The sequence below is a fragment of the Shewanella sp. 8A genome (assembly GCF_023475945.1).
GTDB classification, from domain to species: domain Bacteria; phylum Pseudomonadota; class Gammaproteobacteria; order Enterobacterales; family Shewanellaceae; genus Shewanella; species Shewanella xiamenensis.
Genome location: NZ_JAMDJP010000033.1, coordinates 1 through 48,602, shown reverse-complemented (window position 1 = coordinate 48,602; position 48,602 = coordinate 1). Strand labels below are relative to the sequence as shown.

General features: G+C 45.2%; 45 protein-coding genes and 1 rRNA gene. 20 read left to right on the top strand and 26 right to left on the bottom strand.

From position 1 onward, the window contains the following. Positions 1–154: 154 nt before the first annotated feature. On the bottom strand, positions 155–859 hold the full coding sequence (locus tag M0413_RS19065; RefSeq protein ID WP_169548685.1) for a DUF445 domain-containing protein: 705 nt from the start codon (positions 857–859) through the stop codon (positions 155–157). A gap of 348 nt (positions 860–1,207) precedes the next feature. Between M0413_RS19065 and M0413_RS19060 the strand changes: the two genes are divergently transcribed. From M0413_RS19060 to M0413_RS19050, 3 genes are all read left to right on the top strand, one after another. Beyond that, entirely contained in the window at positions 1,208–1,588 is a 381-nt protein-coding gene (locus M0413_RS19060; RefSeq protein ID WP_037419655.1) for a VOC family protein, read from the top strand. Between the two features lie 249 nt (positions 1,589–1,837). Continuing rightward, complete coding sequence (locus tag M0413_RS19055; protein ID WP_249555296.1) at positions 1,838–5,089, top strand: DUF748 domain-containing protein; 3,252 nt, start codon at positions 1,838–1,840, stop codon at positions 5,087–5,089. Between the two features lie 217 nt (positions 5,090–5,306). Beyond that, positions 5,307–5,663, top strand: coding sequence for a glutaredoxin family protein (locus M0413_RS19050; RefSeq protein ID WP_037419649.1), 357 nt, complete (start codon positions 5,307–5,309; stop codon positions 5,661–5,663). A gap of 30 nt (positions 5,664–5,693) precedes the next feature. Here the strand turns inward: M0413_RS19050 and M0413_RS19045 are convergent, their stop codons facing one another. Next, positions 5,694–6,383 (bottom strand): energy-coupling factor ABC transporter permease, encoded by a 690-nt coding sequence (locus M0413_RS19045; RefSeq protein ID WP_037419754.1) that lies wholly within the window; start codon positions 6,381–6,383, stop codon positions 5,694–5,696. A 212-nt stretch (positions 6,384–6,595) separates the two neighbouring features. On the opposite strand from M0413_RS19045, the gene M0413_RS19040 reads away from it, so the two are divergent. Further along, complete coding sequence (locus M0413_RS19040) at positions 6,596–7,060, top strand: hypothetical protein (RefSeq protein WP_037419646.1); 465 nt, start codon at positions 6,596–6,598, stop codon at positions 7,058–7,060. A gap of 117 nt (positions 7,061–7,177) precedes the next feature. On the opposite strand, the gene M0413_RS19035 is transcribed toward M0413_RS19040, so the two are convergent. From M0413_RS19035 to M0413_RS19020, 4 genes are read right to left on the bottom strand one after another with little or no spacing between them, the layout of a single operon-like run. Then, positions 7,178–7,357: a Trm112 family protein gene (locus M0413_RS19035; RefSeq protein WP_037419644.1), complete on the bottom strand. Its 180-nt coding sequence runs from the start codon at positions 7,355–7,357 to the stop codon at positions 7,178–7,180. After that, positions 7,347–8,354 carry a tetraacyldisaccharide 4'-kinase gene (gene lpxK, locus M0413_RS19030; RefSeq protein ID WP_249555294.1) on the bottom strand — a complete coding sequence of 336 codons (1,008 nt, stop codon included), beginning with the start codon at positions 8,352–8,354 and terminating at the stop codon, positions 7,347–7,349. Before lpxK ends, M0413_RS19035 begins: the two co-directional genes overlap by 11 nt. Beyond that, positions 8,355–10,160, bottom strand: coding sequence for a lipid A export permease/ATP-binding protein MsbA (gene msbA / locus M0413_RS19025; RefSeq protein ID WP_037419637.1), 1,806 nt, complete (start codon positions 10,158–10,160; stop codon positions 8,355–8,357). A 32-nt stretch (positions 10,161–10,192) separates the two neighbouring features. Continuing rightward, positions 10,193–12,514, bottom strand: a complete 2,322-nt coding sequence (locus M0413_RS19020) for a DNA internalization-related competence protein ComEC/Rec2 (RefSeq protein WP_249555292.1) — start codon at positions 12,512–12,514, stop codon at positions 10,193–10,195. Between the two features lie 32 nt (positions 12,515–12,546). On the opposite strand from M0413_RS19020, the gene M0413_RS19015 reads away from it, so the two are divergent. From M0413_RS19015 to M0413_RS18990, 6 genes are all read left to right on the top strand, one after another. Further along, complete coding sequence (locus M0413_RS19015; RefSeq protein WP_037419631.1) at positions 12,547–13,056, top strand: DUF2062 domain-containing protein; 510 nt, start codon at positions 12,547–12,549, stop codon at positions 13,054–13,056. A 287-nt stretch (positions 13,057–13,343) separates the two neighbouring features. Then, positions 13,344–14,519: an NnrS family protein gene (locus M0413_RS19010; RefSeq protein WP_069455180.1), complete on the top strand. Its 1,176-nt coding sequence runs from the start codon at positions 13,344–13,346 to the stop codon at positions 14,517–14,519. 152 nt (positions 14,520–14,671) lie between these two features. Further along, positions 14,672–15,076, top strand: a complete 405-nt coding sequence (locus M0413_RS19005; protein WP_011623180.1) for a phosphate-starvation-inducible protein PsiE — start codon at positions 14,672–14,674, stop codon at positions 15,074–15,076. Positions 15,077–15,226: 150 nt separating this feature from the next. After that, entirely contained in the window at positions 15,227–15,529 is a 303-nt protein-coding gene (locus M0413_RS19000) for a PilZ domain-containing protein (protein WP_037419625.1), read from the top strand. Positions 15,530–15,606: 77 nt separating this feature from the next. Next, positions 15,607–16,275 (top strand): AAA family ATPase, encoded by a 669-nt coding sequence (locus M0413_RS18995; RefSeq protein ID WP_011623182.1) that lies wholly within the window; start codon positions 15,607–15,609, stop codon positions 16,273–16,275. Then, a complete protein-coding gene (locus M0413_RS18990; RefSeq protein ID WP_249555290.1) occupies positions 16,262–16,603 on the top strand; it encodes a replication protein RepA in 342 nt (113 codons plus the stop codon). The genes M0413_RS18995 and M0413_RS18990 overlap by 14 nt, the downstream gene beginning before the upstream one ends. A 110-nt stretch (positions 16,604–16,713) precedes the next feature. Here M0413_RS18990 and M0413_RS18985 read toward each other — a convergent pair whose 3' ends face one another. After that, the gene (locus M0413_RS18985; protein ID WP_249555288.1) at positions 16,714–16,965 is read right to left on the bottom strand and encodes a YecH family metal-binding protein; all 252 of its coding nucleotides are present in this window, start codon (positions 16,963–16,965) and stop codon (positions 16,714–16,716) included. A 128-nt stretch (positions 16,966–17,093) separates the two neighbouring features. Here M0413_RS18985 and M0413_RS18980 point away from each other — a divergent pair, with 128 nt between their 5' ends. The 4 genes from M0413_RS18980 to M0413_RS18965 all read left to right on the top strand — a co-directional run bounded on the left by M0413_RS18980 (position 17,094) and on the right by M0413_RS18965 (position 21,621). Then, a complete protein-coding gene (locus M0413_RS18980) occupies positions 17,094–18,776 on the top strand; it encodes a sensor histidine kinase (protein ID WP_218738774.1) in 1,683 nt (560 codons plus the stop codon). Beyond that, a complete protein-coding gene (btsR, locus tag M0413_RS18975; RefSeq protein WP_037419615.1) occupies positions 18,773–19,483 on the top strand; it encodes a two-component system response regulator BtsR in 711 nt (236 codons plus the stop codon). The genes M0413_RS18980 and btsR overlap by 4 nt, the downstream gene beginning before the upstream one ends. Positions 19,484–19,678: 195 nt before the next feature. Further along, on the top strand, positions 19,679–21,127 hold the full coding sequence (locus M0413_RS18970) for a carbon starvation CstA family protein (RefSeq protein ID WP_037419613.1): 1,449 nt from the start codon (positions 19,679–19,681) through the stop codon (positions 21,125–21,127). Positions 21,128–21,252: 125 nt separating this feature from the next. Next, complete coding sequence (locus M0413_RS18965) at positions 21,253–21,621, top strand: VF530 family protein (RefSeq protein ID WP_140907877.1); 369 nt, start codon at positions 21,253–21,255, stop codon at positions 21,619–21,621. A gap of 210 nt (positions 21,622–21,831) precedes the next feature. Here M0413_RS18965 and M0413_RS18960 read toward each other — a convergent pair whose 3' ends face one another. Then, entirely contained in the window at positions 21,832–22,941 is a 1,110-nt protein-coding gene (locus tag M0413_RS18960; protein WP_249555286.1) for a PQQ-dependent sugar dehydrogenase, read from the bottom strand. Positions 22,942–23,105: 164 nt separating this feature from the next. Here M0413_RS18960 and M0413_RS18955 point away from each other — a divergent pair, with 164 nt between their 5' ends. Then, positions 23,106–23,558 (top strand): FlxA-like family protein, encoded by a 453-nt coding sequence (locus tag M0413_RS18955; protein WP_249555284.1) that lies wholly within the window; start codon positions 23,106–23,108, stop codon positions 23,556–23,558. A 39-nt stretch (positions 23,559–23,597) separates the two neighbouring features. Here M0413_RS18955 and M0413_RS18950 read toward each other — a convergent pair whose 3' ends face one another. From M0413_RS18950 to rssA, 7 genes are all read right to left on the bottom strand, one after another. Next, the gene (locus M0413_RS18950) at positions 23,598–24,482 is read right to left on the bottom strand and encodes a hypothetical protein (protein ID WP_169548701.1); all 885 of its coding nucleotides are present in this window, start codon (positions 24,480–24,482) and stop codon (positions 23,598–23,600) included. 113 nt (positions 24,483–24,595) lie between these two features. Continuing rightward, positions 24,596–25,207: a GTP cyclohydrolase II gene (gene ribA / locus M0413_RS18945; RefSeq protein WP_069455185.1), complete on the bottom strand. Its 612-nt coding sequence runs from the start codon at positions 25,205–25,207 to the stop codon at positions 24,596–24,598. Between the two features lie 263 nt (positions 25,208–25,470). Further along, positions 25,471–25,827: a YibL family ribosome-associated protein gene (locus M0413_RS18940; protein WP_037419602.1), complete on the bottom strand. Its 357-nt coding sequence runs from the start codon at positions 25,825–25,827 to the stop codon at positions 25,471–25,473. 125 nt (positions 25,828–25,952) lie between these two features. Further along, positions 25,953–26,414: an anaerobic ribonucleoside-triphosphate reductase-activating protein gene (gene nrdG, locus M0413_RS18935; protein WP_047537477.1), complete on the bottom strand. Its 462-nt coding sequence runs from the start codon at positions 26,412–26,414 to the stop codon at positions 25,953–25,955. A gap of 115 nt (positions 26,415–26,529) precedes the next feature. Then, positions 26,530–28,647, bottom strand: coding sequence for an anaerobic ribonucleoside-triphosphate reductase (nrdD, locus tag M0413_RS18930; protein WP_037419596.1), 2,118 nt, complete (start codon positions 28,645–28,647; stop codon positions 26,530–26,532). A 303-nt stretch (positions 28,648–28,950) separates the two neighbouring features. Beyond that, a complete protein-coding gene (locus tag M0413_RS18925) occupies positions 28,951–29,631 on the bottom strand; it encodes a hypothetical protein (protein WP_047537471.1) in 681 nt (226 codons plus the stop codon). A gap of 112 nt (positions 29,632–29,743) precedes the next feature. After that, positions 29,744–30,691: a patatin-like phospholipase RssA gene (gene rssA / locus M0413_RS18920; protein ID WP_037427298.1), complete on the bottom strand. Its 948-nt coding sequence runs from the start codon at positions 30,689–30,691 to the stop codon at positions 29,744–29,746. Between the two features lie 380 nt (positions 30,692–31,071). Between rssA and M0413_RS18915 the strand changes: the two genes are divergently transcribed. From M0413_RS18915 to M0413_RS18900, 4 genes are all read left to right on the top strand, one after another. Then, positions 31,072–32,421, top strand: a complete 1,350-nt coding sequence (locus tag M0413_RS18915) for a DEAD/DEAH box helicase (RefSeq protein ID WP_249555282.1) — start codon at positions 31,072–31,074, stop codon at positions 32,419–32,421. Positions 32,422–32,535: 114 nt separating this feature from the next. After that, a complete protein-coding gene (locus M0413_RS18910) occupies positions 32,536–32,973 on the top strand; it encodes a DUF3010 family protein (RefSeq protein ID WP_037419582.1) in 438 nt (145 codons plus the stop codon). A 56-nt stretch (positions 32,974–33,029) separates the two neighbouring features. Next, positions 33,030–33,557 (top strand): M48 metallopeptidase family protein, encoded by a 528-nt coding sequence (locus M0413_RS18905; RefSeq protein ID WP_037419579.1) that lies wholly within the window; start codon positions 33,030–33,032, stop codon positions 33,555–33,557. An 86-nt stretch (positions 33,558–33,643) separates the two neighbouring features. Further along, positions 33,644–34,111 carry a hypothetical protein gene (locus M0413_RS18900; RefSeq protein WP_037427304.1) on the top strand — a complete coding sequence of 156 codons (468 nt, stop codon included), beginning with the start codon at positions 33,644–33,646 and terminating at the stop codon, positions 34,109–34,111. Positions 34,112–34,472: 361 nt separating this feature from the next. On the opposite strand, the gene M0413_RS18895 is transcribed toward M0413_RS18900, so the two are convergent. From M0413_RS18895 to M0413_RS18880, 4 genes are all read right to left on the bottom strand, one after another. After that, the gene (locus M0413_RS18895; RefSeq protein ID WP_037419574.1) at positions 34,473–35,768 is read right to left on the bottom strand and encodes a peptidoglycan DD-metalloendopeptidase family protein; all 1,296 of its coding nucleotides are present in this window, start codon (positions 35,766–35,768) and stop codon (positions 34,473–34,475) included. A 267-nt stretch (positions 35,769–36,035) separates the two neighbouring features. After that, the gene (locus M0413_RS18890; RefSeq protein WP_249555280.1) at positions 36,036–39,092 is read right to left on the bottom strand and encodes an SbcC/MukB-like Walker B domain-containing protein; all 3,057 of its coding nucleotides are present in this window, start codon (positions 39,090–39,092) and stop codon (positions 36,036–36,038) included. Further along, positions 39,089–40,288: an exonuclease SbcCD subunit D gene (locus M0413_RS18885; protein ID WP_249555278.1), complete on the bottom strand. Its 1,200-nt coding sequence runs from the start codon at positions 40,286–40,288 to the stop codon at positions 39,089–39,091. Before M0413_RS18885 ends, M0413_RS18890 begins: the two co-directional genes overlap by 4 nt. 292 nt (positions 40,289–40,580) lie before the next feature. Further along, complete coding sequence (locus M0413_RS18880; protein ID WP_037419568.1) at positions 40,581–41,351, bottom strand: TSUP family transporter; 771 nt, start codon at positions 41,349–41,351, stop codon at positions 40,581–40,583. A 141-nt stretch (positions 41,352–41,492) separates the two neighbouring features. On the opposite strand from M0413_RS18880, the gene M0413_RS18875 reads away from it, so the two are divergent. Further along, positions 41,493–42,386 (top strand): LysR family transcriptional regulator, encoded by an 894-nt coding sequence (locus tag M0413_RS18875; RefSeq protein WP_172589362.1) that lies wholly within the window; start codon positions 41,493–41,495, stop codon positions 42,384–42,386. A 50-nt stretch (positions 42,387–42,436) separates the two neighbouring features. Here M0413_RS18875 and M0413_RS18870 read toward each other — a convergent pair whose 3' ends face one another. From M0413_RS18870 to rrf, 7 genes are all read right to left on the bottom strand, one after another. Beyond that, positions 42,437–42,832 (bottom strand): hypothetical protein, encoded by a 396-nt coding sequence (locus M0413_RS18870; protein WP_037419558.1) that lies wholly within the window; start codon positions 42,830–42,832, stop codon positions 42,437–42,439. 44 nt (positions 42,833–42,876) lie between these two features. Next, a complete protein-coding gene (locus M0413_RS18865; protein WP_249555276.1) occupies positions 42,877–43,332 on the bottom strand; it encodes a GNAT family N-acetyltransferase in 456 nt (151 codons plus the stop codon). Positions 43,333–43,425: 93 nt separating this feature from the next. Continuing rightward, positions 43,426–44,028, bottom strand: a complete 603-nt coding sequence (locus M0413_RS18860; protein WP_055647196.1) for a GNAT family N-acetyltransferase — start codon at positions 44,026–44,028, stop codon at positions 43,426–43,428. A 648-nt stretch (positions 44,029–44,676) separates the two neighbouring features. Beyond that, positions 44,677–45,807 carry a sodium ion-translocating decarboxylase subunit beta gene (locus M0413_RS18855; protein ID WP_249555274.1) on the bottom strand — a complete coding sequence of 377 codons (1,131 nt, stop codon included), beginning with the start codon at positions 45,805–45,807 and terminating at the stop codon, positions 44,677–44,679. A gap of 8 nt (positions 45,808–45,815) precedes the next feature. After that, positions 45,816–47,651 (bottom strand): sodium-extruding oxaloacetate decarboxylase subunit alpha, encoded by a 1,836-nt coding sequence (gene oadA / locus M0413_RS18850; RefSeq protein WP_249555272.1) that lies wholly within the window; start codon positions 47,649–47,651, stop codon positions 45,816–45,818. A gap of 11 nt (positions 47,652–47,662) precedes the next feature. Continuing rightward, positions 47,663–47,950, bottom strand: coding sequence for an OadG family protein (locus M0413_RS18845; protein WP_249555270.1), 288 nt, complete (start codon positions 47,948–47,950; stop codon positions 47,663–47,665). A 555-nt stretch (positions 47,951–48,505) separates the two neighbouring features. Next, a 5S ribosomal RNA gene (gene rrf, locus M0413_RS18840) occupies positions 48,506–48,602 on the bottom strand; the annotation flags it as partial.

Below are 48,602 nucleotides of genomic sequence, written 5' to 3'. Positions count from 1 at the left end.
TTTTGACTTCGCTAAAAATCAAAGATGCATTTAACATGAGTAGGTATACAGGCAAAGCCTCATATGATGATAACCACCTACTGAAGTAGGTGGTTTTGGGCTAAAAATAAAAAAGGGAGCCATTGCTCCCTTCGCGATAGTGGTTAATCTCAGATTAGCCCTGTACTAAAGCGGCGACAAGTCCGATGGCACCACCAAACACACCGCCCCACACCACGAGCCAACCTAAATGCGTCTGGATCATCTCCTGAACTATCTGCTTAACCATTTGTGGTGTTAATTCATTTAAGCGTTGCTCAACGATATTAGCAATCTTCTGTTGTAAATCGGCCATCACATTTGGTTGTTCAAGCTCTTGCTTCAATAGGCTGCGGAATTGTTCACTCTCGGCCATATCGACCAATGAAGCTTTCATCTTCTCAATAAAGGGTTCTTTTAGCGGCATTAGCGCCTCAGTCCCCCCAAACATGGCTAACATGCCACCAAATGAAGATTGTGCCACAGTATTGACTAAGGCATCGAAAGACGGTGCTAAGTCTACTTTCTCAATCACAGGCGCCAAATCGATTTGGCTTATACCTTCTTTTTCAGACAAAAAACGATCAATGTTTTCAGCGGTAAAAAACTGTTTCATCATCAGATGAGCAATGCCGAGTTTAAATTCTTCAAACCGCGAAGGCACCACACCAGAACCATACAAACCAGGGACTTTTTCAAACAACATATACACCGCAAGCCAGTTGGTTATCGCACCAGATAATGCAAACAACCCAACATTAAATAGAATGGGTAAGCTCAGTGCGTATCCCAAGATCACACAAATGGCTGCCAACACATTGGTCACTAAACTCTTATTCAATCGTTAATCCCCCTATTACGCAATTTCATCGATTGCAAATGGCGCTAGTTTAGCAAGCGAAGGGGAGTAAGGTCTAATGCTGTAAAACAATACTAACACCACCAATCAGCCGCAAAACAGAGCGCAAACTCAGCAAATACTCAGCGGAGCGGCACAAGCACAACATCAAGACAAACTCGATAAACAGATTTTTGTTATTTCATTAATTAACATTAACTTAGTTTAATGATTTACAGCAGAAAATAATGTCACATTTCTGGATCTGCTTAGGAATTATTGAAAAGCATCGTCTACACTCAAAATACTAATCGCCTCGCCACAAGGCTCAATAACATAAAGGACGCGCTTATGGACTCTGCATTTAATACCGCTGGTGCCTTAGGCTGGCATGAACTCACGACCCACAACACTGAAGAGGCCATGCGCTTTTATGGTGAAGTATTTGGCTGGCAATTTAGAACGGTCAAGATGCCCCATGGTCAGTACCACTTGATTGAAAATCAAGGTGTAGGTATCGGCGGTATCACTGATAATCAGCTCCCGACGCTACCTTCGCACTGGACAGGTTATGTCACGGTCGCCGATGTCGACTTGGTCGCGATTAACGCTAAAAAACTTGGTGGCGATATTCTGTTTGGTCCAGAAGATATTCCGAAAGTGGGTCGCTTTTGTTGGATAAAAGATCCACAAGGCGCCGTCATCGCCGCAATAAGTTATCTCACCACTTAAACTAAGCTATTCGTATTAAAAAGCTTAGCGGTCATAAAATGCACACTGGAGACACAACATGTTACCCTCGTAAAGCGAGGGTTATGAGTTAACATACATTCTGACTCACATTGGTTGCCATACGGTAACACTCAGATTTAATTGACAAAACACCAAAAAAATCATGCAGAGATAAGCATTATTCGCTAGAATAACCACATTTATTGATAGATTTCGCGCCAGCGTGCGTATTGGAGCATTAATCTGACTATGCTAACTCAACTATCACGGTTAAAACTCGCGTTTTTTAGTCGCCCCCGATACCAACGAGTTCTCGTCTATTTAACCATTACCTACTTAAGTTACCTTATCGCCCTCGGATTAATACTCCCCAAGGCTATCGTCGCCTTCGCCCCAGAGAAGCTTTCACAGCTATTAGGGCGTCCGGTCAGTTTACAGGGTATGCATATCAATCCTTTTAACTACCGCGTCAATATCGACCAGCTCGCCGTTAAAGAGAAAGATAATCGGGATTTTGCCGGATTAGCACAGCTCCAATTTGAGGTGCATTTTTGGCAGTCTATATTCAATCAAGCCTTAGTGATTGATCATATTCAGTTGCAAACGCCCTTTGCTCATATCCAACGGTTTAAAACTCATGGGGCAACTCAGTTTAACTTTGACGACATCGTTACCACCCTCAACCAAGCTAAAACCACCAGCAAACCAGGCACGAGTGCTGAACAAGCACGTCCTTTGCGCATCATCTTAGGTGAGTTAACCGTCAGTGCAGCCAAGTTCAAATTTGATGACAAGATAACCAAGGCGCAAATTGATTACCCCAATATCAACTTCAAACTCAGTCAATTAGATACTGAATACCTGATGTTATCTAATCCTGCTAGCGTAGCTAAGACGTCATCAACCAAAGATGCGGTGACAAACAATGCCGTTCCAGCAACAACTACGGCGAATACTACTCCAGCAACATCGGCGACAAATGCCACTACGACTATCGTGCATAACCAATTTGTCGCCCAGTTGCAGGATGCCCACGCAGGTGAAGTGAGCCTTGCCGGACAATTTCAGCTCTTTCCCTTTAAGCTCGTCGGGGATGTACAGCTTGCCAAACTCAAACTTGTGCCGCTCTGGCAATTTGTTGCCGATCAATTCAATGTCAAACTGGGGACAGGTGAGCTTAGTATTAACGCCCATTACCAAGTCGATTTACCCGAGCAAGGTGAATTACAACTCACTGCCGAACGTGGACAAGTGATTGTTGAAAAAGTGAATTTGCTCAATGGTGACCAATCGGTTATCACCTTACCACTACTGGCTGTAGATGGGATCAGCGCTAATCTGGCCAAGCAGCGGGTCAATATTAAGCAAATCCACACTGAAGGCTTAAGTCTTAAGGCTAAGCTAGATGAACAAGGTATTGATTTAGTTCAACTATTAATGCCAAAATCTATGGCTGCCAGCACTGATACCGCAACGCCGAACTCGCCTGCAGAAGCGCAAACAGCAGAAGCGTCAGCTGAAACGAACACGTCAGCCGCATCGCCTTCACAAGCAACCTCGGATAAGAGTGTTACTGAACAGCAAGATGCCTGGTTAGTGACACTGGGCGGACTGAATGTCGAAAACTATGATATTCAGCTTGAGGAGCACAAACTCAGCAAAACGGCGCAGCAATGGCGAATCTATCCATTAGATTTTGCGACTCAAACCATAGTAAGCGATTTAAAAGCCCCGATTGAATACCAACTCTCCTTTGGACTAAACGATAAAGGCCATTTTACCTCCAAGGGGCAAGTCGATGTCCTTGGGCAAGCCATCAGCGCTAACCTCAAAGTGGAGCAGTTGGCCTTAGCCCAATTTCAACCTTACCTTGAGCCTTATGTCAATATGCAGCTTAAAAGCGGCCTATTCAGCAGCGATGGCGAGGTTCATGCCAATGGCAAAGGCAAAGCCATTTATCAAGGTAACGTTGAGCTGGATGATTTGAATATCCTCGACAGCATCCGCAAAGCGCCATTGGTGAAATGGCAAAAAATGCATATTAATCAGCTCGATTTTGACCAGCAACAGAATCAAATCAAGATTGATCATTTAAGTTTTGAGCAACCTTATGCCAAGGTTGTTATCGCGAAGGATCGTACAACCAATATCAGCAATCTGATTATTGAACAGCAAGCCATTGCCGAGCCTAAAGTCACTGGACAAATGGCGCAAGGCATTCAAGCCGAAATCAGCACCAATACAGTTGCACCATCCCAAACCGCAGCTAAAAAGCCCGAGTTAAGCTTAGATATTCAAAAAATTAGCTTTAACCAGGGATCGGCATTTTTTGCCGATAATTCGCTAACACCTAACTTTGCCTCAGGCATCGAGCAGCTAGAAGGTTATATCAGTCACCTATCCTCCAAGCCGGGTACTAAGGCATCTGTCGATATTAAAGGCAAAATTGACCGCTATGCACCAGTGACATTAAAGGGGGATATTAATCCCTTGTTAGATAAACCTTATCTTGATTTAGACTTGGTTTTTAAGAGTGTTGAGCTGACGTCAGTAAACCCATACTCTGGCACCTATGCGGGCTATTACATTGATAAAGGGCAATTATCGTTAGCACTTAACTACAAACTTGAGCAAAACCAACTCAAGGGCAGCAACCATTTAGTCATTAATCAACTCAAACTGGGGAAACGCAGTAACAGTGATTTAGCCACCAGTTTACCCGTAACGTTAGCGATTGCATTATTGCAGGATCGCCATGGCGTAATTGACCTAGGAATGGAAGTCTCTGGCGATCTAGACTCACCCAGCTTTAGTGTTGGCAGCATCATCATGACAGCCATTACCAATGTGATTACTAAAGCCGTCACAGCCCCCTTCTCTTTCCTTGCAGGTCTCATTGGCGCTGATGATACCTTAGATAAAATCCCCTTTAATCCCGGGCAATTTACCCTCACTTCCCGTGAGCAAGAAAGCCTAGATAAGCTCGCCAAAGGATTAGAGGATAGACCCATGCTACAGCTCAGTCTTGAGGGCAGTGTCGATGCAATAAACGATAGCCAAGCAATTAGCGAGCGTATGATGAAACGCAAGCTGGCTGCCTTAGCGAATATTCAGCTGACGGAATTGCCGGCAGATCTCAGCCCGAGTCAGTTTCCGACTCAAGGACCTCTAGCCGATGCCCTTCTCAAACTCTATGAGCAGGAAGTTAAAGCCAATCCTGATGATGTGAAAGACAATATTATTGCTGAAACCAAAGATACACCACTGAGTAAAGAGGAACTGACCACCCGATGGCATATCGCGCTTTATAACCTTTCGCTAAAAGCGCAAACGGTCGGTCAAGACAGGTTGGGAGATTTAGCGCAGGAGAGAGCGAAATCAGTCAAGGCCTACCTTGTTGATAGCAAGGGCATCGCACCTGAACGAATTTTCCTACTCGAAAGTCGCGTCACCCTCAATCAAGATGCTGCCCAAGTGAATATGAGCATCGAAGCTAAATAACGCGTTGTACAAGACCATAGAGAATCAAATGCCCAGTATTCACTGGGCATTTTTATTGGTTGATTAAGGTAGCGCCCCCTCGTTCTATTACTTGGCCTAAAACATCCATTAGGTTAAACTCTGCGGCTTTATGCGAGCGGAATCACATTCCGCGCGTCTATCCCCTTTCGCACAGCCAATATTGCGGCACGCTAAAACACTTTTACTCGAGGTAGTTATGTTCATTATTCGCTGGATTTTAGGCCGGATCATTTTGTTGCTTAACTTTGTGTTCGCCCCAAAGAAACTCAAACGCCCATCAGCAGAACAACAAAAAATCGATGCGCAAACTCAAGCACTGGCGCTATATCAGTACAATGCTTGTCCTTTCTGCGTAAAAGTGCGCCGAGCTATGCGCCGTCAAGGGCTGAATATCCAAACCTTGGATGCAAAAAAATCCCCACATAAAGACGAGCTCATCGCCCAAGGTGGCAAGCAACAAGTGCCCTGTTTACGGATTGAAGACAATGGTCAAGTGCAATGGCTATATGAATCTAAGGATATCATCAGCTACTTAGAACAACGTTTTGCCTAGCACAACAATGCGCGCCCCACGGCGCGCTTTTCATTTACGCCACAAGTACTCACGGTCAGAATAATCAAACAACCATTGGGGTTGATACACCACCAACAGCGTCACCGCCATGCCATTGAGCAACGCCTCAGGAAAGGCTAATAACGGGATTAACATCAGATAGTTATCAACTAACATGCTCCAGTCATAATCCGCCGACAACCAAAGCCAAAATGCCCAACTAAATTGATGAAAAACCGTCGATAATCCTGCATTAATAAAGGCGCCAACAAAAATAAACACAAAAAGATGCTTAGGAAATAAATGGTAACTGCGGCTGTAAAGCATAAACGCACAGAATAACGGGAGGGCTATTGCAAACAAGCCAAATGCACCAAACTCACCAGGCTGCTTTAGGACAAATATGCTGAAAAACGCACTTGGGAGGAGTAAGGCAACCGTCGCTAAGCGCCAACCAAACATCAATAGACAAGTGACTATCCCTAGAAAATGTAAATGAATTCCGACTTGAATACTGGCATTGAGGAGCCATAAGGTATTTACCGCAATCAGCGTTAACAACAACCGCCATTGCAAGCCTTTATCCTTAACAACCTGCAGTAACTCTTCCTTAGGCCAAATAGCATAAATCCAAAGTCCCAGCAGTAGCAGGCTTAAACCCTGTAATGGGCTGATATTCCAGTCTATTTCAGCAAATCGCTTGGCCCAAAAATCCAGCATCAGTAAGGCTCCGGAGTAGATGCCCATTCAACCTATCGCGACAAGTTTCAGAGCAGATTCAAGTTGTTTCGGTATTAGGGTGATTAACCAACCTATTCGGGCGAATAAACTTCTTTAACAGTATATCGCGAATAAAACCGATAATTGCATGATATTGAGCGACATATTAAGGTATTCTTCGCTAAGTAAATCATCTAAGAGTAATCCTTGATATGCCATTGAGATCGATAAGCCTGACATTATTGAGCTGCTTAACATTACTCGCTTGCAGCAGCGCTCCGATAGACCCCTCTGAATTTGCAGGTAAATTTAAAGACAAACTCACCACTGATATCCGCGCAGATGGCCTTAAACTCTTTACCTATCAGGCAGGTTTTGCGGAGGAATACTCACCAAGAGATGTCACCGAACGCCCCTTCCCCCACGAAGAACGTATGCGTCAAGTCGCGCAAGATCCCCGCGAGCAGCGTCGTTTATACCAACAACAAGCGGATGCACTCGATATCTGGGGCAGACAAGTTGAATTGGGACTCGAGAAAACCTTAGAAATGACAGGTTACTGCCGCGAAGGTTACTTTGAGTTGAGCCGAATAATAGAATCAGGACGGGGAGAAATACGTGGTGAATGTAAAGAAGGCGCCACTGAGGAAGATAAACAAAAGTTTGTGCGCTTTTAAGTCATGAAAAGGGCGAGATGATCGCCCTGTTCTCTACACTTATGCACGGCGGTGTCGCAAGTACACGACTTAGCTCAAACCGTTAAGTTCAATAACGCTGAGTTTTATGCCTAAAAATCAAACTGCTTCATTTAACGGTAAGGCACGATTTTCCAATAACACTGGGATGCCATCGGTAATGGGATAAGCTAATTTGTCCGCTTTACAAATCAATTGCTGCGCCGCCTTATCGTACTCCAACTTTCCTTTACATACTGGACAAGCAACGATATCTAACAGTTTTTTATCAAACGCCATGGGATTTTCCTTTTTTAGCTGCAGCCACAGAGCGTAATCGGCTCAGCAACTGTTGATCAAATTGTGGCGATAGCTTGGCATCGACAGCCAAATACCACCAGTTTTCTTGTGCAAAATCGCGACATTTAACCGCATCTTTTTCAGTCATCATCAAGGGGCGAGATGCTGCAAGCTCGCATAACACGTGTTTATCGTAGGCTTGGTGATCATCAAAACTATGGGATAACGCGAGTTGAAAACCCTGCTGCGTTAACGTCTCAAAAAAACGCGCCGGATGACCAATACCCGCCATTGCCACCACGGGCTGCGTCGGGTCAAACACGGCCTCAGCCTTAGGATTTACCGGCAACACCGCACTTGGACTCAGCTGCATCTCATATTGATTCGCCTGCGCGGGTCCACTATTGACCACCACAAAATCCACTTGATTAAGACGCCAAGCACCTTCCCGTAGAGGGCCTGCTGGAAGCAAATGACGATTCCCTAAACCGCGCTTTCCATCAATCACCACCACCTCAATATCACGGCCGAGGGCGTAATGTTGCAAGCCATCGTCACAGATAATGACATCCACGGCAAACTGCGCCAGCAAGGTTTTTGCGGTATCAACACGTTTAGGGCCCACCACCATAGGCACACCAGTACGCGCCACAATCATAGCTGGCTCATCGCCCACATCAGTTGCAGCATCCTTTACGCTAACGACTTTTACCCCTTGGATATGCGCGCCATAACCACGGCTGATCACACCCGGATTAAACCCCTGTTGACGCAGCAGTTCAATCAAATAGATGACTGTGGGGGTTTTACCACTACCGCCAACGGTAATATTGCCCACCACGATCACGGGGACTGGCAGTGTGGTTTGTGATTTAATCCCTAAGCGAAATAAACCACGGCGAATTGCGGTAATAAGCGCAAACAACGCAGAAAAAGGCAGTAAGAGCCACCGTAATGGGTGGCCTTGATACCAAATTTTATTCACTAACGCCTGCATTTAGCTACCAAACTGCATTTGGTATAACTTGGCATACATGCCGCCAAGTTCGAGTAGAGATTTGTGGGTGCCACGCTCAACGATGCGACCTTGATCGACCACTAAAATTTGATCGGCACTTTCAATCGTTGATAACCGGTGAGCAATCACAACCGAGGTGCGGTTTTGGCGTAAATTGTCTAATCCCTGCTGAATCGCTTTCTCAGATTCAGTATCAAGGGCCGATGTCGCTTCATCCAGAATGAGCACTGGTGCATCACGTAACATTGCCCGCGCAATCGCAATCCGTTGTCTCTGACCGCCTGACAATAGCACGCCGTTTTCACCGACTTGGGTATCTAAGCCATCGGGCAATTGCTCAATAAATTCCATCGCATGAGCTAAGGTCGCCGCCTCAATAATCTGTTCGCGGGTGACTTCGCCCGGATAGGCATAGGCGATATTATTGGCAATAGTATCGTTAAAGAGTGTCACTTGCTGCGATACCAAAGCCACTTGGCTACGTAATGATTTCAATGAGTAATCATAAATACTCACATCATCAAGCAGAATATCGCCAGACGCTAGTCCGGTGTAAAAACGAGTCACCAAGCTTGCGATCGTCGACTTCCCCGACCCAGAACGCCCGACTAAGGCTAAGGTTTGCCCTTGGGACACTTCAAAGTCAATTTTATCTAAAGCGCGGCGCTCCTGGCCTTCGTAACTAAAAGAAACATTATCAAAACGTAAGTTGCCCTTAGCACGCTTGACGGTATAAGTACCAGTATCCGATTCTGGCAAAGTGTCTAACAGTTCAAATACTGTGGTGCACGCTGCAATACCACGTTGAAATTCAGCATTCACACGCGTGAGGTTTTTGATGGGTTGCAGCATGGCCATCATCGCGCCAAGAATCGTCGCAAAGGTACCTGCGGTCAAATCGGCTTTCATACTATCAAGGCTCGCCGCATACAGCACAAAGGCCAAGGCAAAGGAGCCAATCACCATGATAAGCGGCTGGCTGATAGCCTGTGCGATCGCAAGTTTCATATTTTGATGGCGGTTTCTGTCATTAATTTTGGCAAAGCGAGCCGTTTCTGTTTCTTGTCCACCAAAGGCCAGTACGTTTTTATGACCTTTGATCATCTGCTCCGTTGCGGCACTGACATCCCCCATCGCCGTTTGGATTTGTTTCGACACCTTACGGAAGCGGCGACTCACAATAGTCATCACTAATCCCATAATCGGACCTATCACTAAAATACACAGTGAAAGCTTCCAAGAGTTATAAAACATCAATCCCAGCATACCGATAACGGTCACACCGTCACGAACAATCGAAATCAAGGCACTGCCCGATGCACGGGCAATTTGCTCGGTATCGAAGGTCACTTTTGAAATTAAATTGCCCGTGTTTTCCTTATCCATGTAACTCACGGGTAAACTTAGATAATGTTGAAACACTTGCTGGCGCATATCCATAATTAACCTAGCACTCATATAAGAAATGCCGTAGGTGGATACGAAGTTTGCAAAGCCGCGCAGGGAGAACATTAAAATAACCACGATAGGCGCCATTAATAGCACTTGGTTATCGGCATGAAAGCCTTGGTTCGTGGGGAGTGCAATACCGTTACTGATCGCTGGTGTACTGCTGGAAAACCCTTTATCGATAAAAGGGCCAATAAAAGAAATAAAAGCCGCATCGACAAGCCCATACACAATAAGGCCAGCAACTGAAAGCAAAAACATGCCCTTCATCGGTTTGAGATAGGCCAGTAATCGCTTGAATACGGTCCACATTTCGTCTTTAGGATATGCTGTCATTGGTAACACTAAATTATGGCAAAGTGCTCATTCTACTCTGGATTAATCAAGTCACCAAATCTAAACAAGCGGTTATACCAAAATGGAGCTAAATCTTGCCGATAGGTTTTTACGTCGAGTCGCCCTAGTTCAAAAGTAACGCTAATTTGTCCTTCAATCCCGGTGGTTAAGTGGTTTATCTGCAAAGCTTGGTAGCGGGCAACGACATCTGCTTTAGGAAAGCCATAACGATTATTCAACCCCGCTGGAAAAAGTACTAACTCCGGTGCCACCCTTTCAATAAATGCCAGCGTAGATGAGGTGCGGCTTCCATGGTGTGGAGCAATAAGCACCTGACTTTTAAGTATAAAGCCCGCTTGCACTCGCTCAATCAATATACTCTCTGTTTCCTTTTCAATATCACCGCTCAGTAATAGACTTTGCTGACCATCATCAATCCGCAGCACACAAGAAGCATTATTGCCACCCGCCTGGGTTTGTGGGGAAATAAAGCGTAAGGTAAGTTGTTGCCAATCAATCTGTTGTGGCAAACAAGGCTGAGCATTTAAGTGGTCAACATCAGTAATCCATTTTGCCTGAGGATACGCTTTTGCCAGTACTTGAGCGCCTCCAGCATGGTCGTTATCGCCGTGGCTGATCACAATAAAATCGATATCAGTTAATCCTCGAGTATTAAGAAAAGGGATAATCACACGGTCACTGTAGCTAAAATCATCGCCAAATGCGGCGCCCGTATCATAGATAAGTGCCCTATCATCCTTTTCAACCACCACGGCTAATCCTTGCCCGACATCAAGTAAATGTAGCGTCCATTGAGTGGTTTTCGATGCTGTAATGCGCTGAAAAACAGACAATGCCAGAGGAAGAAACAGTAACCCTATCAACAAATGCCAGTGCCAATATTGGCGCCGATGAGGAACATATCGCCACAGAATCAACGCAAAAAGTGCGCACAGGCCGCCTGCTAATAATGTCTCGGAAACCACATGCCAATGGGCGGGTAAATCGACGCTGAGTTCAAGTAACTTGCCGTAGGGAAATAGTGCTAAATCCGCCAAATTGAATAATCCCAGCCACGATTGCCCCAAAAACGTACCTAACCACCAGATGACAAAAGCCAGCATCGATAGCGGAATGACGATAAGACTAAACCAAGGCACCACCAGCATATTCATCCACAAACTATGGATACTCACACCACCAAAAAAGATGGCTTGCAGCAGTCCCAATATCAGGCTTAAGCGCCATTGTATTGACCAAAACTGTATGACTCTGACTCGCGACTTGGCTAAAAAAGTTGTTTTACTATCAAAAGACTGTGTAAATTTGGCACTTTCTAAGGTATATAAAATAATCGCCAAAGCACAAAAAGAAAGCCAAAATCCAGCACTCAAACAAGCGAGAGGATCAATGAGTAACACCACAAATAAGGCAAACAGCAAACGATCCCATGCGCTTGAGTAGCGTCTTAATAAACTCAACAGCATAACCAATAAAATCATCACTAACGCCCGCTGTGTTGACACGGCAAAACCGGCTAAATAGCTATAAAATAGAGCACTCACTCCTGCTAAAATGAGCGCAATAACTATATTTCGTCGACTTGGATGCGGCGCCAAACGCGTAAGAAAAAACAAAGCGCAAGCATAGACCCAAGCGGTGATCACCGATAAATGTAATCCCGATATCGCCACCAGATGGCCCGTGCCCGTTTGCCTTAACGCCTGCCACTTAGTTTGCGAGATAAGTTGTTTATCCCCGAGGATTAACGCCAGCAGAATATCCCCCTGTGTTAACGCAGATAACTTTGGAGCAAGTCGTGTGATTAAGTGATGTCTTAACGAAAAACGCTCAGCTTGAAGCCTTGCATGCATAACGCGGCCTTTACCGACAATATGCTGACTAATCAATTGCTTTTGTTCGTTATATCCTCCTTGATTGAGTACACTGGATATACTTTTAGGCATAAAAGTGAAATCCCAAACTTGCCCAACTTGCAGTGTCGCCTCGGATTGCCAGGTTAAACGCAACTTAGCCGTTGGCCCAAAGATTAAATTTGGTTTATCGACAACAATATCGAAGCTAACCCAGTCGCTGTTTTGACTAACTAGTGATATGATTTCGCCCCTCACCTGTATAGGCTTTTGGGATAAAGGAAGATCCTGCCGAGATAACACTAAGCAAAATCCTGTTAGCCAGAACATCGCAAAGAGTGTGCCAGATAAGCTAGGTGCTTTTTTGAATAAGATGAGAGCCCCAAAGCAAAAGTAGGGTAGATAAGTAATTGGCGGCAGCGAAGGCCATAACATCGCTGACAGTAAGGTGGCACTAAAGCCAAACATGAATCCATTCATAGTGAATTAAGTTAAGACAGCAATTTCAGCCTATGCCAAAAAAATTAATAAAAAGATTTATGCCTAAGCCTGAAACCCTGCGTGAGCACAAACACCTACGCATTTTCGGTCGCTTATTACACAATCCTAATCTTTGGGCGCTTAATCGACGCTCTGCGCCGGGGGCCTTTGCCATAGGCTTGTTTGTCGCTTGGATCCCAATGCCTTTTCAGATGGTGGTCGCCGCGGCCTTTGCAATCCTTTTTAATGTCAATATTCCCGTTTCCGTCGCTTTAGTCTGGATCACCAATCCACTTACGATGCCAGTTATGTTTTATGGGGCTTATTTATTAGGTGCAAAAATTCTGGGCCACGCACCGCAGGAATTTGCCTTTGAGGCAAGCTGGCAATGGATAGAAGCCTCATTAGCCACAATTGGGCCAGCATTCCTACTAGGTTGCCTAGTATTAGGGATCGTGTTTTCTACTGTAGGATATTTAATGATCAGTAACCTCTGGAAATACTCGATCATGTTTAAGTGGCAAAAGCGTAAGACCAAATAATTGCGACTTGCAGACACAATGGCTTAACTTGTTTTATGTTAGAGAAATTAACTTTCCTAATTGAACAAGTTAAGCATTAACACCTTTTTAGCGTTTGCATCCCTGTATTTCCTTTACGTCCTCTATTGTAATTTATTCTACCTTATCAATAGATTAAACCACGACGATAAGACTATCTTTATCCCTTCACTCGGACGCTTACTTACAAGCTACTCATAAGTAGATATATACATTCATTTAATTTGCAGCTTAAAATACTTTTCGTGTTTCACTACTACGCTGTCATTATGTTGAATATTGATGAACCTGCACATTTACAACCTAAACTACCGCTTTTCCGCTTAGGTTTTAGACCTTTCTTTTTATTCGCGAGTCTATTTAGTCTATTAAGTTTAGGGATCTGGGGAGGATTTCTTTCCGGTCTGTCATTACTACCTAACAACATCAATCCTTTATGGTGGCATGGTCATGAGATGATTTTTGGGTTTGCCTGTGCCGTCGTCGCAGGTTTTTTACTCACCGCAGTGCAAAACTGGACAGGGCAACCTGGGTTGAAAGGCTTACCCCTTATAGGGCTATTTACGGTCTGGTTACTACCAAGGCTTTTATTTATATTGCCGCTAGATATTCCGTTTGTGGCGATCATGATCATCGACTTGATGTTTTTACCCTTAACCGCAGTTGCATTATCAATATCTGTGGTTAAAGTACGCCAATGGCGTAACTTTGTGTTTATCCCTATTCTCAGTTTACTCACGCTTTTTAATGGATTTAGCTATTACGGTTTAATAACTAATCAATTACAGTGGGCTAATAATGGTCTTTATGCAGCAGTCATCCTTGTTGGGGTAATTGTTGCTTTGCTTGGTGGTAGAGTGATCCCATTCTTTACTGAGCGCGCCACCCAATGGCAAAGACACTCCCCTATTCCCATACTGGAATGGTTAAGTTTTGCTAGCCTATTAGCGCTTGTTGCGAGTCTCTTTTTACCGCAGATAATATTACTGACGCGCGCTCTGGCTGGTATAGCGGGTCTGGTATTGTTACTACGTTGGTCTCGTTGGGGATGGCAGGCAAGTTGGTCTGTGCCGCTGTTATGGTCACTGCATTTAAGTTACTTATGTATTCCCATTGGTTTGATACTGATTGCTACAGGACTACCACTTTCCGTAGGAATGCATGCCATTACTGTTGGAGGACTTGGCGGCATGATCCTCGCAATGATGTCGAGGGTATCGCTAGGCCATACCGGCAGACAACTAAAACCCGCTAGGCCAATGACACTGGCTTTTGGGTTAATGTTACTGGCTACAGTATTCCGTGTCTTAGCGGGTTTACCCAGTGCATGGTTTATTGAATTAATGCTCGCAGCCATTATTTGTTGGATGCTGGCTTTTGGGTGTTTCTGTTACTACTACGCACCAATGCTTTGTCGCGTCAGAGCCGATGGGCGGCCAGGCTAAGCAAGGTGACTCGAGAAAACTCATGGCGCGATGCCTTTAGCAGACAACCAATTACTATCTTGTGAATTGAGTCACAGAGAATCGCGTCTCTTTTCCCTAACTAAAGTATTTTTACTGTTACTATTTACAAAAATATTGAGTAGGGAGTACCTATGCCATTTTATCGTCAATATGGTGCCAAAGGCTTAAAAGCAGTTGAGCATCTCGTCTTAATCATCATAGCAATAGCGACTGTGGTTGCTATTGGTCAAGAAATTGTCCATGTATTTAATGTCGGCGCAGTCGCCCTTGCCGACCTGTTGTTATTGTTTATTTATCTCGAAGTACTGGCCATGGTTGCTAATTATGCAGAATCGGGAAAATTGCCTGTGCGCATGCCGCTGTATATTGCCATTGTTGCCCTTGCTCGTTATTTGATCTTAGATATGAAGAGTATGGATGACTGGCGCATCGCCGCAATTTCGCTTTCAACCTTGATCCTTGCGGCAACGGTCATCGTGATCCGTTGGGGCCAATTAAAAATGCCCTATCCTAAAAATCAAGAATACGATAACTAATGACTACTGGGCGCCATTGCCAACCAAGCTCAATGGCGCCATTCTTTACCTGCAAAATCCTTCCAAATCCCTCGCTTTCAGATTGGTATTCTGCCAAAAAGCAATTATGCTAGTTTTACTGAGATCAATTATTTACGGGACAATTGAGTTATGGGTGAACATCCAGTTGGATTTGAAGAAAAACGCAGCTCACTTCGAGTAGATATGGAAGCTGAACGCGTGCTCTTGCATTGGACTGATAAGAATGGCGTTGAACATACGGACGAAGGCGTATGTATCGATTTAGCCCGCAGAGGCATTCTGTTTGATTATAAAAACCCATTTGAACTCGGTGAATTAGTTAACGTGACATTCAATCCAGAAACATCCCGACAAAATAGCGTAAAAGGCCAAGTTTGCCGCTGCTCTAAACGTCATGATCAAAGTTATCATGTCGCGATGCAATTGCTTTAATTTCAATCTAGCTACGCAGGGTCGATTGAGCTGTTCTACACTGAATTAGTTGAACTATTCGTACAAAGGACATTGCTATGATATTGCTGGTGGGTGGAGAGAAAGGTGGCAGTGGCAAGAGTTGCCTCGCGCAAAATCTTGCGGTTTATATAAAGCAAAAATTTGCCGCCAATGTACTAATGGTAGACTGCGATCCCCAACGTACAACATCCGATTGGATCCAAGCTCGAAACAACGACCCTAGCCTCCCTGCAATCAATTGTATTCAGCTCTACGGCAAAATACGTAACGATCTGCTCAGTCTTAATGAACGCTTCGACTACGTCATTGTTGACTGTGGCGGTCAAGATAACCTTGCCATGCGCGCCGCCATGTCGGTAGCCACTTACGTAGTTATCCCACTTAGACCCAAACGTCGCGATCTTAAAACCTTACCCCATATGGAAGATATGCTCAGCACCTGTAAGATGGTTAATCCCAAAATGGTGGCAACCATTGTGCTAACCCAATGTCCCGCTTTGCCCACCCAAGTAAAGCGTATTTTAGAGGCCAAAGAAGTAGTCCAATCCTTTGGATTACGGGTACTCAATTCGGTGACTTTTTGCCGAAATATCTACGATGACAGTGAGGAAAAAGGATCGTCCGTAATGGAAATTGAGCCAGATGGGAAAGCGGCCGACGAGATCCGCGCCATAGTGGATGAGCTGTTCACCTTACCACCAGAAAATAGTTATGAGCTTAACTGATCTTAAACGCAAGAAACCAAAACAAGTTATCAAAACGGTTTCTATTGAGGATTTTATCGAAGATGCCAATAACTATGCTTTAGGTAAAGCGAGTATTTTAGCGGCGCCCCCTGCAGAGCCAAAAGGCTTAGATAAAAAGTCAGCCAAAATATATCGCCATGCCACCTTTACCTTAACGGAAACCAGTATTACCCAATTAGATGGGCTCGCTAAAGGAACTAAAATCGCCAAATCACGCTTATTGCGGATCTTGATTGATGAATTCTGTCAAAAAACGATTGCAGAACAGCTTGAAGTGGTAAATAAAAGTAAGCAGGATGAGCATTAATCTTTATGAGTATCAAGGTAAACCAATCCGCTGCTCACTCTTTCTTTAACAGCAAGTTATGGCCTATGACCCCAAGCTATTGCGCGGCTCATAGACCAGATTAGCCATACTTAATGATGAGAATGATGACACTGCCGCCCAGCAACAATGGCGAGCCCTTGCGCTGATTCTGCCATTTTCCCTTTACTCAACAACAAAAAAATTAACTCCTCCGCAGTAAGGTTTTCGGCACTACAAGTGTGATAACGCGCTGCTTCTCCAAAGGTTTCAGTCATCAGAGCAATAAACTGAGGCTTTAAAACGGGATGAGCTTGCGCTACCATCAGCGCCATAACGTCATGACCGTGAACAGAATCGGACATAGTCTCTCCAAAAGATGCAAATAAGATTAGGCTTTATAACCGAACTGTTGAATTTTAACCCTGATCTTGCGCACATACTGCCAATGTCAATAACTGCGCTGACCGCTGTGACGATAAAGTGAGCCACTATGTCCTTGATCTTGCTACTGACCCAACAGATGTCACTCTATTTAGTGATTGTTTATTTAGTCAGTAAAACACCTCTTTTTAAACTGTTTGCAGAAACATCACCGCGCCTACCTCATAAAATATTTATTTATCTGGTTTTTTCTAGCTTTTGTATCATGGCGACCTATTTTGGTGAGCAAACTTCAGGGGCCATTGCCAATACTCGCGCCATGGGTGCCGTGCTAGGCGGTTTACTCGGCGGTCCTGTCACCGGATTTTTAGTCGGATTCACGGGTGGTTTACACCGCTACAGCATGGGTGGCTTTACCGATTTAGCCTGCGCGATTTCAACCACTCTCGAAGGACTCTCCGCGGGAATGATCAGTTTTTACCTACGCCGCGCGGGTAAGAGTGAACTTATCTACAATCCGCTCTTAGTCTGTTTGGTGACCTTTTACGCCGAAATGATGCAAATGAGCACTATTTTGCTGATTGCACGCCCGTTTGATGCCGCATGGGAGTTAGTGCGGCAGATAGCTCCACCTATGCTGTTGGTTAATTCCATTGGCGCAGCGCTGTTTATGAGCATGATCCGCGACCAAAAAACCATGTTTGACAAGCTCTCCTCTAGTTTCTCAACCAAAGCGCTTAAAATTGCCGAGCGCAGTGTTGGGCTGCTTTCTAAGGGGTTTAACGAAGAAAGCAGCGGCAAGGTCGCGCAAATTGTCATAGAAGAAACCAATGTGGGCGCTGTTGCCATTACGGACAGAGAAAAACTTTTGGCCTTTATCGGTATTGGCGCCGACCATCACATTCCCGGAACACCGATTTCCTCAAAAATCACCCTTGAGGCCATAAACCAAAACAAGGTGATGTTCGCCGATGGGGTGGAGATGCCCTATTCCTGCTCGATTTCGAGCCAGTGTAAACTCGGTTCGAGCCTTGTGATCCCACTTCGCAGCGACACCGAAGTCATTGGCACCATCAAGTTATACGAGCCAAAAAATAAACTATTTTTAAACATTAACCGCACCTTAGGGGAAGGGATTGCTCGGCTATTGTCGAACCAGATCCTCTACGGCCGTTTTGAACAGCAGCAAAACCTACTCACCCAAGCGGAATTAAAATTACTGCAAGCTCAAGTGAATCCACACTTTTTATTCAACGCTCTCAATACCATCAGTGCGATTATTAAGCGCGATCCCGATATGTCAAAACAGCTATTACAGCAATTGTCGCAATTTTTACGGATCAATTTAAAACGCACCACGGGTTTAGTCACTCTCGGGGATGAGCTCGATCACATAGCGTCTTATCTCACCATTGAGAAAGCGAGATTTATTGATAAATTACAGGTCAACATTGCTATACCTGAATCACTTTACCACTGTAAAGTGCCTGCATTTACCCTACAACCCATCATTGAGAATGCGGTAAAACATGGCACCTCCCATATGATTGAGCAAGGACAAATCAAGGTCACTGGACGTATGGATGACCATATATTAGCCCTTGAGGTGACAGATAACGCCGGCCTTTATCAACCCTCAATAGATTCTGAGGGATTGGGGATGAATTTAGTTCATAAACGGATACAAAATCTGTTTGGCGAACAGTATGGCATCCAAGTTGAATGCAAGCCGGATGAATACACCAAGGTGACCATCCGCTTACCCATAGAACAGACGGAAACTAGCACGTGATCACTTGTTTGATTGTCGATGATGAATTGTTTGCCCGCGAGGAGCTTGCGGATTTGCTCGGCCAAGAAGCCGACATTGAGATTATTGGCCAATGCAGCAACGCCATAGAAGCATTGCAAACCATTGCCAAAGAAAAGCCTCAATTAGTTTTTCTCGACATCCAAATGCCACGTATTTCAGGCATGGAACTGATTGCTATGCTCGATCCCGACACCTTACCTAAAATCGTGTTTGTCACTGCATTTGATGAATTTGCCGTCAAAGCCTTTGATAATCATGCCTTTGATTATTTACTTAAGCCAATAGATGCCGATCGACTCAGCCAAACCCTAAAACGTGTTCGTAAGGACCTCACTCCGCAAGCCGTGAATCTGATCGCGCCTCGATGCCTCGAGCACCTACCCTGTTACAGCGGTAGTAAATTAAAAGTGATCCCCATTCAAGATGTTGAGTATGTTTTTAGTGATTTAAGCGGTATTCATGTCGCCTGTATCAAGGGCAAAGTCCATACCCAACTTACCCTTAAAGTGCTGGAAGAAAAAACACCGCTAGTGCGTTGCCATCGCCAATATCTGATTTCACCCAAAGCCATTGCCGAAATAGAGCTGCTCGATACTGGCGCCGAAGTCACGACTCTGCTTGGCGACAAAGTGCCCGTTTCTCGCCGTTATTTAAAAAGTCTTAAGCAATTGTTCGGCTTCCAATAGCCCCATTGTTAACCACTAATGCGCGTATCTAAGCCGCTCGAGGCGGTTAATACTTATGAATGATATCCTCATACAACCGCTCGCCCCATTCTATTGCCGCTGAGTCAGCATTATCGACCTCTCACCCAGTTAACCCTGTTTTATGTAAACAACTTGTTTACACTCTGCACAACTCAAAATGGGGAGATAACTAAAATGATGTGGTTCCTACTCTGTGTCGGTCTATTGATCGGCGGCTACTTTATCTACGGTACCTTTGTCGAAAAGGTATTTGGTATCAACGAAAAACGTCAGACACCGGCTTTTACCCAAACCGACGGTGTGGACTATGTGCCTATGTCGAAAGGCAAAGTGTACTTAATCCAATTATTGAATATCGCGGGTGTGGGTCCAATCTTCGGTCCAATCCTCGGGGCGCTCTACGGTCCTTCAGCGATGTTGTGGATTGTGATCGGCTGTATCTTCGGAGGAGCTGTGCACGATTACTTCTCCGGTATGTTGTCGGTCCGTAATGGTGGTCAATCTGTACCAAACCTTGCCGGTAAGTATTTAGGCAAAAGTGCCAAGCACTTTATGAATGTGTTTGCCATCATTCTATTATTGCTCGTAGGTGTGGTGTTTATCTCTGCGCCAGCAGGCCTGTTAGGCAAGCTAACGGGTTGGGATGTTAGCATTTTTGTTGCGATTATCTTCGTTTACTACCTGATTGCCACTGTGGTACCTGTCGATAAAATTATCGGCCGTTTATATCCTTTCTTTGGCGCGCTGTTGTTCTTCATGTCATTTGGTTTAGCCTTTGCGATTATGTTTTCTAGCGAACATACGCTACTGCCCAATGTGCAAGCGGGCGACTTCTTCCAAAACTTAAACCCTAAAGATATGCCATTATGGCCTGCGCTGTTTATCACCATCGCTTGTGGTGCGATTTCAGGCTTCCACGCCACGCAATCACCACTGATGGCACGTTGCGTTGAAAACGAAAAGAATGGTCGTTTTGTGTTCTTTGGTGCCATGATCGGTGAAGGTATCATCGCCCTACTCTGGTGTGCGATTGCACTGTCTTACTTCCACGGCGTTGAAGGATTAAGCACAGGCATGGCGGGTAACCCTGCAAACGTCGTATACGAAGCATCAACTGGTCTATTAGGTGCTGTCGGTGGCTTTATGGCAATCCTTGGTGTGATCATTCTGCCAATTACTTCAGGCGATACGGCTTTCCGCTCTGCTCGTCTGATTTTGGCTGAATTCTTTAACATGCCGCAGGTGGCTTTACCTAAACGTTTAGTGTTAGCTATTCCATTGTTTGTGATTGGTGGCTTACTGACTCAAGTCGACTTCGGCGTGATCTGGCGCTACTTCGGTGTGGCTAACCAAGCGACTGCTGTATTAATGCTCTGGACGGCCTCTGCTTACCTACTGCGTCACAATAAACTGCACTGGATCACCACCATTCCAGCCATGTTTATGACCACAGTGGTTATCACCTTCCTACTTAACTCTGCAACTTTAGGTGCAGGCTTACCGATGACCTTATCCACCATCGCAGGGACTGTTTCAACGCTAGTCATCACAGGCTTACTGATTGTGAAAACCAAAGGCAAAGGTGAAGTTGATAGCGACAGCGAATTACCCGATGAAGCTTAATTTCTAACAATATTGATATACAAAGCAAACGGGCACTGATGAGTGCCCGTTTTTTTATCTATGATTTTAGTCAATCGGTATAATACTGGTATAATCCGATTATTGTTCACGGTAATTTATACAAAATGACTCAAGAAAATAACCCATTACACGGCATCAAACTGGAAACCATAGTCACACAACTCGTTGAGCACTATGGCTGGGAAGAACTCGGAGCTCGCATCAAGATCCGCTGTTTTACCGAAGATCCGAGTATCAAATCGAGTCTACGATTTTTAAGAAAAACCGATTGGGCACGGGAAAAAGTAGAATATTTATATTTAAAAACCAATAAACTGCCGTTGCCCGCAGCGAAAACATCCAATGCACCAGCGAAAACATCGGCCAAAAAACCTGCAAAACCAGCACAGAAACCAGCTCAGGCAAGTACGGCTACATCGACAGCCGCAACAGATGGCCAGATCAATAGCCATATCTGGGGCAAGCGCGACTAAATTTCGCGTGAATATTCAAACGCATATTCACAGGAACAGACAAAAATGCGCGGAATAATTAATTCAATTATCCCGCGCATTATTTTTAAGCCGTCTATCAGCTAGATTAGCGCCAATCCAATATCCTTCGGTGGGCAACCATGATTGGCAAGAGTCCCCTGCTAATCAAGCCAACGGCTAAGAATAAGCGTTTAAAACTTCACCTATTGGCTATTTTGTCTGCGGATAAGTGACGCGATAGATTGCCCCTGCATAATCATCCGACACGAGTAAACTGCCATCGGCCAATTCAGCAAAGGCCACTGGGCGACCAAAGGTTTGCTCGCCCTGCATAAAGCCAGTTAAAAATGGAGTGTATTTGACCACCTTGCCTTGCTCTATCGTCGCCACGGCCACTTTATAACCCGCTTTCTTAGTGCGATTCCATGAACCATGTTCGGCGACAAACAACTGCTGTTGATAGCCGCTAGGGAACTGTTTACCAAGATAAAAATGAATGCCTAGTGGCGCCACGTGAGCCCCTAAGGAGAGCGCAGGAGCGGTGTATTTGGCTGGATCTTTACCTTGGCCAAACTCAGGGTCAATAATTGTACCTGCATGCACATAGGGGAAGCCAAAGTGTTCACCCAAGTAACTGACCTTATTGATTTCGCAGGGAGGAATATCATCGCCCATCATGTCGCGGCCATTATCGCTAAACCAAAGGGTTTGAGTGCCAGGCTGAAAATCAAACCCGACCGAATTACGAACCCCTTGGGCAATGGTGGTTAATTTTTTAGTCTCCAGATTGAGTGAGAAAATACGTCCATAGCGTTCATTCTCCGCGCACATATTACAAGGCACGCCTACAGGAATGATTAACTCGCCAGTCGGTGAAACCCCTAGTACTTTCCAGCCATGGTGGGTTTCAGCTGGAAACCCATCAAAGACCACCTCAAATGTTGGTGAGTTTAAGTGGTTATCAATATCCTTGAAGCGAATGATGCGCTCCACTTCGGAGACATAGAGGTCGCCATCTTTGATCACCACACCAGATGGTAGCTTTAGTCCCGAGGCAACCAGAATTTTCTCATCGGCAACACCGTCCTGATTACGGTCGATAAGGGCATAAACATTCCCGGCCTTCATCGAGCCCGCATAGACAATGCCCTTTTCGGATACGGCAATTTCGCGCGCATTGTCAACATTATCTGCAAATAAACTCAGGTTAAAGCCTTCTGCAACGGTCAGTTTATCTAAAATATTTTTAGCCATCGCAGGCACACTTATTCCACTCAAAGCCAAAAATGCAGCGCATGTTATTTGTAGTTTACGAGCCATATCTTTCATATCCTTATCAGTCAAAAAGTGAACGACCTTAACCATTAATCCCCTAACCTATCCTAGATACGCCTTTTGCATCAAATAGGATGCTTAGCACTTAAGTTTTTTATCTCAAGGCCGATAATTCGATAAATAACCTTCAGGTACTTATGGAGCCTATCGTGAACATTAATGGATTAAATACGACCGCAAATAGCAGCGCCTTCAAATCTGTTTCCAGCGCTTATATCACCACAACGCCAACAGCTAGCTCAGCTTCTGAGAATTCGTCGGCAGAGACCGGCACGCAAGAAACGGTCAATATATCCAATGCCGGAAAACAAGCTCTCGCTACCGAAGTAGGCGCTTCCCTCAGAGGTCAAACCGCGGAAAAACGGCAACAGACGGAAAGTGCTGACAATGAAGAACCCAAATCTATCATCGACGAACAAATTAAGCGTCTGAAAGAGCAAATCAAAGCTTTGCAGGAGATGCTCACGAAACTGGAAGGAGATGATTCCGAGGCCGCGGCTCAGCAACGTAAGCTATTGCAGGAACAAATTATGCAACTCGGCAACCAAATTGCCGTGTTAATGGACCAGAAAATGCGCGATGCACAAAAAGCCGCAGGCTAAGCTGAGTACAGAATCATTTTCAATCTTGGTAGCTGTGAACTAGATTGGGAAACTAAACAATAAACGCCAAATATTTAACCCGTCACCGGTTCGATAACTGATGCCAATTCTATCTATGCCGAGGAGATCGCCGCCCAAAGGCTTAGAAAATGCCAGTGTGGCACCAAACTCATAGCTTCCGGAGACTATGGTTTCATCTTCAGCATCTTGGCTAAAATCCAGCTCGTTGAAGTACCAATAACCGACCGCAAATAATCTAGGTTGCATTTGGATATTCAACCATTGCCAGCGCGGCGAAAGGCCAATATCTACCCCAGTTTGCAATACCGCAAATTGGTCGGTTAATTTTCCTACCCGTTCACTGTAGCCCGCAAACCTTAACCTCGATACCCAGACGCTGTCTTCACCCGCGAGACTAAAATCATACAAGGTGCTTACACCTGAGGCTAAAATCGCCACATTCGCATCGGTCTCAAAATTTGTCCCAAAGCCCACATCCAAATAGGCTTCCATCCGCGTATTTGCCGTTGCCTGCCAATGGTGCTCAATGCCGGGCGTTATCGTCATGGTGCCAACTGACGATGGCAATTCGCCGTCGGTGATGTCTTTGGCTAAGTAGTCAAAAAAACCGAAGGATAAGGGTAAACGCAGCCAAGTCTGACTACTATCATCCTTCAAAAAATCAAAGTTTAACGGAATACTAACGACGGTGGCATTTTGCTCAGCAGCTCGATATACCCCTGTGCCAAGGTAACTGCCAAAGGCATAAACAGAGTTAGGATTATTTTTCCCATCAATCGGCGTTTCAGGGCTAATCTTCGAAAACGCTTGGGAAGATTGGGGGGCAAATGCTGCAATATCTTGCGGGTGACTGGAGTTGGAAACAGGCTCTGTCGACGCCAACAGCGGGAAAACAATTCCCATTGATAGCGCCGAAATGGAGCAGAGGTTGACGATAAACCGACTAAAAATGATATTCAATTTACGCAAACAGATCCTAATTTGCAGCCTAATCGGTAAATTTATTGCACTAAGAACTACTGTTCATCCGTAAAATGATACTCAGACATCATATGCCCAAGCTCAGTGGACTTAGTCTTTAAGTAAGCCTCATTATAGCGATTTTTACCGACTTGTAAGGGTACGCGCTCAACCACTTCGATGCCGATGTCTTTCATCGCTTTGACTTTGCGAGGGTTATTGGTCATTAAGCGTACATGCTTTACGCCAATCTGCTCAAGCATAGGCTGGATCATATCGTATTTACGCATGTCCGCAGGGAAACCTAACTGTTCATTCGCCTCAACCGTATTGGCGCCTTTATCCTGCAACTCATAGGCGCGGATCTTATTTAGCAGACCAATACCACGACCTTCCTGACGCAAATATAAGATAAACCCACTGCCGGTCTCGGCAATGTTTTGCATCGCGGTTTGCAGCTGGAATCCACAGTCACAGCGTAAGCTGAATAAGGCATCGCCCGTGAGACACTCAGAGTGAATACGGCCTAAAACAGGAGCATCGCTACTTAGGGTGCCAAATGTGAGGGCAACATGCTCTTTACCGGTTTCGGTATCTTCAAAACCGTGCATGGCAAAAACGCCCCAGGGAGTGGGTAATTTTGACGTCGCGACATATTTTATCGACATGACTTAACCTTAACGACAACTCTCATTCCATGAGACGGAAGGAACATCCATAAACAAAACAATGATTAGGTACTTAGCCTACGGCGCACCTATTCTAAAGTGTTTTCAGCAATCGCGAAATACTTTAGTAATTTAATCAACTACAAAACTAAGCTATTAACTGGGTGACTCATTCAGCTCAGTGGGTAATATGTCGAGCCAAGGCGCTGCAAAATAGATAAGTGTTCTATTTTGCAACTCATTGAATAACTTAGCAATGTAGCTTAAAATTTTGCTGGTGCAAAACCTGTTACTTCAGTCAAGCCCATTTCGCGCCCTAAAGCAGTCATTGGGTGCACAACAACTAAGCCTTTTACTGACTTTTTCAGTTGACCCATATCGGCTTGCTCGGCTTTGGTGAGGGCACGATGAAATGGCAAGTGCTGAATATCCACCCCTTGCTTTTGTAATAAACGCGACTGCTGCGTTTTTACGCTATTGATTTGCTTAGTAACAGCCTCAATCTCGCGTTTAAACTGCGCCACGATGACAACATCGCCACGTTGCTCTGCCGCCGCCAGTTTACGACGAAACTTATCTAACTTATCGTTTAGCTGCTGCAGTTCTTGCTTTAAATTCATTATGTTACCTTAAATTACTTTAGTGAGTCCCGACCGATATTGACCTAATTTTTGGCCTGTTTGTCTGGGTCACTGTGTCAAGGTGTGGGATTATAACAGCAAGTTAGCGATCCTCGTTACCGCTTTTATAAGAAACGGATCACCTGATTACTGCTACCCCGATATGGAAGGCTCGGATCTGCAAGATTTTGCTCGAATTTGCCATCTACCAGCACATCTACATATTCCAGCACCGCACGCTGTTTATCGCTCAATTCATTCCATACATAGCCCGTCCACAGCCAAATATCTTTACCGGGACATTCAGCTTTGACGCGCTTAACAAGCGCCAAAATCCCCTCAAGATTGGCGGGTAAAAGTGGATCGCCGCCAGAGAGTGATAAGCCACGGCGAACGATCCGCGTATCCTGCAAATCGGCGATGATATTATCTTCCATTGCCTTATCAAATAAATGGCCAGAGCGCACATCCCAAGTACTTTGATTATAGCAACCACGGCATTGGTGCTCACAGCCTGAAACAAATAAGGTGGCCCGAGTGCCTGGGCCGTTGACCACATCAACGGGATAATATTGCTGATAGTTCATTGTATAAGTCCAATACGAAATACAAGGAGCGCCAGACTGGCTAAAAATCAAAGCACAGTCCCATGCTAAGCGACTGTGCTGATATCAGTGTAACAAACACAACAAGGCAAAAATGTTACAAGTGTTTGATCCTACGCTTCACTTCTTCTTGCTTACCATGGTTGAACGGTCTGGCATCGGGACTGCCTAAGTAACCACACACACGGCGCGTAACAGACACTCGACTTGGCTCATGGTTGCCGCATTTAGGGCAAGTAAATCCTTTGCTAGTACAGCTAAATTCGCCGGTAAAACCACAATCATAACATTCGTCAATCGGCGTGTTAGTACCGTAGTAAGGTACACGGCTATAGCTGTAATCCCAGACATTTTCGAGCGCTTCAATATTGTGCTGCATATTAGGATATTCGCCGTAGCAAATAAAACCACCATTGGCGATGGCGGGATATGGCTGCTCAAAATCGATTTTATCGTAAGGATTCACGTGCTTTTCCACATCTAAATGGAAGCTATTGGTGTAATAGCCCTTATCGGTTACCCCCGCAACCACACCAAACTGGCGCGCATCGAGCTTACAAAAACGACTGCAGAGACTCTCACTTGGGGTGCTATACAGGCTGAATCCATAACCCGTTTCGGCCTTCCATGCGTCGGTAGCCGCTTTAAGGTGCGCAACAATCGCCACCGCTTTTTCACGAAGCTTAGCATCATCAAACACATGGGTTTCAGTGCCATAGAGCGCATTAATGGTTTCATGTAAACCGATATAACCTAATGAAATCGATGCCCGACCATTTTTAAAGATTTGGGCGATATCATCATCGGCACGCAAGCGCACGCCACAGGCACCTTCCATATACAAAATCGGCGCAACTCTGGCTTTCACTCCGTTTAACCGTTCGATACGCGTATCTAATGCGCGACGGGCAAGTAATAGCCGCTCATCCAGAATACGGTAGAACTCAGCCTCATCGCCATTCGCTTCTAGCGCAACACGTGGCAAGTTTAAGCTAACAACGCCAAGGTTATTGCGGCCTTCATGGACGAGTTCACCATTTTCTTTATAGGAACCTAAAAAGCTGCGGCAACCCATAGGCGTTTTAAACGAACCCGTCACTTTTTCCACTTGCTCATAGTTCAAAATATCTGGATACATGCGCATACTGGCGCATTTAAGGGCCATTTGTTTTACATCGTAATTGCAATCACCGACTTTGTGGTTAATACCATCACGGATGGCAAACACCAATTTAGGGAACACCGCTGTTTTACGATTTTTACCTAACCCCGCCATGCGTACTTTCAGCATCGATTGTTGAATTAAACGCGACTCCCACGAAGTACCTAGACCGAAACCAAAGGTCACAAACGGGGTTTGTCCATTAGCGGTATGTAAGGTATTCACCTCATATTCAAGGGATTGGAAAGCATCGTGGCATTCTTTTTCAGTCTGAGCAGTGGCATAGGCTTTAGCATCTTTAATCTGCCAGTTCAGTGCCACTTGATAATGTTTGTCATAACTCTTGGCCACAAAAGGCGCTAACACTTCATCAATACGATTAATCGTGGTGCCGCCATAGATATGGCTTGCCACTTGGGCAATAATTTGCGCCGTCACGGCCGTAGCGGTAGAGATCGATTTTGGGGTCTCAATTTCGGCATTGCCCATCTTAAAGCCATGGGTCAACATGCCTGCCAAATCAATCAACATACAGTTAAACATCGGGAAAAAGGGCGAGTAATCAAGATCGTGATAGTGGATCTCACCGATTTCGTGCGCAGCCACCACATCCTTAGGCAGAATATGGCTCTTGGCATAATGTTTAGCCACGATGCCCGCCAGCAGATCCCGTTGAGTTGGGATCACTTTAGAGTCTTTATTGGCGTTTTCATTTAACAGTGCGGCATTGCTCTGCTCGACTAAACCACGGATTTCAAGATTGAGCTTACTGGTAGCATCGCGGCAAATGTCTCTGTCGTGACGATATTCAATATAGACCCGTGCCAATGATTTATAAGGGCCTTCCATCAATAGGTTTTCAACCGCATCCTGTAGATGGTGGATTTCAACTTCTGCCATATTCGCCACTCGTTCTCTCACACAAGCGGCTACCGTCGCGGCATAATCTGCGTCCTCTATCCCAACCGAGTTTGCAGCAGCGACCACTGCATCTCTTATCCTTGTTTCATCAAAAGGTGTGCGGCAACCATCCCGCTTGATCACGACTGGCATTGTTTAATTCCTCTCCATCCCGATTAAAATTAACACTATATATAGTGATTAAATAATCTATCAACACAATATGTAGGCAATTAAGCGGCATCGACACCTAAAATTCCATGATCCAGATCATGATTTATCGGATGGATAAAAAGAACAAATAAGAACTGCTGCCAAACCCAATGATCTCAGTTTTAGGCCTTGACCTTGATGCTAAAGCAAGATAGTAGACGCAGGAAATGGCGCTAATAATGACAAAAGACTCTGACCCAAAAGCCAAAGTCTATTGTTTTTGAAAGAATATTGTAAATAAGACTAGCGCTTAGCTAAGGCAAGATAACTGCTCAATTGTCCCAACGCCGATTGCTGCATCCCCATGGATGAAGCCACCTGCATCGTTGATTTAAGTCCCTGCCATAACTGTTTTTGACTATCGCTCATGGTGGGGTTGCTATTCAAATAATCCGTTAATTGACCAAACACTTTAGTCGCCTTTTGTGCCAGCACTGGCGACTGGGCATCATCCATGTTTTTTAACACATTTTTAGCATCTACTAACGTGTTGATCATCGGGCTATTAGGCGATTTTTCAGCCAAAGACTTTAGCTCATCATCGATAAAATCCTGCAAAGACTGCTTATTGGTACTTTGGCTTGGCAAACTAATGCCGTTTTGCGAGAGCCGTTCCACCTGTGCATCGGAAAGAATACCGTCTTTTTGTAACCGCGAGACTAAAGCGGGTATCTCAGCCACACTAAATTTGCCATCAGCAAAAAAGTCTTTCGACATGGCCTGAATTTTTTGTGCTCGCAGTGCCCGTGGTGACAGCGCTATCTCCTCACTCGGTTTAGTATCAACCTTAGGGGGTTCTTTGGCTGAGGAGTTTGACTCCGTACTCGATTCAGTTTTACCTGTCTCCGTCTTTTTGCTATTCAGGCCATAAGCTTCAGCGGCACTGCTACGATTTAGATTAAGGGCATTTAAAAGAGAATTCATCGTCAATAATTCGGCGTCTAATACTGATTAATGGTGTTAAAGCAAAAACTAAGCCAATCAAGCAGTAAGTAGTGTCACATCGTAATTAACAGATAAATTCATCCTGACATTTTTAGCCTTTCCAGATCGCAGCTTCAATTAAATGTGCCACTTTTGCCACGGCAGCTTCACCTGCTGCAATGGCTTCAGCTGCTCGGTGGAACTCCATGGTGCCGATATTCGCGACTTCGGGTACAACACAGATATCGGGAGGGTCACCCATTAAACGCGCCCGTTTATGCCGCTGCTCTAAAATACTCATCGACTGGGACATCACCGCAATCATACCGGGATTAGATTTAGTCCCTAGGGAAAACTTATCGGTTAAGCTACCGACATATTCTCGCCCGCGGGCGAATAAATCCATAAAACCCGTTTCTTGGCGCGCGGGCATTTGGGTTTCATCTTTAGATGCCCGATGGCTGGTCATATTAACGGGTAAAACTTGTAATCGACCGGTATGAAAACCTTGTAAATCAACGGCAATGACAATATCTACCCCCATAGCACGGCTCACCGAAACGGGGACAGGATTAACAACTGCACCATCCACCAACCAACGCTCACCTTGACGGACAGGCGCTAATATCCCAGGCATAGAGCAAGAGGCCCGTACGGCTTGGCGTAAATCACCATGGCGAAACCAGATTTCCTGACCTGAATACAGATCCGTAGCAATGGCCGCAAAGGGACGCTCTAAATCCTCGATATTGATATCACCAATCCGCGATTGCAGCACATCGAATACTTTTTCGCCGCCAATTAGCCCACCTTTACGCCAACGAATGTCCATCAGTCCCAACACATCCCAACTAGAGAAGCTGCGCACCCACTCTTCAAGTTCCGCTAAATGATTATGAGCATAAGCAGCGCCAACAAGGGCGCCGATTGAGCATCCAGCGACCTTATCGGGTTTAATTCCCATGGCGGCGAGTCCATTGAGTACGCCAATATGCGCCCAACCTTTGGCTGCACCACTGCCTAAGGCAATACCGATCGTCGGAGTTGTCCCCTTACTCATACTAAATTCCCTTAATAAATCGATGATTTAAAGAAGCGCTATGACGTGAAAAAGCTAAATTCCAGCCAAAGTGTTGTCAATCATTAGACAACATAAACCGTTATGCTAGCCAGTCATTAGATACATTTATATGGTTTACGCTCGGCCTTATCCCCTTGCCATACTCAAGGGCAGAGAGTAACCACATCGTCGCTTGATATCCTGTAAGTTCATAGCCAATTTGGCTAAACATAGCACTCGGGGCAAATATCGAGCGTGACACAAGCCAAGCAAATAAGTGGCTATTTAGATGATTACGCAAGATTATGCCCAATCAAGATAGCTGACCATAGTGATTTAGCGCTATAATCTGCCCTCACTCAGATTTAGGGGATATACCTTTGCAGTTTACTGATTTTTCTCTGGACCAGCGTCTGTTACAAAGCTTAAAGCACATGGGGATTGCAACCCCAACCGCCATCCAGGAACAAGCATTACCTATCGCATTGGCAGGTAAAGATTTAATGGCATCATCAAAGACTGGGTCAGGTAAGACCTTGGCATTTTTGCTGCCCGCATTGCAAAGGGTTATCTCCACTCGCGCCCTCAGTAAGCGCGACCCTAGAGTATTAATTTTATTACCGACCCGCGAATTAGCCCATCAGGTGTACAGTCAGTTACGCTTATTGGTGGCCAATACCCAATATAAAGCGATTAGTATATTGGGCGGTGAAAACTTTAACGATCAGGCTAAAGCGCTGGCAAAAGAGCCGCATTTTATTGTGGCAACGCCAGGCCGAATCGCTGATCACTTAGAACAAAAAAACTTATTCCTCAATGGATTAGAGTTGTTAGTTTTGGACGAAGCCGACCGTATGTTGGATTTAGGCTTTGCGCCACAGTTAAAAGCTATCAACGAGGCGGCCGATCATAAACGTCGTCAGACCTTAATGTTTTCAGCAACCTTAGATCATAGTGAAATCAATGAGATTGCGGCGGCATTACTTAAAAATCCATTACATGTGGCAATCGGCACGGCCCACAGTGAACATCAGGATATTTCGCAGCGAATTTATCTGTGTGATCATTTAGATCATAAAGAAGCCCTACTCAGTCGTTTACTGACGGATGAATCGCACAAGCAAGTGATTATTTTTACCGCCACCCGTGCTGATACAGAGCGGTTAGCCGCTAAGCTCTCGGCTCAAGGTTTTGCAACCGCCGCCTTAAGTGGTGAGTTAAAACAAACGGCGCGTAACCAGATCATGGACCAATTTGCCCGTGGTCAGCAGCAAATATTGGTGACCACAGATGTGGCATCCCGTGGTTTAGACTTACTGAATGTATCCTTAGTCATTAACTTCGACATGCCCAAATTTGCCGAAGAATATGTTCATCGCATTGGCCGCACTGGCCGCGCGGGCGCCAAAGGTGACGCAATCTCCTTAGTTGGTCCTAAGGATTGGGATAACTTTAAAAAAGTACAACTTTTTTTAAGAAAAACCTTCGAAATCAGTGTAATTAAAGGGCTTGAAGCTAAATTTAGTGGTTTAAAAGATAAGCCAAAGTCCGTCGCGACTAAAGGTGTGGTAAAGGCAAACACCAAAGCCAAATCTAAACCTAAGTCGCACCTTGTTAAAGCAGCGCCATCCCGTGATAAACGCTTTATCACGGGTATTGATGTCGGTGATGCGCCAATGCGCAAAAAACCTGCGGCACAACTGCTACAAGATAATGACTACGAGATCTAAAAATAACGCAAAAGATAGCTCAAGTCCGTGAAACTTGAGCGCTCAAAATGAGTGACTCGCTGGAGCGATTTTTCCGGCGATACATAAGTAATTTGAAATAGTTAAAGGTGTAACATGCGAATTTGTGGTGTTGAATTAAAAGGTGGCGAAGCCATCATCAGTCTGCTCAGTTACGAAGGTGAAACCTTCAACGTACCCAGCTGCCGTAAAGTGTCTTTTAGCATTGCACAGTCGGCATCGACGGAGGCAATTCGTGAGTTTCACTTTGCTTTCCATAAGTTGATGGAAGATTATAAGATCGATGAAATTGTAATTATTGAGCGTGAGCAAAAAGGCAAACTGGCTGGTTCTGCTACTAGCTTCAAACTCGAAGCCGCAATTCAATTAGGCGAGCTGCCTGTAACCTTGCTATCTCCAGTGGCGATCAAGGAACAAAATAAGCGCAATCCACCTCAGGTAGACTTTGATAGCTTAGATCTGAAACGCTTCCAACAACCCGCCTTTGAGGCTGCCTACGCTCAGCAAAATCGCCATATTTTTGGTAAAGCTTAAGTGCTCTTGCTTGGCGCTATCACTTAGCGCCAAGCCTCTTACATGTCGCAAGCATCATGCAAAACCTAAAATATGTCAGTGGTTATAGCCTAGATATCCAACGCCAAGTTGAACAGCTTTTACAAAGTGGCAAGCTTGGGGAAGTATTGCTTCGCCGTCATCCGCACATTCATCAGATCCGCAGCGATAAAGCCCTCTACGACTATACCCAAGGGATAAAAAATCAGTTTTTACGCCAATCCTCTCCCCTATCGAAAGTGATCTTTGATGACAAAATTAGCATGAGTCATCATGCACTTGGCTTACATTCCTACGTCTCTAGAGTGCAAGGTAACAAAATCAAAGCGAAGAATGAAATTCGTATATCTTCTCGCTTAAAACGTGTACCTGAACCTTTGTTACGAATGGTAGTGGTGCACGAACTCGCCCACCTAAAAGAGAAGGATCACAATAAAGCTTTTTATAATCTGTGTACTTATATGGAACCAGATTACCACCAATTTGAATTTGATCTGCGCTTACTGCTGACCTGTATTGATGCCAATCAATCCCCTTATATCGCGCACTCAATAGACTCAGTTTGAGTACTTATTTTTATTGCCCCAAGAGTTGACTGATAATAGTTTTCATTTAGAATAGTCATGTATTATCTGTCACGTACTTAGGCTGTATGAAAACGCAAAATATTGGTAGAAAGCTAGAAAAATGGTGTAAGAAACAAGCCAAGAAACTGCAAAAGCAACAGGCAACATTATCCTATGCGGCATCAGTTAACTATGCTGCAAAATCATCTTTCTCAGCGGAACCAATAAAACAGACGACTGCGGCCAAAAGTAAAAAAGCACAACGCAAGCACTTAAATCAATTATTGGCTGAGTATATTACCAAACAACACATTCAAGATCTTGATAAAGCAGCCCGTAAGCAGCAATTAAAATTAGCCAAAGCGCATTTTAATGCCGCAAATGATGCACAATTTTTATCCTTTGCAGCCATCAAACGTATTTCCCCCTTACCGACAGAGCGAAGCTTTGCACTTCGTCCTTATAAAAAGTCTCCCTGTGGAGGATGTCCTGCATTAAAGGGGCGTCTATGTAAATGTGCGTTAAAAGCGATGCAGAAACGCCAGGCAAGTTAATATTGTTTATCGATCTTGATTAAATAAATTTGAAGATATCTCAAAGTAAGAGTGGTTAGATATTTTCTGCTAGCTATCTTCGCTATTCACACGTCATTCAATCAATACCTGTACGCTCACTAAAGCCTAAAGTGGCTCGATTTATTATTTTAAATACCGATAACAAGGGCGAAATTTAATCAAATTTAAGCAAGCAGTCTTATCCAAGCATATGCAGCTAAACAACAAACCCAACAAAAAGCCTGACAAATACACCACTCAAATCATTTAGTTGCTGAGGCACACTCAATAGAAATAAAAACGCCGATGAATCAGTATTCATCGGCGTTTTTATACTCAGAACGGGACAAACGAAAATGAATTAACCTAAATTCATCAACGACTGACGACTATTGACCATATTCGTAAAGCTACGCAATTCTTGGTTTGCTAATTGGCTTGCCATAGGAATATCGGCTTTCATTGGATCGACGGGTTTACCGTTCACATGGAATTCATAATGTAAATGCGGACCAGTTGAACGCCCAGTATTACCAGATAAAGCAATCACTTGGCCACGTGTGACTCTCTGGCCTTTACGCACTAATGCCTTTGAAAGGTGTAAATAACGGGTGCTATATTTACCACCATGTTCAATCACAATATATTTACCTGCAAATTGGTGATCCGTTACTAAACTCACCACGCCATCACCAGGCGCTATAACCTTAGTACCAATAGGGACAGAAAAATCAGTACCATTATGGGGGGAAATACGGCCAGTGATCGGATGTTTACGAGCAGGGTTAAAACGTGAACTCATGCGAGGCTGTTTAGCCAATGGAATACGCTGGAAAGCACGCACTAAACTGCGCCCTTTTGCATCATAATAACTGCCATCGGTATGCTGAAAGGCACTGATTTCTGAACGCCCAGTTTTAATACTAACGCCTAATATTTGGCTGCTACCAGTTGCTTCACCTTCAACATATTGATCATTTACCAAAACAGAAAATTTATCTCCTGCATGTAAATCCCGTGCAAAATTCACTTTTTCTTTGAGTAAATCTTCAATCCGCTGAATATCAGCTGCCGCTAAGCCCATTTTTTGAGCCGATACGTAAAATGAGCCTTTAATATCACCAGTAATAATGCGGTTTTGCCAAACGCCTTCAACGTTAATTTCTTCAACGTTGAAGCTACCATCTTCATAACGAGTAAATACGACTTGGCGTGCGGCGTTAAAATAAAGCTCCAACTTTTGCAGTTGGCCATCATTATCGAGCCAAAACTGAATCCGGTTCCCAGGCAGTAAGGTATCGAGTGCCAAAATATTTAAATCGGCCTCTAGTACTTTATACATCGTTAGCTGGTCAACACCCGCCTTAGAGAATAAAGCGCTTAGAGTATCACCGGAGGCAATAACACGCTCAAAATCAGGGGTATTGTCAATAACAGTGGTAGAGTCAACAGGCTCAGAAACTTGCGGTAAAACAGTTTCAATGTCGAGAGCTACGGGAATTCGTTGTGCTGTGGGTACGACATGATTAGCATTCGGCATTAACATCGCCGCACCGATCAATAAACCACCTACGAGGAGAATATTTTTATGGGCTGAAGATAAATTCTGCAAACGAATTTGCGGAAAATTAGCCAAATTGGGTTTGCCTGTCTGCAACGCTTTCACCTTTTGTTATCGTTTTTGCGTTATATTTTTGAACCAGTCCCGCCTAGGGAAGCCCGAATTTTCCCAACTTATCCCAAAAAACCGATTATGACAAACGCTATTTTGCACTTTAACAGCACTATTTCCCAAAAACATGCGTCAGTTGGCACTTTAAATCAATTGTGCGTTCTGTATCCAGATGTTAAACAGCACAAAATAATGTCTTCCATCACAATAAAAACAATAAGTTAAATAAACAATTAATCCCTTTAACTGACACTAAGGCAAAATCACCTTGATTTCGCTCCCATGGGAGGTTTTCAACAGATCTATTCGAGTGTTTATCTGCTCTTTCATCTCAGAAACATGAGATATCACGCCGATCATCCTACCCGCAGATTGCAAATCCATTAAGGTACGGATGGCAAGTTCAAGGGAATCCTGATCTAGGCTGCCAAAACCTTCGTCGATAAATAACGTATCAAGTTTTATCCCACCGGCGTAGGCTTGCACCACGTCTGATAAACCCAGCGCCATAGATAAAGCTGCCATAAAACTCTCCCCACCACTTAAGGTCGCCACGGGACGCACTTTTGCGGTGTAAGCATCTTCGACTTCAAGCTCAAGCCCTGATGCCTTATTTCCCTTCGCTCTGTCTTCTTTACGCAGTAATCGATAACGACCTTTACTCATCAGGTGTAATCTCTGAGTTGCTGCGAGTAAAACATCATCGAGTAATACGCTTAATACAAAACGTTGCAGAGAAATCTTGTTGCCGGTATTGCCATTGGCCACATCGGCCAAGGTGCCAATAATGGCGTATTCACCCTCAAGGGCTTTCGCTTTTTGATCGACAATACTGAGCTGTATTTGAGTTTGTTTAAGCAAAGAGAACCGTGTATTAAGTTGGCTCCATGTAGCTTCAGCGAGATTAAGTTGTTGGTGCTTTTCTGCAAGCATGGCTTCTAGGGCATCAAGGTCGGGCACGCTGACATCACTAAGCTCAGTTCTTAGCTGATCAAGCTGTGATTGATTTAAGGCGCACTGTCGATGATAGGTTTCAATACGCTCGCCCAACGCTTGAATTTGTTCATCGGCTGATAATGCCGCCCTTAATGCGTCCCTATCAGTAAAACCCGCTAAATGCAGTTGTGAGTTAAGCTCGCCCAAAGCCAAAGCCTGCTGCTCATCTGCGCTATGGCAGCGTTGTATCGCAGCCCCTAGCGCCGTTTGCGCCGCCACACAATGCTCAGATGCCTGCTTTAGTGAGTTTCTAAGAGCATGAATCTGCTCACGAGTGTTCTCAAGCTGCCGTTGATTATTATTAATCGCTTGATTTAACGCAGTAAGCGAGCGGTATTCGTCAGGGATCCGAAGCGCCTTTTCCGCTAATTGAACGGATAGACGCGCCACTTCACCTTCTTGTTGATGATAGCGCTCACGCTCAAGCTCTAATTGTTGCGTCAATACTAACTCTTGCTGCTGCAACGCTTTGATTTGCTGCTGTAACTGCTGCAATGCTTGGGTGGCGACTTCAGCTTGTTTTGCTTGGTGTGTTAATTCCTCAAGCCGATGGACATGCGATTCAAGTGGGGACTCAACCGTATCCCCCAGCGAGGAGGCCAGTTCATTTGCCTGCGACTGCTGTGCTTCTAACTGTTTTTGTAGCCCCCGATACTCTGCCCTCGCTTTGCTGAGCTGTTCGAGTGCATTCACCTCGGCATCCTGCGCAGCTTGCAGCTGTGCGTCCGTTGGTAAATGATCATGACTGGTTGCAGGATGAGGATGCTCGATACTGCCGCAAACTGGGCAGGGTTCATCGAGTTTGAGTTCCCTCGCTAAAATGGCTGCTTGACCTTGAAACCAGTTGAGCTGTAAAGACTTATAGTCACTTAGCGCTGCCTGATGCTGCGCGTTCAGCATCTTTCCTTGTAATCCTGCTTGTATAAGCGCCTCTTCGGTTTGTGCAACTTTGGCGCAGATTTGTTGCCATTGTTTGAACAACTCAAGTAAGTGGCGCTGTTGCTGCAAGGCTTGTGCGGTCGCGAGTTGACGCTCACTTTGCTGTTGTAATGCTGGCAATTGATTTTCATAGGTGCTGCGCTGATCAACTAAGCTTACAAGCGCCGTCTTAGTCTCTTGCCCCTGCTCTTTGGTTTGTTGCAGTATCTCTTTTGCCTGCGATAAAGCTTGTTCAAGGCTAGAAAATTCTGCCAACTGCGGTACTAACGTGCTGAGTTGATTATGTTGTTGATCAAAATCGCGCAGCTGTTGTTCAAGGGGAATAAGTTCCTGCGCTTCGATCTCAGCTTTGGCAAGCGCAAGCTTTGCCGCTTCAAGTACCATCTGGGCATGGCTGCGCTGATCATTAGCAATTGTCGCTTCCTGCTCCCTCGATAACGCATTATCCAATAAGGGCTTAAGACGCTGCGCTTGTTTTGCCACATTCAGGCGAGCCGTTTGCGCTGCAATATCAGCTTGCTGTTCATGAAGCAAAGTGGCTTGGGATTCTAATTCACTTAAACGAGCAAATTCAGCAAACCGTTGCTGCGCACTGTCATGCTGTTTTAACGCCTGTAGATGCGCCGCCGTGCTACGTTCTTTCGCGGCGATAGCGGCCGCCAATTCGGGTTCTATTCGACTAAATTCAGCGGCAAGCTCGTCGTCACTCGCTAGCTCCGCGGTTTGTAGAATGCCATCGCGACGCGCACGCTGCTCTTTAACCAAGCCGCGGATATCGGCCGCCTTCGCCTTTAAGATATCTTCAATACGTTTATAGATATGGGTTTGAAATAATTGACTAAAAATTTGCTCACGCGCCTTGGAGTCAGCCATGAGTAATTCACGAAACTTCCCCTGTGGCAGCACCATAACCTGACGAAATTGTTCTACGTCTAAGCCCGTTAACGCTTCAATTTCAGCCGTTGCATCTGAGACTTTACTGGCGACTAATAGGGTTTCAGTACCATCGGGAGCGATCTTAAACAGCTGCGCCTCGCTCTTTTGGACTGTCGAACCCTCGCCATTCTTTTTGAGTCTGTCCTGTTCGGGCACTCGGCGAATACGATAAGCAGTGTTACCCAATTTAAAACTAAAGGTCACTTCAGTAAGCAGATTATCATCGGCCATATCGCAGCGCATTTGGCTGCCTTCACGCTCATTGCCGGTGGTTTTTCCATACAACGCAAAGCAGATACCATCGAGCAGAGTCGTTTTACCCGCGCCAGTTGGCCCGTTGATCAAAAATAACGGATTATCACCAAGTTCAGTAAAATCAATGGTCTGAGTCGAAGCAAACGGGCCAAAAGCCGACATGGAAAGTTGTAGTGGCTTCATTCTGCCTGCTCCTCTTTTACGTCACGATGTGTTTCGCTGCGTTCAAGTTCGTCTCGATGAAGCTGGGTTAGGATATCCTCCATCACCGCCTGCTGCGCCGGCGTTAATTCATCCCCCGAGACTTGGGCAAAAAAGTCACGGAACATGGCCATTTCACCTTTTTTTATATGATCTCGATTGAGCACCACCGCCTGATCGCCCGCCATCAATCCGGTGCGTTCTAAATGCAGCACATTGGGATAAACACTGCGCAGTTTGCCCATGGCATCTAAAATGGCGTGCTTATCGAGAAGTCTCACCATCAGATAATCCTCACGACTGGTATCGGTTTTCCCTGCTTCTAGCAACTTTGCCAATTCCCCTTCAATAATCCGCACATCACGTAGCGCAGTTAAGGGTAAGAGTTGGATTTGAGCGGGAGATTGCGCAGCGATATCCACTAAGGTGACAGACTTATGCTGGTGTTGCTCACTAAAGGAATACTTTAGGATTGAGCCGGAGTAACGTATCTGTTCGCAGCCTTTATATTGCGGACCATGTAAATGCCCTAGGGCGACATAGTTAAAGTCACTAAACAGCCGTGGGGAAATTTTATCCGCGCCGCCGATACTTAATGGCCGTTCGGATTCAGACTCGCTGCCACCATCCAAAAAGCAATGACTCACCACCACTTTAGGTAAACCTTGGCTATCATGGGAGCGGACCTGTTCTAGCAATAACGCCATCGCCTCTTCATGGCTCGATACGCTAAGGCCTTTGGCATCAGTTTCAAACACTTGGCGCACGGTAGCAGGTTCAGCGTAAGGCAGCGGATAAAAGTAAGCGTCGCCACTGGCACTGGTTAAACGAGTAGGCACTAATTCGGCCTGTAGCGGCCCAATAATATGTAAACCACTGGCAGCCATTTGTTTAGCAGCAAATCCCAAACGCTCATGGCCATCGTGATTGCCAGCAATCATCAGCACTTGTATACCCAATTGGTTAATAAGGCGATTAAGCACATCATTAAGCAAAGCGACGGCACTGGCGGGTGGAATCGATCTATCGTAAATGTCCCCCGCAATAATCACCGCATCAACACTGTGCTGCTGCGCCAATGCAACAATTTGATCAAGTACATAGGCCTGATCATCCAGTAATGATTGATTATGTAACTGACGGCCAATATGCCAGTCTGAGGTGTGAATAAATCGCATTATTGCTAAACCTTAATGGATGCTAAGCCAACGCTATGGCGCGGAATGCTTGTCGTTAAGTTATTTGTCAAAGCTGCTTGTCGGATAACCTCGCCCAATGACTCGCCAATAAACCCTAAAAACACTTTAAAAAATGCTAGGTTATCCTAAAAAATGCCGCTGAGTATAGTCAATACAATGGGAGTGGAGAGATTTACAGCAAAGAGGTCGAAGACTGCGCTAACAGATCACCATTAGCGCAAATAAGGTCAGTGCTCAGCTTGAAGAAAGTTGATCCGTACCAAAATCATCATCAAAACAGTTGGTATTGGCTGGCGAGCAATTTCACACTCATGGCCAGTGACATGGTCACTACTAAGGGCTTAATGATCTTTGTGCCCTTAGTGACCACTAAACGTGATCCTAAGGTTGCCCCAATGGCTTGGCCCGCTAACATCACTAAGCCGAGTAACCAAATGACTTTTCCGCCAAGGGCGAAAAAAATCAGCGAGGCAATATTGGTCGAAAAATTCAGCACCTTTGCGTGAGCCGTCGCTTTAGCGAGGCCAAAACCCGCAAGGGTAACAAACGCCAACGCAAAAAAGCTGCCAGTCCCCGGACCAAAAAAGCCATCATACAAGCCCACACCTAACGCGGCAGTAAAAGCAAAGGCGGTAGGGGTTAAGACTTGGTGGCGATCATCTTCCGAAATCTTTTTCGAGAACAAAAAGTAGCAACCAATGGCGAGGATTAAAAACGGCAATACTAACTCAAGGATTTTGGTATCCACTAACTGCACCAACACTGTACCTAACGCCGCACCGACAAAGGCACAAAACAGCGCGAGTTTGACAGTTTTGAGATCAACCAATCCCTTACGAACAAAGTACAAGCTCGCAAAAAAGCTGCCACCGCAGGCCTGTAACTTGTTAGTGCCAAGGGCGACCGCTGGCGGTAACCCAGCCCACATTAACGCAGGAATGGTCAGTAATCCCCCACCTCCAGCAATAGAGTCGATAAAGCCCGCTACCATAGCCACGCCAAACAGTAATGCTGCAACTTGTAGAGTTAATTCAAATTCCATGATTTTTATAATTGAGTTATAGGAGCTAAGGCTTCGCATTAGACTGCGTTTGCCTTATAAATGCAAAGGAGTTATTGTCGCGCTAGCGTGAGCAAAGCTCACACTAAACCGTTTGTTAAACACCTTGATTTGGATATGAATATGTTTACTAGCTTGCCACCGCTCAATGCATTGCGGGCATTCGAGTCTGCTGCTCGCTTACAGAGTATGACGCTGGCGAGCAAAGAACTGCACGTCACCCATGGCGCAATCAGTAAACAAATCAGGGTATTAGAAGATTTTTTAGGTTTCGCCCTCTTTGTTAGGCTACATAAAAAAGTCGAACTCACTGACGAAGCCAAGCGTTACTTCCCCCACGTACAAGCGGCGCTGCAAACCCTATCGAGCGCCACCGCCGATTTGCGTAGCCAAGGTTCTCGGCCACAAACCTTAGCCATCAATGTATTACCAAGTTTAACCATCAACTGGTTAATCCCTCGTATGGAGCAATTTAAGTCGCGTTATCCACATTTATATGTGGATCTCTCGATAGGTGACTTTGCCGTTGACTTCAGCCAAGGGCGCTACGACATCGCGATCCGCAGTAGTACCAAGCTGCCCAAGGGAGTGAATTACATCAAACTCATGGATGAAGATCTGTGCTTAGTTTGTGCGCCGTCATTGGCCCCAAAACTGAAATGTATTGAGGATATTAATCATGTCACCTTACTCAAACACACCACTCGCCCAGAACTTTGGGATTATTGGGCTGAAAAGGTAGGCTTAACACTCACGCAAGAGCAAACCTTTGGCGTGGAGCATTTTTACATGTTGAGTCAGGCAGCTGCCAGTGGCATGGGCGCGGCGCTGATCCCACGCTTTTTTATTGAAGAACAATTAGCTAATGGCAGTTTAGTCATCCCCTTTCATGCACCGTTTACCAGCCCATACGTTTATTACCTACTCACACCTAAATCCCCAAGCTTGCCGTTAAAAGTGCAAGCATTTATCGAGTGGATGCTCAACCTCTTCGCTCCTTATCGCAATGCATGCTAAAAACTAAAAACCACCCGAAGGTGGTTTTTACGTCAGTCATAGTAACCACGTTACATGGTTGCCATTGTCCAGTAATCGAGACGCTTTTGAGGATCAGCCAGTAAGTTTTTACACTCTTCTTTATATTTCCCCATCAATACCCCGAGATTACTAGAGCCACCCAGGCTTTGTATTTGACGAGCTTTGGCATCGGCAACGGCTTGGGTCACCTCGGCTTCTGACTGGTATTTCTTCGCCAGATTTTCGGCTTCAACTTTAGACGCTTTTAAGCGTTCACCCACCGCTTGCATTTGTGGGGCATTCATGGCGCCAATCGCTTCAGAGCTAATTTGATAATAGGCTGCACATTCTATGGCTTCTTTAGCCAGAGCCTGTTGGGCTTCATCCGCAAACACGCTGTGGCTCATCGTCAGCATAAGACCTGCAATAGCAAAAGCTTTTAACATTGATATTGTCCTTTTTATTAGTAATTAAGAGTAAGCGACTTAAGCTAAGGATTTAGCTCAAGTTCATAGGTTACAAATTGTTGATCGCGCACAAACCCAAGTGCTTCATAAAGCCCTTGGGCGCGTAAATTCTCTTTTTGGGTTTCGAGCACTAAATAACGTGCTCCTTGGCTACGAGCATAGTCTGCTGCCCGTTGTACCAGCGCCCGACCTAGCCCGACACATCGCGCATGCTGCGTGACAAATACATCATTCAGAATAAAAATCGGCGCTAAATTAAGGGATGAAAAACTGGGACATAACTGCACAAACCCCAAGCCTAAACCTTGAGGTGAGCGCGCAAAAAAAATCACCGATGACCCTTCATGCAAACGAGTTCGGATAAACAGCTCACCTGCCTCTACATCATCCTTACAGCCATAAAACTGCCGATACTCATTAAATAAAGGAGCAATATCATGACTGTGGGACTCATTAGCTTGAATGATTCTATTTGCCATCGGCTTAACCAACCTTAAGTCCATATCCATATTGACGTCTTATCAAGCTATATCTACTCATATTAGATATGCGCGATACGCATCCATCATTCCTTACACTACCAGTCGCTGTTGTAAGCGAAAGATTAAATGATGTTTCACCGTCGCCCACTCAGAATCAATAATGGAATAAACCACAGTGTCCCGAATGGTGCCATCCTTAAGAATTTTATTATTCCGTAAAACCCCATCTTGCTTGGCTCCTAAACGAGCGATGGCTTGGCGCGAAGCTTGATTGTGCCAATGGGTTCTAAACTCCACCGCAATGGCCTCAAGGGTTTCGAAGGCAAAGGTGAGTAGTAGCAATTTAGCCTCGGTATTAATACCTGTGCGCTGGGCGCGCTTAGCATACCAAGTGTAACCAATCTCTAAATGGCGGTGTTCACGCTCCCAATGGCAAATGCGCGTACAACCTACAATCTCACCAGAAACTTTGTCTCGCACCGCAAAGGGAAAACTTTCCCCACGGGATTTTTCAGCTAAGGCTTTCATTACATAAGCTTTCATCTCACTCGGCTCAGGCACACTGGTAAACCATAAACGCCACAGTTCACCATCGGTGACCGCTAAGCTAAGTGCCGCCACATGGGATAACGACAAAGGCTCTAGAACGACATATTCACCATTTAAACACGCTGAAAGATCATCATTGCCCATTATCTCGTCTCCATTAACGCGGTAAAAAGTGTGCTATTGCGCACACTTTTTACTAGCCTATCATTTATATAAAATAAAAAAACCTCTATTTTCAACATGATTATATAAATTTTATTCCGGACAATAGCTAAGTTTCTCTTAAGCTTCACCGTTGAAAATGACAGGTTAATGAATCGGTGCATAAGCCTGCCATGGTTTAGCACATGGCACGCTGTAGCCTAGGGCTCCAGCCTATTTATATCGTGTAAATATAAGGCCGACCAACACATCTATGTATTTAGAGCGTGGTTGACGTTTCGAGATTAAATTTTGTTCGTTCTGGCAAGCACGTGCTCGCGAAACGAGGAATGATGTGTAGTTATTCTACTCAAATGACGAGCGGCTCTTATGACAGAAAGTAAGAGCAAGGGCTTGCCAGACGAACCCTTCGGGCAGCATTTGGCTGACGTTTCTGCTGCGTTATCGTCCGTTTATGTAGAATAACTACACTGCACGGACTTTGCCTTGCATAAACGCCAACCAAATTGCTGCAAAAATAACCCTGAAACGTCAACACGCCCGAGTTGGCCTTTTGATGTATCCCACTCGCTTTAGCAGGCGCGATAACCTTACACTATGGGTTAATACTATATTTTTCGTTTTATTCTATTAGCCGAGTACGGCAAGTAGTATCCCTGCAGCGACCGCAGAACCTAGCACGCCAGCAACGTTCGGTCCCATAGCATGCATTAATAGAAAGTTATGCTGATTAGCCTCTAATCCCACTTTATTCACTACCCTTGCAGCCATAGGCACAGCCGATACTCCTGCCGCCCCAATCAGCGGATTAACCTTACCGCCGGATAACTTACACATCAGTTTTGCCATCAACACTCCTGCGGCAGTACCTATACCAAAAGCAAGGGCACCAAGTACTAAGATCCCCAAGGTTTCTACCCGCAAAAACTGCTCGGCCGATAATTTAGAGCCGACAGCTAAGCCCAAAAAAATCGTCACGATATTAATCAGCTCGTTCTGTGCTGTTTTTGAGAGCCGATCCACTACGCCCGATTCGCGCATTAAGTTACCCATGCAAAACATCCCTACCAGTGGCGTTGCCGCGGGTAAAAACAGAATGGTTAAGCCTAATACCATCAGCGGAAAAATAATCCGCTCCTTTTTACTGACTTCCCGTAGCTGCTCCATTTTTATCTCACGCTCCGCTTGGGTTGTGAGTAAACGCATGATCGGCGGCTGAATAATAGGCACCAACGCCATATAGGAATAAGCCGCCACAGCAATCGCTCCCAGTAACTCAGGCGCAAGCTTTGAGGCGAGGAAAATTGCTGTCGGTCCATCCGCGCCACCGATAATGGCAATGGCGGCGGCATCCTGCATAGTAAATTCAAAGCCTGGCACCAAATTCAGCGCTATAGCGCCAATTAAGGTCGCAAAGATCCCAAACTGCGCCGCCGCGCCGAGTAATAAGGTTTTTGGGTTGGCGATCAGCACACTAAAATCTGTCAGTGCTCCGACCCCCATAAAGATCAGCAGTGGAAAAACGCCGGTTTCAATCCCCACATGATAGACGTAGTAGAGTATTCCCCCCTCTTCGGTAAAGCCCGCGTTGGGAATATTCGCCAGCACTGCACCAAAGCCAATAGGCAACAGCAACAAAGGCTCAAATCCACGCACGATAGCGAGGTATAACAGCAACATGCCAACGGCCATCATTAAGACTTGCCCTGCGGTAAAATGGGCTATGCCCGTTTCGGCCCAAAACGCCAGTAAACCATCCATATAGACTCCTAGGCTAAGGCCAATAATTGAGAACCCACGACAACTGAATCGCCTTCTTTCACAAAGAGATGGGTAATAACACCATCCCCCTGAGCGCGGATCTCTGTCTCCATTTTCATCGCCTCAAGGATGATCACCACATCGCCGGCGCAAACCTTGTCGCCAATCCCCACATGCACTTTAAAGATATTGCCCGATAGCGGCGCACTCATCTTCAGCTTAATCTCGGCGGATTGAGCCAATGGAGCACTGTTTAAATGAGAAGTAGGGGTATAATTAAGCTGCGAAGCTACCTGTCCTTGAGGTTGGATCTGACTAATTTCGCCGCCCTCGGCAACCTCAACCACATAAGTTTGCCCCTCAACCGTGACGGTATAGGTTTCGGCCTCACGCGGCGTAGCTGGTAAGATTGGCGCAAGTTCAGGGTTTGGCTCAAAGGCGGTTGGATCGTGACGGTGCTTTAAAAACTGTAAGCCAATCTGTGGGAAGAGCGCATAAATGAGTAAATCATCGTCCGAAGGCTTTTCCTTACTCTCTAAGACGAGACTAATCCCTTGATCCTGCGCCTTTGATAATAACTCTGCACGCAACTTGTCTAACTCTGGTACGAGTAAATCCGCAGGACGACAGGTGATCGCCACCTGCCCATTGAGCACTCTTGCCTGCAACTCTGAATTCACTGGCGCTGGCGTAGCACCATATTCGCCCCTTAGCACGCCTTCAGTCTCTTTCGTCAACGATTGGTATCTTTGTCCCATCAGTACGTTGATAACCGCCTGTGAGCCGACAATCTGCGAGGTTGGCGTGACCAAAGGCAGAAAACCTAAATCTTGGCGTACCCGAGGGATCTCCTCCAGCACCGCATCCATCTTATCTAGTGCACCTTGCTCTTTGAGTTGACTCTCCATATTTGTCAGCATGCCGCCAGGGACTTGAGCACGTAGAATGCGGGGATCAATCCCCTTTAGCGCACCTTCGAATTTGGCGTATTTTTTGCGAACCTCACGAAAATAAGCGGCAATCTCCTCAAGTAATACAAGATCATAGCCTGTTGCACGTTCAGTATCTTCCACCATAGCGACTACCGTTTCAGTTGCGGTATGGCCATAGGTTTGACTCATGGAAGAAATGGCGGTATCGAGCACATCGACTCCCGCCTCAATAGCCTTTTGATAGGTCGCCGTGCTCAGCCCTGTAGTCGCGTGACTATGCAGAGATAGTATGAGTTGAGTTTGTGATTTTAGACGACTGATAAGCTCAAAAGCTTCCATAGGCTTGAGTAAGCCCGCCATATCTTTAATACACAGCGAATGGCAGCCCATGTCCTCAAGACGCTTTGCCATATCAACCCAAGTATCAACCGAATGAACAGGGCTAGTTGTATAAGAAATTGTGCCTTGCGCGTGCCCACCGACATCACGCACCGCTTTAACTGCCATCTCTAGGTTACGCACATCATTCATCGCATCAAAGATACGGAAGACATCGACACCATTGGCATGCGCACGTTCGACAAAACGTGTCACTAAATCATCGGCATAATGGCGATAACCCAATAGATTTTGTCCGCGCAATAACATTTGCTGAGGCGTATTGGGCATGACCTTTTTCAGCTCGCGGATCCTGTCCCAAGGATCCTCACCCAGATAACGGATGCAAGCATCAAAGGTCGCTCCGCCCCAAGACTCCAGCGACCAAAAACCGACTTTATCAAGCAAAGGTGCAATCGGAAGCATGTCATCGAGGCGTAAACGCGTCGCTAAAATAGACTGATGTGCATCCCTCAAGACGACATCGGTTAACTGTAATGGCTTAGACGCCACAATCGAATTTACTCGGTTCATATGGCGCTCCATTATTGAGCCTGAGAACGATACTGCTGGACGGCTAAGCTAATCGCAGCCACCAATTTAGGATCTAAAGTGCTTGCAGCTCCAGTTGAGCTCGCATCATTGACCTTTAACGGTTCTACTGCTTTGTGCTCTTCACGACACCACTTAGCAACCAGATTCACAGCTAATATCAATACACTTAAAAATAAATAGACCAGCCCCATCCCCAATAACATGATGCCAACAGCGTCTAATAACTGTTGCGTTAACTCCCCTTTCACTGCCCTACCTCCTTCGACCTTAACCAACATTCGCGTTTTAAATTAACAACCACACAACATCTGCATTGATAACAAATTTAATCGACGAATGTAAATTGGTAAGACCAATTTACATAAGATCAGCAGCAAGTGTCTGAGGGATCCTTAGTGAACGACCGATAAAATGAATATTCGTTAATGAAACGGCAAAGCAGAAATTTTTATTGAGGAGTAATGACGAAATGAAGATACCAGCCAAGATGAAACCAAAAGCAAACATGGGCTGACAATAAGGTTCTGACTCCCCCTTAAACGAGCATACGAAGAGTACAAGCTTTAAATTTACTGATTAGTCCTATAAGGACAAAAGTCAAAGGGGTCTCAATGCACTAAAGTATTTAGACCAAGCAGCCATTTAAATGAATGATGCTAAAGGTGTTGGAGAATGAAGAAAACGGAGCAATGAGGGGCTCTCTGTTTATATTCCGTATGAAGCGAAAAATTAAAGATACTTAGAGAAGTATTGTGAAGAATAGAACGTTGAAATTGAAAACACTAAAAACAAAAAAGCCAGCTTATTCAGCTGGCTTCGTTGTTTAATTAGGCGCTTGGCGATGACCTACTCTCACATGGGGAGACCCCACACTACCATCGGCGCGATTGCGTTTCACTTCTGAGTTCGGGATGGGATCAGGTGGGACCA

Bases quoted from the DNA above. Each gene is read 5' to 3' on its own strand.
- M0413_RS19060 (WP_037419655.1), top strand. From the start codon at position 1,208: ATGGACTCTGCATTTAATACCGCTGGTGCCTTAGGCTGGCATGAACTC.
- M0413_RS19055 (WP_249555296.1), top strand. From the start codon at position 1,838: ATGCTAACTCAACTATCACGGTTAAAACTCGCGTTTTTTAGTCGCCCC.
- M0413_RS19050 (WP_037419649.1), top strand. From the start codon at position 5,307: ATGTTCATTATTCGCTGGATTTTAGGCCGGATCATTTTGTTGCTTAAC.
- M0413_RS19045 (WP_037419754.1), bottom strand. From the start codon at position 6,383: ATGCTGGATTTTTGGGCCAAGCGATTTGCTGAAATAGACTGGAATATC.
- M0413_RS19040 (WP_037419646.1), top strand. From the start codon at position 6,596: ATGCCATTGAGATCGATAAGCCTGACATTATTGAGCTGCTTAACATTA.
- M0413_RS19035 (WP_037419644.1), bottom strand. From the start codon at position 7,357: ATGGCGTTTGATAAAAAACTGTTAGATATCGTTGCTTGTCCAGTATGT.
- lpxK (WP_249555294.1), bottom strand. From the start codon at position 8,354: ATGCAGGCGTTAGTGAATAAAATTTGGTATCAAGGCCACCCATTACGG.
- msbA (WP_037419637.1), bottom strand. From the start codon at position 10,160: ATGACAGCATATCCTAAAGACGAAATGTGGACCGTATTCAAGCGATTA.
- M0413_RS19020 (WP_249555292.1), bottom strand. From the start codon at position 12,514: ATGAATGGATTCATGTTTGGCTTTAGTGCCACCTTACTGTCAGCGATG.
- M0413_RS19015 (WP_037419631.1), top strand. From the start codon at position 12,547: ATGCCAAAAAAATTAATAAAAAGATTTATGCCTAAGCCTGAAACCCTG.
- M0413_RS19010 (WP_069455180.1), top strand. From the start codon at position 13,344: ATGTTGAATATTGATGAACCTGCACATTTACAACCTAAACTACCGCTT.
- M0413_RS19005 (WP_011623180.1), top strand. From the start codon at position 14,672: ATGCCATTTTATCGTCAATATGGTGCCAAAGGCTTAAAAGCAGTTGAG.
- M0413_RS19000 (WP_037419625.1), top strand. From the start codon at position 15,227: ATGGGTGAACATCCAGTTGGATTTGAAGAAAAACGCAGCTCACTTCGA.
- M0413_RS18995 (WP_011623182.1), top strand. From the start codon at position 15,607: ATGATATTGCTGGTGGGTGGAGAGAAAGGTGGCAGTGGCAAGAGTTGC.
- M0413_RS18990 (WP_249555290.1), top strand. From the start codon at position 16,262: ATGAGCTTAACTGATCTTAAACGCAAGAAACCAAAACAAGTTATCAAA.
- M0413_RS18985 (WP_249555288.1), bottom strand. From the start codon at position 16,965: ATGTCCGATTCTGTTCACGGTCATGACGTTATGGCGCTGATGGTAGCG.
- M0413_RS18980 (WP_218738774.1), top strand. From the start codon at position 17,094: ATGTCCTTGATCTTGCTACTGACCCAACAGATGTCACTCTATTTAGTG.
- M0413_RS18970 (WP_037419613.1), top strand. From the start codon at position 19,679: ATGATGTGGTTCCTACTCTGTGTCGGTCTATTGATCGGCGGCTACTTT.
- M0413_RS18965 (WP_140907877.1), top strand. From the start codon at position 21,253: ATGACTCAAGAAAATAACCCATTACACGGCATCAAACTGGAAACCATA.
- M0413_RS18960 (WP_249555286.1), bottom strand. From the start codon at position 22,941: ATGGCTCGTAAACTACAAATAACATGCGCTGCATTTTTGGCTTTGAGT.
- M0413_RS18950 (WP_169548701.1), bottom strand. From the start codon at position 24,482: ATGGGAATTGTTTTCCCGCTGTTGGCGTCGACAGAGCCTGTTTCCAAC.
- ribA (WP_069455185.1), bottom strand. From the start codon at position 25,207: ATGTCGATAAAATATGTCGCGACGTCAAAATTACCCACTCCCTGGGGC.
- M0413_RS18940 (WP_037419602.1), bottom strand. From the start codon at position 25,827: ATGAATTTAAAGCAAGAACTGCAGCAGCTAAACGATAAGTTAGATAAG.
- nrdG (WP_047537477.1), bottom strand. From the start codon at position 26,414: ATGAACTATCAGCAATATTATCCCGTTGATGTGGTCAACGGCCCAGGC.
- nrdD (WP_037419596.1), bottom strand. From the start codon at position 28,647: ATGCCAGTCGTGATCAAGCGGGATGGTTGCCGCACACCTTTTGATGAA.
- M0413_RS18925 (WP_047537471.1), bottom strand. From the start codon at position 29,631: ATGAATTCTCTTTTAAATGCCCTTAATCTAAATCGTAGCAGTGCCGCT.
- rssA (WP_037427298.1), bottom strand. From the start codon at position 30,691: ATGAGTAAGGGGACAACTCCGACGATCGGTATTGCCTTAGGCAGTGGT.
- M0413_RS18910 (WP_037419582.1), top strand. From the start codon at position 32,536: ATGCGAATTTGTGGTGTTGAATTAAAAGGTGGCGAAGCCATCATCAGT.
- M0413_RS18905 (WP_037419579.1), top strand. From the start codon at position 33,030: ATGCAAAACCTAAAATATGTCAGTGGTTATAGCCTAGATATCCAACGC.
- M0413_RS18900 (WP_037427304.1), top strand. From the start codon at position 33,644: ATGAAAACGCAAAATATTGGTAGAAAGCTAGAAAAATGGTGTAAGAAA.
- M0413_RS18890 (WP_249555280.1), bottom strand. From the start codon at position 39,092: ATGAAGCCACTACAACTTTCCATGTCGGCTTTTGGCCCGTTTGCTTCG.
- M0413_RS18885 (WP_249555278.1), bottom strand. From the start codon at position 40,288: ATGCGATTTATTCACACCTCAGACTGGCATATTGGCCGTCAGTTACAT.
- M0413_RS18880 (WP_037419568.1), bottom strand. From the start codon at position 41,351: ATGGAATTTGAATTAACTCTACAAGTTGCAGCATTACTGTTTGGCGTG.
- M0413_RS18875 (WP_172589362.1), top strand. From the start codon at position 41,493: ATGTTTACTAGCTTGCCACCGCTCAATGCATTGCGGGCATTCGAGTCT.
- M0413_RS18870 (WP_037419558.1), bottom strand. From the start codon at position 42,832: ATGTTAAAAGCTTTTGCTATTGCAGGTCTTATGCTGACGATGAGCCAC.
- M0413_RS18865 (WP_249555276.1), bottom strand. From the start codon at position 43,332: ATGGCAAATAGAATCATTCAAGCTAATGAGTCCCACAGTCATGATATT.
- M0413_RS18860 (WP_055647196.1), bottom strand. From the start codon at position 44,028: ATGGGCAATGATGATCTTTCAGCGTGTTTAAATGGTGAATATGTCGTT.
- M0413_RS18855 (WP_249555274.1), bottom strand. From the start codon at position 45,807: ATGGATGGTTTACTGGCGTTTTGGGCCGAAACGGGCATAGCCCATTTT.
- oadA (WP_249555272.1), bottom strand. From the start codon at position 47,651: ATGAACCGAGTAAATTCGATTGTGGCGTCTAAGCCATTACAGTTAACC.
- M0413_RS18845 (WP_249555270.1), bottom strand. From the start codon at position 47,950: ATGTTGGTTAAGGTCGAAGGAGGTAGGGCAGTGAAAGGGGAGTTAACG.